Source organism: Pyxidicoccus sp. M15, from assembly GCF_056858435.1.
This window is the reverse complement of record NZ_CM166495.1, coordinates 10584514-10641017: the sequence shown is the minus strand read 5'-3', so window position 1 is coordinate 10641017 and position 56504 is coordinate 10584514. Positions and strand designations below refer to the sequence as shown.

Sequence of the window (56504 nt, the reverse complement as noted above, 5' to 3'; positions counted from 1 at the left end):
GGGCGACATGTACTGCGGCGTGCCGATGATGGTCGCTTCCTGCGTCTGCAGCGTCTCCGAGGACAAGACCTTGGAGATGCCGAAGTCGAGCAGCTTCACGCGCTGGCCCAACAACCCGCCGGAGTCGGTGGGCACCAGGAAGACGTTGGCCGGCTTCAGGTCGCGGTGGACGATGCCCGCGCCGTGCGCCGCCTGGAGCGCCGAGCCCATCTGCCGCGTGTAGGAGAACACCTCGGGCAGCGTCAGCGGCCCGCGCTCCAGCCGGGACTGGAGGCTCTCTCCGCGCAGGAACTCCAGCACCAGGAACGGGGTGCCGTCCTCCAGCGTGTCGTAGTCCAGCACCTCCACGATGTTGGGGTGGCCCAACCGGGAGGCGATTTCCGCCTCGCGCCGGAAGCGGGTGAAGATCTCCTGCGTCAGGTGGTCGCCGCCGCGCAGCACCTTGACCGCCACCTGCTTGCCGGGAAGCCGCAGGTGCTGGGCCAGGTACACCGAGCCCATGCCCCCCCGTCCCAGCACGGAGGCAATCTTGTAGGTGTTGCGCAAGACGGTGTCGGTACGGAGGTCACCGTCAGAGGGTCGCGTCATGGGTTCGGGGCTCGTGGGGTGTGACGGAGTGCGGATTTTCCGCCATTCCATCCTCCCACCCCACCGCGAGGCAACCCTCCTGACGTCGTATGGGACCCGGGGAGGGAAATTGACGGGGAGTGGAACCCTGGAGGACGGCTCCGGTGTCCCAGAGCGCGCCAGCCTGCTAAGGAAGCAGGCGTATGTCGACGGTCAAGCCCCAGGACACGCTCGAGGTTCGGGTCCGCCGCATCCATCGCCGGGACCTGAACCGGACCTGGGAGTTCCTCAAGCTCGTCTTCCGCGACGTCAATCGCGAGACGGTGGAGTACCAGCGTCCCCGCTCCAAGCGGCGCTTCATGGAGGTCTACACCTCCGAGTGGATCGAGCAGCTCCTCTACGAGGTGGACGGGGAGATTGTCGGCTACTCGGAGTGTGCCTTCGAGGCCACGGGGGACGACAACTGGGTCAACCCGCGCTGGTTCGAGAAGCGGGGCATGCGGCCGCTCTTCGTGGAGGAGCTGGCCGTGCACCCGGACTACCAGGGGCGCGGGGTGGGCAGCTTCATGATGGATCAGCTCCAGCACCTGGCCCGCACGCGGGGCTGCACGCACCTGGTGCTGGAGGTGGCGGAGAACAACGAGGCCGCGCTGGCGTGGTACCGGGCGCGCAGCTTCTACAAACTCGATGCCGCCATCTTCATGGCGCAGAAGGTGCCCGGTGAGCCGGACCTGCTGCCCCCGCGGCGCATCAAGCGGCAGCCGAAGGTGGCTCCGGAGGCCGGGGCGAGCCCCAACACCGGCCCCATGCCGGAGACGCCCGCCGCGAAGCCGGGTGGGCGAAAGGGGCGCGCGGCCGCGAAGAAGGGCGGCTGAGCGTCGGGGCCCTTCCGCGGAGGTGCGCGGTGCGGCCCTGTCCCAGGCGGCGCGGACAGGGGCGCGCTCAGGGCTTCGCGGGAGCGGGCGCCAGCGTGCGGGTGAAGAAGCGCACCGCGTCGGCGGCCAGCTCGCGGTGGAGCTTCAGGCGGTCCACGCCGGGCGGGTCCATGCACAGCTCCTGCTCCTCCGGCACCGACTCGGGCGTGCAGGGGGCCATGAAGACGTAGTGCCCCGCGCGCGGGACGAGCGTGTACTCGGGCCGCTTGGGCAGCGAGGTGCGCACGTGGCCGGCGTGGTCCGCCACCGGGAGCACCTCGTCCTTCTCGGCGGCGTAGAGGCGCACGGGCACCTTCACGTTCTTCAGCGCGGCCTTGTCGAAGAAGACGCCCACCGGCGCCATGGTGAAGATGGCGCGGACGCGCGGCTCCGCCGTGTCCTTCAAATCCGGGCGCGTGACACGCACCTTCGGCAGCATCCCGCAGAGCACGGCCTGCTTCTTCGCGCGGCAGTACTTCTCCAGCCGGCCGAAGTCCGGTACCGCGCCCGCCAAGAGCAGCGTGGTGTAGCCACCGGCGGAGAAGCCCAGTGCGCCCACGCGGCCCGCGTCCACCGAGGGGCCCAGCGTCGCGTCCGCCAGCACCCCGTCCAGGAGCGCCCGGACCTGGAGTCCACGCCCGAGCCACACCGCGTCTGTACCGGCCGCCGGGCCATTGGCGTCCTTGAAGGAGGCGCCGGGGTGGTCGAGCGACGCGACGATGAAGCCCTCGCGCGTGAGCGCCGTGGCGAGGTCATGGTGCCCCCAGCGGCTGCCGCCATGGCCGTGGGAGATGAGCACCAGCGGGTAGCGGCCGGGGACAGGCTCCAGCTCCCGGCCCGCGTCGACACGCCACACCCCCACGGGAAGCGGCTCGGTGGGCTGCGAGGACGGGTAGAAGACGAGGCCCGTCATGGGGCCACCGCCCACGGGGTCCTTCAACGCCAGCTCGCGGAAGCCCACGCCCGCGGCCTGCGCCGCGGCGGTGGTTCCCAGCAGGAGGGCGAGGAGCGCGAGGGCTCGGGGGAGGTGAGGGCGGCGCGGTCCGGAGGTGCTCATGCCAGTCATCACGCGCCAGCGACAGGTCCATTGCAAGTGCCAGGTGATGGCGACTCGCGGGCGCTGAGTGGATGACGAACGCCCGTGCGCCTTCCTTCGCGGAGGGGAGCACGGGCGGCGGGGACTGCTTCGGACGCTTCGCGCCGTCAGGCCGGCAGCGGCACAGAGGGGCCGCGCGGCTCGGGCTCCGCGAGGGTGGCCGTGCTCGCGGCGGCAGCGGGCACCTGGGGCGCCGGAGCCACGGGCACCTCGCCCACCGTCTCGCCGTGCTGGCTCAGGTCGAGCCCCAGCTCCTCCTGCTCGCGGGTGACGCGCAGCGGGACGAAGAGGTCCACCAGCTTGTAGAGCAGGTACGAGCCCACGAAGGAGAAGGCCGACACCAGCACCAGCGCCAGCATGTGCATGAGGAAGGTCCGCGTCTCCCCGTAGAGGAGGCCCACGTCCTTCGCCAGCACGCCCGTCAGCACCATGCCCACCACGCCGCCCAGGCCGTGGCAGGGGAACACGTCCAGCGTGTCGTCGATGGCGGTGCGGCTCTTGTAGTGCGCCGCCGCGTTGCTCACGAAGCTCGCCACCAGGCCCACGACGATGCTCTGGCCCACGGTGATGAAGCCCGCCGCCGGCGTCACCGCGACCAGGCCCACCACCGCGCCTACGCAGGCACCCATGCCGCTCGGCTTGCGGCCCCGCAGCCAGTCGAAGGCCATCCACCCCAGCATCGCCGCCGCCGAGGCCGTGTTCGTGGTGGCGAACGCCAGCGTGGCCGCCGACGACGCCGACAGCGCCGAGCCCGCGTTGAAGCCGAACCAGCCGAACCACAGCATGCCCGTGCCCAGCATCACGAAGGGGACGTTGGCCGGCGTGTGCGGCACGTTCTCCACGTGCACCGTCCGCCGCCCCAGCACCAGCGCGCCCGCCAGCGCCGCGAAGCCCGCCGACATGTGCACCACCGTGCCGCCCGCGAAGTCCAGCACCCCCCAGTTGCGCAGGAAGCCCTCCGGGTGCCACGTCCAGTGCGCCAGCGGCGCGTAGATGAACAGCGTGAAGAGCACCATGAACAGCACGTACGCCTTGAAGCGCACCCGCTCCGCGAACGCGCCGGTGATGAGCGCCGGGGTGATGATGGCGAACTTGAGCTGGAACAGCGCGAACAGCAGCAGGGGAATGGTGGGCGCCAGGTCCGGGTGCGTCTCGCCGCCCACGCCGCTGAACATGAAGAAGGTGCGAGGGTCGCCAATGAGCCCGTGGAAGCTGTCACCGAAGCTCAGGCTGAAGCCCACCACCACCCAGAGCAGGCTGATGACCGCCATGGCGATGAAGCTCTGCAGCAGCGTGGACACCACGTTCTTCAGCCGCACCATGCCGCCGTAGAAGAAGGACAGGCCCGGCGTCATCAGCAGCACCAGCGCCGTCGCCGTGAGGATCCACGCGGTGTCCGCCGCGTTGATGGGTCCCCCCTGCCGCACCTGCGCCGCCGGACTCACCAGCAGGCCCGCCACACCCACACCCACCAGAAGGGCCACCGCCAACCACTTCTTCATCGCGCCACCCCACGGAAGACTGACGCAATGCAGTATGGAGCGGCGCTTGGGTAATTTCAATCCCGCGTGAGCTTGTCGTCGTAGATTTTGACCTAAAAGCGTCGGGATTTGTTCTTTCCGGGTGGGTTCCTTCCGGTTCGCTCGCCTGCTCGGCTACTTCACCTGGACCTTGCCGTCCTTGATGTCGAGGTTCTCGCCGCCCTTGAGCACCACGTTGCCGGCGTCCGTCCGCACCGTGCAGGGGCCGGAGCCCTGGATGGTCACCGAGGCCGTCTGGCTGCGGCCGAACGTCACGCTGGTCTTCACGCCGCTGCACACCGCCGACCACGTGTGGTCGCGCGAGTCGCGGTTGTAGTAGCGCACGGTGACGGCCGCCGATGCGGCCGACGACGCGAGCAGGGCCATCACGAGAGTCACGGCGGAGAGCTTCTTCTTCATGGCGTCATCCCCCACAGGATGGAAAGCGTAGCGTCGCGCACCCATGCCGGGTGCGGCGACGGTTGTCCACGCAGTCATACGTCCCATCCCTGACATCCGCTTGCTCGCGTGCCCTGACTCCGCGTGGAGTCGTTCAGGCGCGTAGCAACCCCGGGGGATGACGCCGCTTCCGGCTCAGAGGTCCTGCTTCAGTGCCGCATTCGCGGCGCGGTAGTGCTTGAAGTAGAAGTCGTCCTGGTTCCAGAAGTCGTTGTCGATCATCTGGACGTGAATCTGCCCGGTGATGCCCGGCGCGATGCCGCTGTCCAGGTCCCAGATGGTGATGCCCTCCAGCTCCTCCTGGCCACCGGTGTAGTTCACCGGAATCTCCGTCTGGATGCGGCCCGTGCGGATGTCGACGCCAATCACGCCGCGGCCCACCACGTCCGAGACGAGGTAGAGGTTGCCCTTGGGGGAGAACTCGCCACCCTGCAGCCGCGAGAGCGTCACCGGGTTGCCGTTGATGTCGCGCAGGGTGATGGTGGCCACCCACTCGAACTCGACCTTCAGCGGCACCGTCGGGTTGGTGCTGCCGAGCCAGACAATCTTGTACTTGCGGATGACGCCGCTGTTGAAGTTGGACGCGTACAGGTGCCCGTCCACCGGGTTCACCGCGCACCACGGCGCATCTCCCGCGCCCGGCAGCGTGGCATGAGCCACGTAGTTGAGGCTCGTGTCGAACACGGCCACGGCCGGCGTGGAGCCTTCGATGGGCACGAACAGCCGGCCGCCGTAGTACGAGAGGTCGCCCAGGTGGTTGTAGGCGGAAATCTGCGAGGGGATGCCCCGGCTGATGGACGCGTAGCCCGACTGCGAGAGGTTGCGCCCCACCGGCATCTTGTAGAGCGTGCCCGTGTTGGTCATGTACCAGTTGCTCGCGTCATGGGTGACGCCCTGGATGTTGTCCGTGTACCCGGGCGCGGAGTTCGAGGGGAACTCGCCGGCCACGGCGAGGTCCGGGAAGGCCCTGCGCCACTTCGCCGCGAAGTCCACACGCGCGGAGGGCGCGACGACGTCGATGCGCGAGCGGAACCAGCCCGTCGTGTCCATGATCCACCGCTGGTAGTAGCGCGGCGCCAGGTTCCACGTGTTGTAGCGCTTCCAGCTGCAGCCGCCGTCGCAGTTCCACCCGTCCAGGAAGAACACCGCCGAGCCCACGAAGTCCGCCGCCAGGCCGGACGTCTCGTAGTACGTCGTCTTGCGCCAGCCGCTCTCCGCCCAGCCCACGTTCGTGGGGCAGAACACCTCGTCCATGCCGGTGCCGACGCAGAAGCTGTCGCGCCACCACTGCGCATCCGCCTCCCAGCTCTCCCAGGCGCCAAAGCTCATCAGCGGGCCCGGGCCGCCCACGGGCGCGTCCGCCTGCGCCACCTCGGCCGGGGGCTCCGTCATCGCCTCCACCGCGCCCGGAGCCTTCGCCGCCGCCCGCCGCTGGAGCGCGTCCGCCAGGGCCTGGGGCATGGGCGCGTCACCGCCGCGCAGCTCGCGGTAGAGGGCGTCCATCGGCAGCGCCAGGCGCTCGGGGCCCAGCGCGGTGGGCTCGTCCACCGTGCCGCTCTCGCGCAGGCCCACCTGGCCCGGGGAGAACTCGTAGAACTCCACGCGGTGCGTGGCGCTCAGCTCCACCTGCGCCAGCAGGCTGCCGTTCACCGCGTTCTCCACCGCGTCCTGCTGCTCGGGGCCTCCACACGCTCCACCCATCAGCCCCACCGCGAGCGCCCCCATCAGAATCCGCTGACTGCCCATGATGTCGTTCCCCATTCGAAAATCCCGTGACGGGAAGGAGAACGGAACCCTGGCGAAATCTTCCCTCGCGCTCAGGGCGTGGGCGTGGAGACGTCTGACGGCGCGAGGAGCTGCTTCGCGGGGAGGGTGCGCTCCAGCTCCTCGGGGTGGAGGCGGAACCAGCGGGCAATCAGCATCACCTCCTGCGCCTCGTGCGCGCGCAGGCCGAGCGTCTCCGGCTCCGGGCGCTCGAAGATTTCGCGGGCCCGGGCTTCCAGCGCGGCGCGCTCCTCGGAGGTCTCCGGCGTGGGCTGCTCGGCGCGCACGCTGCCCCGGCGCACGACGTAGGTGTAGTCGTTCCCGCCGTGGCCGGGCACCGTGTAGACGAAGGAGAGCTGCTTGAGCGTACGGCCCAGCTCGACAATCCAGCCGCGCATCAGCTCCAGCCGCTCCGCGCGGTCTCTCAGCTCGGCGGCGTACTCGAACTGGAGGCGGCGGGCGGCCAGGGCCATGCGCTCGCGCAGCAGGGTGAGCGGCGTGTCGGAGGCGCCCTCCAGGAAGGCCCGGGCCTGCACGACGCGCGCGTGGTACTCGGCGTGGGTGCAGCCTCCGGCGCACGGGGCGAGGCAGCGCGAGAGCTGCCCGCGCATGCACAGCGGCTCCATCTTCACCGGGAAGAGCTGGAACTGGTCCGCCAGCCGCATCGGCGTGTCGGAGGCGCAGTCGCGCAGTTCCAGGAGGTCGCTCACCGCGCGCACCACGTCGGAGATGGACGCGCGGCCGTGGAAGGGGCCGAAGTAGTCGCCGCTCTCGCCGTTGGCGCGGCCCACCACGCGCAGCCGGGGGACGGCTTCGCGCGTGAGGTGGATGAAGCAGTGGCCGCGGTCGCGCTTGTGCTCCACGTTGTAGAGCGGGCGTTGGGCCTTGATGAGCCGGAACTCCTGCAGGAGCGCGGCGAACTCGCTGGCCGTGTACTCCCACTCGATGCGGTGCGCGTGGGAGACGATTTCCGCCGCCTTCTCCCCGTCGTCCGCGCGGAAGTACGACAGGAGCCGCGTCCGCACCCGCACGGACTTGCCCACGTAGAGCAGCTCTCCCGAGGGCCCCAGCATCCGGTAGACCCCGGGGCGGTTCTCGGCGTGCTCGCGGACGTGGGCGAGGAGTGAATCGACGCGGGAATCCATGCGCGGAAAGGCGGGCCCGCTGCGATGCGGGCCGAACGCCCCACGGTACACCGCCCGCGGGGCGCGTTGGCGGAGGCGCTCCGAGTCGCGCCGGTGCACGGCCGGAGGGCGGGCGGCCCGGCTGTCTGGTCATGAGTGCTGCCCCGGGCGGCGGCCCCGGGCGGGGAGGGGACCGTCCTGTTCGGAAATGTCGGGGGTTTTTCGCCTCCGAATGTCCCGACATTTCCGAACAGGACGCTGTCGGACGCATCCGGACCGGTGCCAGGCCCGCGGCCGTCCCTTCGGTTTGTGAAGTTTTGTGAGGGTACTTGTCTCACTGACTTAACGCCGTTAAGTGTAGATGCGTCGTCAACCCCGCCGCCCGCGGTCTCGCGCTTCCGCGCCTGGGGATTCGTCCGTCCCGCGCCTGCCGGCGCATGGAAGCAAAGGAGTCACCTTCATGGTTCGCGCCCCGTCGCCGACCCTCTCCGCCGCGCTGCTCGGCGGCCTCGCCGTCCTCCTCTTCGGCCTGCTGTCCACGGGCTGCTCCGGGGCGGCCTCCGCGGCCCCCACGCCCGCTGTGTCGGGCGAGGCTCCCGTGCGGGTGCGGCTCGCGCCCGTCGTCGCGGAAGAGGTGGCCCGCCCCGTCCGCGCCAGCGGGACGCTGGCCGGCAAGCGGGAGGTGCGCCTCTCCACCAAGGTGGGCGGCGTGGTGCAGGCGGTGTCCGCCGACGAGGGGCAGAAGGTGAAGCGCGGCCAGGTGCTCGCGGCGCTGGACCTGTCGGAGATTGGCCCGCAGGTGGCCCAGGCCCGCGAGGCGCGCGAGAAGGCGGCGCGAGATATGGAGCGCGTGAAGGGGCTCCACGCGCAGCAGGTGGCCACGCTGGCGCAGCTCCAGGACGCCACCACCGGCTACGAGGTCGCCGACGCCGCGTGGCGCGCCGCGGCCTTCAACCAGCGACAGGCCACCGTGCTCGCGCCGTCCGAGGGCCGCATCCTCAAGCGCATGGTGGAGCCGGGGGAGGTGGTGTCTCCAGGCCAGCCGCTCTTCCTCTTCGCCAGCACCGAGGGCGGCTGGGTGGTGCGCGTGGGGCTGGCGGACCGCGACGTGGTGCGCGTGAAGGAAGGGGACCCGGCCGAGGTGACGCTCGACGCCTACCCGGGCCGCACCTTCCTCGCGCGCGTCAGCGAGGTGGCCAGCGCCGCCACGCCGGGCGTGGGCACCGCGGAGGTGGAGCTCGCATTGGACGTACGCCCGGCGGCCGGAGCCGAGGCGCCTCGCCTGCTGTCCGGCCTGTCCGCCAAGGCGGTGGTGACGCCCTCCGAGCGGCAGGCAGTGCAGCTCGTGCCGGTGGAGGCGCTGCTGGAGGGAGACGGCGAGGTGGCCAGTGTCTTCACACTCGACGGGGACGGCCGCACCGCGCGGAGACAGCGCGTCCGGGTGGCCTTCCTGTCCGCCACCGACGGCCGCGCGGCGCTCTCCGAGGGCCCGGGTGGGGGCACGCGCGTCATCACCGACGGCGTGGCCTTCCTTCGCGACGGGCAGGCGGTGGCGGTGGTGGAGACACCCTCCACGGGGCCCACCTCGCGTCGCTGAGCTCCTTCCTCCTTCCCCACCGCGAGACGCCCCATGAAGCTCTCCACCGCCGCCGTGAAGAACCCGCAGTTCACCCTCGTCGTGTTCGCCATGCTGGTGGCGCTCGGCGTCTCCAGCGCGCTGTCCATTCCGCGCGCGGAAGACCCGGTGTTCCCCATGCCGTCCTTCACCCTCGTCGCCGTCTACCCCGGTGCCAGCCCGAGAGACCTCGAGCAGCTCGTGGTGGACCCGCTGGAGGACGCCTTCGACGAGCTGGAGGACGTGAAGAAGGTGCGCAGCCAGATGGAGGACGGACTGGCGCTCATCCAGCTCGAGTTCGATGCCTCCGCCGACCCCGACGACAAGTACTCCGAGGTGCTGCGGCAGGTGAACGCCACACGGCCGAAGCTGCCCGCGGACCTGGTGCGGCTGGAGGTGGAGCGCTACAGCGCCGCCAACGTGAGCGTGGTGCAGTTGGCCCTGGTGGGCCCCAACGCCCCGGCGCGAGAGCTGGAGCGGCAGGCGGACGCGCTGGCCGAGCGCCTGTCCAACGTGACGGGCGTGAAGAAGGCCGAGGTGTTCGCGGTGCCGAAGCAGGAGGTGCGCGTGTCGCTGGACCTGGAGCGCCTGACGCGTTCAGGCGTGCCGCTGCCGCAGGTGCTCCAGGCGCTGGGCGGGGCCAACCTCAACGTGCCGGCCGGCAGCGTGGACGTGGGCACCCGGCGCTTCAACGTGCAGACGAGCAGCGAGCTCACCTCGCTGGAGCAGGTGCGCGCCACGGTGGTGGGCGGCGGCGCACAGGGCGTGGTGCGCCTGGGCGACGTGGCCGACGTGTCCTTCCGAGACCAGGACGCGGTGCACCTGGGCCGCTTCAACGGCGAGCGCGCGGCCTTCGTCAGCGTCACCCAGAAGGAGGGACAGAACGTCTTCGCGGTGCGCGACGCGACGCTGGCCGCCGCGCGGGAGTGGGCGAAGGCGCTGCCCTCGAACCTGCGCCTGGAGACGGGGTTCGACCAGTCGGTCCAGGTGGGCCGGCGGCTGGGCGGCTTCGCCACCGACTTCGCGCTGGCGCTGGCCCTCGTCCTGCTGACGCTGCTGCCGCTGGGCTTCCGCGCCAGCCTCATCGTCATGGTGTCCATCCCCCTGTCCCTGGCACTGGGCCTGGTGGCGCTGGACTTCGCCGGCTTCACGCTCAACCAGCTCTCCATCGTCGGCTTCGTGATTGCCCTGGGCCTGCTGGTGGACGACAGCATCGTCGTGGTGGAGAACATCGCCCGCTTCCTGCGCCAGGGCATGGGCCGCGTGCGCGCCGCGATTGAAGGCACGTCGCAGATTGGCCTCGCGGTGCTGGGCTGCACCGCCACGCTGGTGCTGGCCTTCGTGCCGCTGGTGTTCCTGCCGGGCACGTCCGGGCAGTTCATCCGCAGCCTGCCCATGGCGGTGGTGTTCACCATCCTCGCGTCGCTGCTGGTGTCGCTCACCGTGATTCCGCTGCTGGCCAGCCTCTTCCTCAAGGAGGACGCGCACCCGGAGGGCAACCGCGTGCTGCGCGCCTTCCACCACTTCATCGAGCGCAGCTACCGCCCGGTGCTGCACCGCGCGCTGGCCCGGCCGGTGCTGACGCTGGTGGTGGCGGTGGCGCTCTTCGTGGGCAGCCTCGCGCTGGTGCCGGTGGTGGGCTTCAGCCTCTTCCCCAAGGCGGGCACGCCCATGTTCCACGTGCTGGTGGAGGCGCCGGACGGCACCAGCCTCGCGGAGACGGACCGCGCGGTGCGCTTCGTGGAGGAGGCCCTGCGCCGCCGGCCGGAGGTGGTCAGCGTGTCCGCCAACACCGGGCGCGGCCACCCGTCCGTCTACTACAACGTGCAGCCGGGCGCGGAGCGGCCCAACATCGGCGAGGTCTTCGCGCAGCTCCATGAGTACGAGCCGGACACGACGCCCGCGCTGCTGGACGGCCTGCGCGCGGAGCTGGATGCGTACCCCGGGGTGCGCATCGAGGTGCGCGAGTTCGAGCAGGGGCCTCCCGTCGAAGCGCCGGTGGCCGTGCGGCTGGTGGGGCCGGAATTGGAGCCGCTGCGCTCGCTGGCGGTGGACGTGCAGAAGGTGCTGGAGACGACGCCGGGCACCCTCTACGTGAAGAACCCCGTGCAGACGCGGCGCACGGACCTGGAGGTGGAGGTGGACCGCGAGAAGGCGGGCCTCGTGGGCGTGTCGGCGGCGGAGGTGGCGCGCACGGTGCGCTTCGGGCTGGCGGGGTTGAACGCGGGGACGTTCCGCGACGCCGACGGCGAGGACCACCCCATCCTCGTCCGGCTTCCGCTGGAGTCGGGCGCCTGGCCGGAGCTGGGTGCGCTGGAGCGGCTGCACGTCGCGGGCGTCACCGGCAACCTCGTGCCGCTGGGGCAACTGGCCCGGGTGCGGCTGGAGGCCAGCCCCAGCCGGATTACCCACCGCGAGGGGGAGCGCACCGTCACCGTCACCGCGAGCGTGGCCACCGGCTACAACACCGACAACGTCACGCGCGCGGTGATGGCGCGGTTGGACGAGCAGCTGAAGCTGCCGTCGGGCTACCGCTGGGAGGTGGCCGGAGAGCTGGAGAGCCGCCAGGAGAGCTTCAGCGGCGTGTCCGCGGCGGCCATCATCGCGGCGTTCGGCGTGCTCGCGGTGCTGGTGCTGGAGTTCCGCACCTTCAAGAGCACCCTCATCGTCGCGTCGGTGATTCCGCTGGGGCTGGTGGGCGGCATCGTCGCGCTGTTCCTCACCGGCAACACGCTGTCCTTCACCGCGTCCATCGGCTTCATCGCGCTGGTGGGAATCGAGGTGAAGAACAGCATCCTGCTGGTGGACTTCACCCACCAGTTGCGCGCGCGGGGCGTGGGGCTGGATGCCGCCATCGAGCAGGCGGGCGAGACGCGCTTCCTCCCCATCCTGCTCACCACCCTGACGGCCCTGGGCGGCCTGCTGCCGCTGGCGCTGGAGAACAGCAGCCTCTACTCGCCCCTGGCGTGGGTCATCATCGGCGGGCTCATCTCCTCCACGCTCCTCACCCGGGTGGTGACGCCGGTGGTGTACAAGCTGCTGGCACCCGAGGTGGAGCCGGAAGACGTGTCCACGGCCGGCGAGGGGACGGGCCCGGCGCTCCCCGGCGCACCCGCCGCGGCCGGAGGTGTGGCATGACGTAGGGTGGGAGACGCGACGTCACGGAAGGGCACCATGGGCATCAAGGAGCGGCGAGAGCGGGAGAAGCAGGCGACGCGGCAGCGCATCCTGGATGCCGCGCGCGAGCTCTTCGTCCATGAGGGCTACGAGGCGGTGACGATGCGGCGCGTCGCCGAGAAGATTGAGTACAGCCCCACCGCCATCTACGTGCACTTCAAGGACAAGGCCGCGCTCATCCGTGAGCTGTGCGCGCACGACTTCCTGCGCTTCGCCGAGGTGCTCAACAAGGTGGCCCGCGTGCAGGACCCGCTGGAGCGGCTGCGCAAGCTGGGGCGGGCCTACATCGCCTTCGCCCAGGAGCACCCCACCACCTACCGGCTCCTCTTCATGCAGCGCCTCCCGCCGGACCTGAAGGACGCGAAGGAGAACAACATCCAGCAGGGCAACCCGGAGCAGGACGCGTACGCCTTCCTCCAGAAGCAGGTGCAGGAGGCGCGCGACGCCGGCTGCTTCCGGCCCGAGTACCAGGACGTGGACCTCATCAGCCAGACGATGTGGGGCGGCCTGCACGGCCTGGTGTCCCTCCACCTGGTGATGGAGAAGGACGAGTGGCTCACCCTCAAGCCGCTGGGCAAATCCGCCGACCTGATGGTGGACCTCATCCTGGGGGGCTTCGCGCGCCCCCCAGGGGGCGGCACTACGCGGGCTCGATGAAGTTGAGCCGGTAGCCGTCCGGGTCCGTGACGATGATTTCCCGCGTGTGCCAGGGCTGCACCACCGGGCCCTCCACGACGGCGCCCTGGGACTGGGCGCGCAGGAGCAGCTCGTCGAGTCCGCTGGCGCCCTGGGCGCGGAAGCCCACCAGCACGCCCAGGCCTCGCCGCCCCTCCAGCTTCAGCATGGGAGGAGGGGTGACGAGGTAGACGTCCACCGCCCCCGCCCACTGGAGGTGGACGAAGGGCGGCTCGGCGCCCATGCGCTCGAAGCCGAGCGCCTCGTAGAACGCCAGCGAGCGCGCGGCGTCCGAGACGAGCAGCTTGACGAACGACGGCGTCACTTCCCGAGGCCTTCGGCCTTCAGCGCGGCCTGCACCGCGGGACGGCCCGCCACGTGCGCCATGTAGGACTTGAGCGCGGAGTAGGGCTCCAGGTCCACCTTCACGTGGCCCGCCCAGTTCGTCACGGTGAAGAGGTACGCGTCCGCCACGGTGAAGAACTCGCCGAAGAGGTAGGGGCCCTTCTTCGACAGAAGCTCGTCGACCAGCTTGAAGCGCGTCGCGAGCCGGTCCTTGTAGATCTGCTTCCCCTCTTCGGGGAACGCGGGGTTGAAGAGCGGGCTGAAGCTCTTGTGGAGCTCGGTGGAGATGAAGTTGAGCATCTCCTGGAGGCGGTAGCGCTCGAGGGTGCCGTTGGCCGGGGCCAGCTTCTTCTCCGGCACCTTGTCCGCGAGGTACTGGACGATGGCGGGCCCTTCCGTGAGGAGGCTGCCGTCGTCGAGCTGGATGGCCGGGACATAGCCCTTGGGGTTGACGCCGAAGTAGTCCGCGCCGTGCTCGGTCTTCTTGGCGCGGATGTCGACCTTCTCCAGGTCGAAGGAGAGGCCCGCCTCACGCAGGACGATGTGCGGCGACAGGGAACAGGCACCCGGGGAGTAGAAGAGCTTCATGTGTGGAATCCTCGCGCCAGACGTTGGATGGCGCGGATTTCTGCACGCTTCCCGCCCGATGCGCCACCGAATCGCCGCGTGTCCGGGGCCGGCTCTCGCGGTATGAGGAACTCCACCCTGTCACCCCGTGCCTGCCTGCTCTCTCGTGCGGAGAGCTACGCCCGGCGACCACAGGGTCCCTCCAGCCCGGGTGACCTGGAGTCGGCCCGGGTGATAGTTCTTCGGGCCCCTGGCTTGTGTGCCCGGTTCGGAAGGACCCTATGCGCTTCAATCGGTTTGTGGTGCTGCCCCTCGCGTTGCTCGCGCTGGGCGCGCTGCCGGCGTGCTCGAACGACGACGACAACGACGACGACGACAACAACCCCGACTCGGGCGTGTCCGCGGACGCGGGCACCTATACCTTCCCCGACGCGGGCGCGGACCCGGGCGTCAGCCCCACGGCCACGTGTCCGGCGGGCGCGCTCATCTGCGAGACCTTCGACAAGGGCACCAACGGGTGGAGCGACAGCTCGGACCGCGCCACCGCCGAGGTGGTGGGTGGCCGGCTGCACGTCATCACCGCGGACGGCGTGGACGAGAGCAAGGCGCCGGTGGGCCAGGACTGGGATGCCATCGTGCGCTGGGAGAAGCGCATCCCCACCTTCGGCACGCAGCTCTTCGTGCGTGCGCACGTGTACCTGCATTCCCTGCCCGCCATCTTCGGCCAGATGGGGACGTTCTTCGTGCTGGCGAACCTGAATGAGGACTTCGGCGGCATCGAGCTCCAGGTGATTTCGGATACCGGCTTCGCGCTGGACGACTGGTCCTTCCGCGACGGCCAGGGCTGGAACCGCCAGCCCACGCCGGTCAGCCTGGGCATGGCCGCGGGCAAGTGGGTGTGTCTGGAGTGGGAGGTCCGCCGCGACACTCCGTCGAGCATCTACGGCAGCGTCAAGGTCTACAGGGACGGGGCCCTGGCCTACACGTTCCCCGAGATTGGCATGCGGAACTTCGACCGGTTCAACGTGGGCTACGGCTTCGTCCACCCGCAGGGCAAGTCCGCCTCCGAGGCGTGGATCGACAACGTCGCCGTCAGCAGCACGGCGCGCATCGGCTGCCAGTAGCACCGCGGTGTCCAGCGCCCTGTCAGGCTCCCCCGGCAATCTTCGTGTAATAAAGACACGAAGATTGCCAGGGAGCAGGTCATGTCGCTGAAGGGACTCGCGCAGCAGACGGTGGAGGTGGTGGAGCGGGGGGAGTACGTGGCGCCGTCCGGGCAGCGCGTCTCCCTCCGGGCGGCGGTGGAGCACGCCAGGGACGGGACGGCGCTGTACCGGCCGGGTGACTTCGGACGGCTCGAGCGGTCCGCGTCCTCCGTGGGCCCGGGCCGGCCCCGCATCGAGGTGACGTCGGAGAAGACGGGCGAGGCCTGTCGCAGGCTGGTGGAGGGGGAGGGCGTGGCGGGCGTCGTCGCGCTCAACTTCGCGTCGGCGAAGAACCCGGGCGGCGGCTTCCTGGGCGGAGCGAAGGCGCAGGAGGAGGACCTGGCGCGCTGCTCGGCGCTCTACGCGTGCCTCCTCACGCAGCGCGAGTACTACGACGCCAACCGCGCGGAGCACTCGCCGCTCTACACGGACCACATCATCTACTCGCCGGACGTGCCCTTCTTCCGGGACGAGGGACTGACGCTGCTGGAGCGGCCCTTCTGCGTGTCCCTCATCACCGCGCCCGCGCCCAATGCCGGAGCGGCCCGGAGCAACGCCCCCGGCCTGGTCCACCGCCTGCGCGAGGTGCTGCACGCGCGGGCCATCAAGGTGCTCCAGGTGGCGGCGCACCACCGCCACCGCACCCTGGTGCTGGGGGCGTGGGGCTGCGGCGCCTTCCGCAATGAGCCGTACGACGCGGCGGACGCGTTCTCCGGGGCCCTCGGGTCCTTCCCCGGCGTCTTCGAGCGGGTGGTGTTCGCGGTGTGGGAGCGGGGCGGGGACGGGCCCAACCTGCGCGCCTTCCGGGAGCGGTTCGGCTGAAGGGGTGCGGATTTAACTCGGTTTAATTCAGCCTCCGCCGCGTTCCGCGCGACAACCCCTGTGACTGTGTCAGAGGGGGAAGTTCACATGCCGGGACCGATTGGAAGCTTCAGGCAGTTCATCAGCACCGTGCTGCCGTCGAACAGCGGAGCCGTCAGCGCTCCGCAGCAACAGGGGCCCGCGGGTCCGCCGCAGCAGCAGACGGGGGGCACGCCTTCCGGGGGGAGCCTGTTCACCGACAGCTTCGGGGGGAGCACGACGGGGAGCACGCAGCGCAACCCGCTGAACGCGCCGGCCGCCGCTCCGTCCACCGCGCGAGAGCCACTGGCGACCCTCTCGCGCGAGGGGAGTGCCAAGGGCTCGGTGATGTTCGGGCCGGGCGGCATCTCCGGGTCGGCCACCCTGGAGGGCGGGGCGAAGATTGAAGCGGGCATCGTCTCGCTGACGGTGGCCGCATACACGCAGCTGGACGCGGGCTTCACGCGGACGCCCGGCACGACGACGTTCAGCGTGCAGGCGGAGGTCGGGGTGCAGGGGGAGCTGAAGGCGGATGGGAAGTGGGCCTCCGCCAGCGTCACCGGCCAGACGGGCGTGCGGGGCGGCTACGAGGTGACGCTGCCGACGGCGGCCGCCTCGGCCATCACCACGCCGGAGCAGGCCGCGGCGCAGCTCAACCCCACGCTGCCGCAGAACCTGCCCGTGGGCGCCACCGTGACGCTCACCGGTGAGGCCTTCGCGGAGGCCGGCCTGTCCACCACGTTCAAGAACATCGCCGGCCTCTTCGACTTCACGGCGGGCCTGAGCGTCGAGCGGGCCAGGGGCATGGCCCTGTCGGTGACGAAGCTGGACGACAAGACGGTCCGCGTCACCGTCGGACCGACGGAGGCGGTGTCGCGCAACACCGAGGCCAGCTTCGGACCGCTGGGCGTGTCCGACACGCTGTCGGTGAGCGGGATGTCCGCGCGGCAGGTGGACTTCGACATCTCCCGGCCCGAGGGGCTCGCCGCCTACAACCGCTTCCTCGCCACGGGGGAGCTGCCGAAGAACGACCCGGCAAGCGGCACCTCCAACGCGGCGACGGTGGAGATCTCCTCCGAGTCCTTCTCCCGGGAGGTGACGATGCTCTTCGACCTGGGCGAGGCCACCATCGAGAGCGGCGAGTACGTCACCACGACCTACGACGCCGGCGGCCCGACGGAGTTCCAGTACACGGGCACCAAGGGTCCCGTCACCTTCACCGTCAATGGCGAGTGGAAGGACCCCGAGGACCCGACCGGGTACACCTATGCGGTGACGCTGCCGCACCTGACGCCCAACACCATCGAGGGCACGCGAGAGGTCTACCCGGGCGCGACGGGGAGCGGCGAGACGGTGTCGGTGTCCTTCACCCACGCGGAGGCCCAGCAGGTCCAGCAGATCGTGAAGGACTACATGGCGGCCATCGCGCAGAACCAGGGTGCCAACGGCTTCCCGATGCCGACGGACGTGAAGCTCGTCGTGATGGAGAGCGTCGCCAACGCCGCGACGCCCGAGGAGGCCATGGCCATCCTGCTGACGCCGACGGCGAACAACGACACCGCCACGGTGGTCTACCGGCTGCACGAGCTGGCCAACTTCGACCGCGACCACGGCAGCGGTGGCCCGATGCCGGGGACGATGACCCTGCTGCCGGAGTGAGGGCCCGGAGGAGGAGGGCTGGCGCGGCTCTCAGCGGCCCAGGCGCGCCAGCTTCTCCTTCACGGTGTCCGCGGCGGGGCCGTTGGGCAGGAGCGCGAGGTAGCGCCCATACGCCTTCGCGGCGTCCGGCTTGCGGCCCAGCTTGTCGTACGCGTCACCCAGGTTGAGGAAGGCCACGGCGCGCTGCGGGTCCAGCACCAGCGTCTTCTCCAGCCACTTCACCGCGTCGGCGTACTCGCCCCGGCGGAAGTGGACGAAGCCCACGTTGTTGGTGGCCTGCGCGTCCGTGGGGTCCAGGCGCGCGGCGGCCTGGAACTCGGCGAGGGCCTCCTCGTAGCGCTTCTCGCGGTAGAGCGTCATGCCGCGGTCCCCGCGGCGGCGGGCCTCTTCCTGGGGCGTGGCGGCTGGCACCGGCGCGGCCGCCACGGCGGGCGCGGTGCCGGCGTCCTGCAGCTGCGACAGCTGGCTCTTCGCCGCCTCCAGCTCGCGCGCCAGGGCCTGGTTGCGCGCCGTCTTCGCGGCGATTTCGGAGCGCACCCGCTCCAGCTCCGCGTTGAGGCGGATGGCCTCGGTGTCGAGCTGCTCGGAGCTCTCGCTGAGGAACTCGCCCTCGTGGGACAGCTCGAGGACGAACTCGCCGCCCTCGCTGCCGGGCATGCTGCCGAAGGCGGGCGTCTGCCGCGACAGCGAGGACACGGTGGGGCCCACGTACGCGGCCAGCTCGGACGCGGTGACGTAGCCGTCGGTGTTGAGGTCCGCCTGTCCCTCCATGCCCTGGAGCAGCGTCCACGTGAAGATGGAGTGGCCGTTGGGGCCCTGGTCCGCCACCTGCTCGTCGGCGCCACCCGCGGTGAGCACCTGGCGCACGCTCCGGCGCGTCACCTCCTGGAGGTACTTGCGCACGTCGCCGCCCGCCGGGGCCCCGCCGCGCGTCAGCGCCAGGCCGCTGTAGCAGGCGTCCATGACGAAGAAGGCGTGCTTGGCGGGCATGGCCTCGCTGATGTCCTGGAAGTTGGTCATCGAGATGGCCGTGCTCTGGTAGTTGGACGTGTCCGCGTCCACCGGGACGATGTAGCCGAGGCTCTTCCCGTTGGGCAGGCGGCGGGTGATGCCGTGGCCCGCGAAGAAGACGAAGACGCGGTCCTCGCGCTCCACCTTCTTCGGGTCCGCCAGCGCGTCCCCCAGCACGGAGAGGATGCGCTCGCGCGTGGCCTCCGCGTCCAGCAGCACGGTGACGTTCTCCGGCTTGAAGCGGTACTTGCGCACGAGCAAATCCCGCACGCCCTCCGCGTCGTTCACCGCGTAGGAGAGCTTCGGCCACTTCTGGTACGCGTTGATGCCGATGACCACCGCCCAGCTCTCGCGGTACAGCGCGCCGGGCGCGGGGGCGGGCGTGGCCGTCGGGGGCACGCCGCCGTCCGCCGAGTCGCCGACCATCCGCGTGCCGTCCCAGAGGACGAAGCGGTAGCCGCGCGTCTGGAGCGTCTCGAGGATGAGCGGGAGCGCCTCAGTTGTCTGGCTGTGCACGTCGTGCAGGAGGATGACGCCGCGGCCGTTGGCCTCCACCTGCTGCACCACGCGGTTGGCGATGGAGGTGGGGATGGGGTCGCTCCAGTCGAGCGAGTCCACGTTCCACAGGTACGCCTTGAGCTGCCGGGCCGCGAGCGCCGCCGCCACCTTCTCGTTGCGCGCGCCATAGGGCGGACGGAAGAGGGCGATTTGACTGTTCGTCACCTCCTCGATGACCCGCTTCGACTCGTCGATTTCCCGCTCCAGCCGCGCGTCGCTGAGCTTGGGCAGGAAGGCGTGCGTCAGCGAGTGGTTGGCGAGCAGGTGCCCCGCCTGGAGGATGCGCTCGGAGTACGCGGACGCCTCGGTGCGGCTGAGCGTGCCCGCGTCGCCCGCGCCCTTGCCGCGCACGGCGACGTTCTGCCCCACCTCGAAGAAGATGGATTTGACGCCGTATTTCTCCAGCGTGGCGAGGATGGACGGGGTGAACTTCGGGTGCGGGCCGTCGTCGAAGGTGAGCACCAGCGTCTTCGGCGGCAGCGAGTTGCCGGTGATGATGGCCGGGTCCTCCTTGCGCGGGCCCTTGCCGCGCAGGCCCTCACCCAGTGAGCCCAGCGTCTCGTCGAAGGACTTGAGGATGGACTCGCGGGTGAAGCGGCCCTTGAGGAAGGTGACGTAGGCCTCCCAGGCCTCGCGGCGCACGGCCATGCCGCGCGTGTCGAAGCGGCCGAAGACGGCCTGCAGCTCCTTCTCGTAGAGGGCCTGGATGGCCTGGAGCGCGCGCTGGTCCTCCTCGACGCGGGCGAGCAGCGGCGCCTTCCACGCGGGCGCGGAGGGCAGCGCGGCGAGCGTGTCGCGCACCTCCGCCAGCGTGTCCTTGAAGGCGAGCTTGTCCGCGTCGTGCAGCTCCGCGTCCTTCTCCAGCCAGTCCAGGAAGGCGGTGACGGACGCGGGCCCGGCGCCGGAGGTGAGCGCCTCGTGGAGCCGCCCGCCGAGGGACTCCAGCGCGTGCCGATTCTCGTCGAAGAGCATGCGCCCGACGATGGCCGCGCGCTCGCGGGTGTCCTCGTCCAGGGTGGCCTCGTCCGCGGCGAGGACGATGTTCTGCCGGTAGCGGGTGAGGATGCCGGCCAGCTCCTCACGCGTGGCCGCGTCGTCCTTCACGGGGACGGCGGCGGGGGCGCCCGCGTCCGGGGCCAGGGGCGCGGTGGCGGTAGCGGGCCCGGGCTTCGAGGCGGCGGCCGGAGGCGCGGACGCGGTGCCCTTGCAGGCGACGAGGAGGAGGGCGGTGAGCCACGGCAGGGCGCGGTGCCAGGAGGGCTTCCGGCACACGACGCTGCGTGGGGAGACGGAAAATGGGAGTCGGGTGCTCATGGGTGGGGCGGAAGCCGCCCGGAGCATGCCCGGCGGGGCATGGGGACGCCAACCCACGCGGGCCCTGCCGCGCTCGTGAGTAGGGAGAGGTGCTACCCGCTGGTGTCCCGTGCCAGCTGCGAGTGGATGGCCGAGAGCAGCTTCTCGTCGGAGAGCGCCTCCTCCCAGTCACCGGGCAGCTCCACGCGCACCGACTTCGCGCCGCCGCTCGGTGTGCAGACGACGTGGTAGCGATTCCGGGCGCCGTCCACCTTCGCCGCCTCCGCCTTCTCCTCGCCTCCACCCAGGCCGGCAAAGGCCTGGATGCAGCTCCACGTGATTCCGTCGCCGTCCTTCACTTCGCGCGGCATGCGCCTCCCTGGTGGGCTCAACCTGTCCACCGGTGGGCGCGGCTCCAAGCCGCGCCCACGATGAGGACGGGAGGGCGGGCAGCCGGCCGAGCGCCCGTTGGGGGATGGCCTGCCCATGCGCATCGTCTCCGGGGCCGCCGAAACGGGGCGCGACTCGACAAGGGGGAGACATGGCGACCGGAGCACTGCGAGGACCCGACCTGCGACGGATGACGCAGGCGGGGCGGCAGGCCAGCAGGGGCGGCGTGGAAATGGCGGCCCGGGTGGGCTACGCCGCCCGCGCGGCCGTCTACGCGGTGATTGGTGTGCTGGCGCTGATGCTGGCCCTGGGGCAGGGCGGCCGCGCGACGGACACGCACGGCGCGGTGGAGGAGGTGGCGCGCCAGCCCTTCGGCTCGGTGCTGCTCGTCCTCCTCGGACTGGGCCTGCTGGCCTTCGCCGTCTGGCGCTTCGTGCAGTCCGCGCTGGACGTGGAGGGCAAGGGCCGCTCCGGCAAGGGGCTCGTCGCGCGCGCCGTGCTGGGCATCAGCGGAGTGATTCACGCCAGCCTCGCCCTGTTCGCCTTCAACCTGCTGCGCGGCCACGCCAGCCGTGGCGGAGGCACGAAGAGCATGACGGCGGAGCTGATGTCGCAGCCCTTCGGCCAGGTGCTGGTGGGCGCGGTGGGCGTGGCGGTGATTGGCTTCGCCGTGTACCAGTTCAAGCAGGCGGTGAGCGGGAAGATGCTGGAGAAGCTGAGCCTGACGGGCCTGGCCGCGCGCCAGCGCACGTGGGTGGAGCGCATCAGCAAGGCCGGCGCGCTGGCCCGCGCGGTGGTGTTCCTGCTGGTGGGCACCTTCTTCATCCAGGCCGCCGTGGCCGCGGACCCGGGCGAGGCGGGCGGCCTCGGCGAGGCGCTGGGCGCGCTGGCGTCGCAGCCGTTCGGCCCGTGGCTGCTGGGCCTGGTGGCGCTGGGGCTGGTGGCCTACGCCGTCTACCAGCTGCTGGAGGCGCGCTACCGCCGCATCGCCACGCCATGACGTGGGCGGTGGGAAGGGCTTGCCTCCCCTGGGACTGGCGCATATGCAACGCGTCCAGAACCTCCAGGGAGGTGTCATGTCGGGACACGAGCATCGCTACACGGTGGCGTTGAAGTGGACGGGCAACACGGGTGCGGGCACCGCGACCTACCGGGGCTACGAGCGCGCGCATGAGCTGAGCGCGGAAGGCAAGCCGGTGATTCCGGGCTCGTCCGACCCGGCCTTCCGCGGAGACCCGAAGCGGTGGAACCCGGAGGAGCTGCTCGTGGCCTCGCTGTCGGCCTGTCACAAGCTCTGGTACCTGCACCTGTGCGCCACCGCTGGCGTGGTGGTCACCGAGTACGTGGACGCGGCCGAGGGCCTCATGTCCGAGGACGCGGATGGCGGCGGCCGCTTCACCCGCGTCGTGCTGCGCCCGCGCGTCACCGTCACCGCGGGCTCCGACCGGGAGAAGGCCCACGCGCTCCACCACGAAGCGCATGCGAAGTGCTTCATCGCCAACTCGGTCAACTTCCCCGTCACGCACGAGCCCACCACGCTCGTCGAGACACCGCGCGCGTAGCGCGGCGCCGAGCGGTGGTGGGGGTTCAGAGTCGGGGTTCGAAGGCGGCAACGGCGGGCAGCATCGCCTCGGGAGCCAGCGGGGGCTGCGGGCGGACCAGCGCCGGGTAGGCCTCGATGGGGGCGGCACAGCCCACCACGAAGTCGGCGGCCTCGCGTAGCTTCGACAGCGCGAGGTCCGTGCAGTGGATGGTGATGATGGGAAGGAAGCCCGGCTCGCTCATCCACTTCACCGCGTCCGAGAGCTGGTGGGTGTCCAGGAAACCCATCACGGCGTTCCGGAGGGCCCGTCCCTCGCTGGCCGTCGCCTTGAGTACGTTCCGTCGGTCCCGCTGCGGCGCGGGGACGTAGGAGTCGGAGTCCTCGCGCGGCATGATGATGGTCTCAATCCACATCGGAACGCCTCCGGACGGCGGGCCCGATGACACCGTGGCGCCTCCAACCGCGAGCCCCGGGCATCGGATGATGGCAGGCATGATGCGCGATTCAGCCGCGGTTCGTTTCACTCCCGGCGCCAATTCCTTCTGAGAAGGCGTCACGTGTATGAAACTGGAGTGTGCGTGCCTCGCACCCCGTTGCCGAAACGGGCCTCCGGTGCGGTATGTCCGGGGGCCTGGCCCCGCATGTATACGGGAGCGGACAGACGCGCCTGACGAGCGACCTTTCGGGCCCGGCCGCGCTGTGACTGCCAGCGCGGGTCATTCCGGCCCTACAATGGTTCTCCAATGCACACGACGTCTCGTCAGGGGCTCGGGCCCCCCGCTGTCTTCGTGGGCCGCGCCGAGGAGGTGCAACGGCTCGGAGGCATGCTGCGGCGCGTGCGGACCGGCGTCGTCTACGGCCTGCCCGGCGTGGGCAAGTCCGCGCTGGCAGCGGCGGTGGCGGCGCGCTACCGGGGCCCCGTCGTGCACCGGCGGGTGCGTCCCGGAGACACGCTGGACACCGTGGTGGACGACGTGCGCCGCCTGCTGAGCGACGCGCCCGTGGCCCAGGCGTTGTCGGATGCGTCGCGCCTGGAGGACCTGGCCCTGGCGCTGGAGGCGCGCCGCGCGCTGTGCGTGCTGGACGACCTGCACGGGCTGAAGCCCGCGGAGCGCGCGGCGCTGCTGGAGGAGGTGGGCGGGCGCCTGCGGCAGGGGGCGCTGCTGGTCACCTCGCGCGAGTCCGTGCCCCGGCGCGCCGCCAGCCCGGACCGCTTCGAGCTGCGCCTGGACGGCCTGGCCGAGTCCGCCGCCCGCGCCCTGTGGGAGCAGCTCGACTCGCTGTACGGCACGCGCGAGGGCTTCGACGCCGCGTGGGCCCGCTCGCGGGGCGTGCCCTTCCTGCTGCGCCGTGCCCACGCCGGCGACGCGGGGGACGAGGAGCCGGTGCGCGCGGCGCTGGCGGCGCTGCCCGGAGACGAGCGGCGGCTGGCCGCGGTGCTGGCGCTCAGCGAGGTGCCGCTGCCGGCGAGCGCGCTCCAGGACGTGCTGCCCGACGGCGGGCCAGACGCGCCCGGCGAAGCGCTGCGGCGGCTGGGCGCGAGGCTGCTGGTGGAGACGGACGCGCAGGGGCGGCACGGCCTGCACGACCTGGTGCGCGAGGCGCTCACGTCGCTGCTCACCCCGGACGAGGCCCGCTCCGCGCACGAGGCGCTGCTGGCGCTGCTCGGACGCGAGCCGCTGCCCGCCGTGGTGCGCGTGCGCGCGGTGTGCCGCCACCTCCAGGCCCTGGGCCGGTATGAGGCGCGCGCGGCCTTCATCGTCGAGCAGGCGGAAAGCCTGGTGCGCCTGGGCGCCGCCGCCGAGCTGCTCTCGCTGCTGGACTCGCTGCCCCCGGCGCTGCGCACCGCCGACGCGCGGCTGGCCCGGGCGCGCGCGCTGGTGCGGCTGCTGGATTTGCGCCACGCCCTGGCCGGGTTGCTGGAGCTGCGCGCCTCCCTGGAGGAAGCGCCCCCGGAGGACGGGGACGCGCTGCGCGAGGACGTGGGCACGGTGCTCGTCCGCGTGGCGCTCTTCTCGCTGGAGGTGGACACCTGTGAGCGGACGCTCGGGTCCATGCCCATGCCGCGCCAGCCGGAGGTGTTCCTCCAGCAGCTCCTCGCCTGGGCGGCGCTGCGCTTCTTCCAGGGCCGGCTGGACGAGTCGCTGGAGATGCTGGACTCCGCCGCGGCCGCGTCGGAGGACCGGCGCGTGCTGGGCTGGTGCGCCTACGCGCGCGTGCTGATGCTCTGGATTGAAGGCCGCGACAGCGAGCTGGCGGAGCCGCTGGCGCAGTGCGTGTCGCTGCTGGAGGGCGCGCCGCTCGACTCGCGCGGGCCCATGGTGACGGCCCTGTCCGCGGGAATCCTGAGCCGGCTGGGCCGGATTACGGAGGCGGAGGCCGCGCTGGCGAGGGCGCGCGAGCGGCTGGGCCGGCTGGGCGCGCCCCGGCTGGCGCTGGAGCTGGACTGCATCGCCGCGTGGTGCCAGGCGGACCGGGGCGAGCGCCGGGCCGCGCTCGCCGCGCTGCGGGAGACGGAGGCCCGCGCCGAGCACGCGGGCTACCTCTTCATCCGCCACCTCTCGCGCCTCGGCGCCGGGCGCATGCTGCTGGAGCTGGGCCGGCGCGCGGAGGGGCTGGCGCTGCTGGACGTGGTGGAGTCCGACGCCCTCTCGCGGGGGGCGGGCGGGCTGGCCCGGGCCGCGGAGGTGGCGCGTGCCGCCGATGTCTTCCGGCAGGTGGCGCTCCCCGCCGCCGTGGAGCCGCGCGAGGTGCGCCCGGGCGTGGCCGCCCGCCAGCGCGCGCTCGCGGCCCTGCATGCCGCCATGCAGGGCGACAGCGTGCGTGTCACCGGGCTGCTCGCGTCGCTGGACCCGCTGGCGCGCGGCGAGGACTTCGCGCTGGAGCGCGCGCTGGGCCACCTGGCGCGGGCCCTGCTCCATCAGCGGGCGGAGCGGGCCATGGACGCGCAGGCCGCGCTGGAGGCCGCCGCGCGCGAGGCCTCGGCGGGCGAGGTGGACCCGGAGCTGATTCCGGAGCTGGCGCGAGCGCTGGCGCCGCGGAGCGCGCTCGCGCAGGGAGAGGCGCCGGCCGGCGTCTCGGACGCGGTGGTGGTGGACGCGCGCCAGCACGAGCTGCGCGCCTCCGGGCGCACCGTCTCGCTGGCGAAGCGGGTGCTGCCGCGCCGGCTGCTGTACGCGCTGGCCCGGCAGCCGGGGCGCACGCTGCCGAAGGAGGCGTGCGTGCGCGCCATGTGGGACGCGGACTATGACCCGCGCCTGCACGACAACTCCCTGCGCGTGCACGTGAGCTACGTGCGGGAGCTGCTCGAGGGCACCGGCGCGCGGGTGGTGTTCGAGGACCCCGGCTACCGGCTGGACGCGTCGGAGGGGTTCGCCTTCATCAGTGACGAGCCCTGACGCGGCCCGAGGCCTCGCGGGGCGCGGCCTACAGCGGCAGCTCCACCACGAAGGCCGCGCCGCCACCGGGCGCCTCCTCCACGCGGACGTGGCCGTGGTGGGCCTCGATAATCTGCCGGACGATGTAGAGCCCCAGCCCCAGGCCGCCCTTGTGCACGGCGTTGGGGTTCTGCGCGAAGCGCTCGAAGATGCGCTCGCGGTCCTTCTCCGCCACGCCCGGACCGTAGTCCCTCACCACCAGCCGGACGGTGCCGTCCTCGTGTGCCAGCGTCAGGCGCACGGGACTGCCCGCGCCGTAGCGCAGCGCATTGGCCAGCAGGTTGCTCACCACCTGCTCCATGCGCAGCCGGTCGAAGCGACCCCGCGCCGGCCCGTCCACCTGCGCGCTCAGCGTCACGCCCGCCTGCCGCGCCTCGTCCGCGAAGCGCGCCACGAGGTCCGACACCACCGCCGCCAGGTCGCCCTCCGCGAACTGGAAGTCCAGCTTGCCCGTCTGGATGCGGCTGACGTCCAGCAGGTTGTCCACCAGCGCGCCCAGCCTGCGGAGCTGGCGCTCGGTGGAGTCCAGCTTCGCCGCGACCTTCGGCGCGGCGAGCGGCTCGCCGGGCGTGGTCTCCGCCATGCGCCGCAGCATCTGCAATTGCAGGCGCAGGGACGTCAGCGGCGTGCGCAGCTCGTGGCTGGCCAGGGACAGGAAGTCGTCGCGCGTGCGCACCGCCTCCTGCAGCGCCGTCTCCGCCTCCTTCAGCGCGGTGACGTCGAGGATGGCGCCGCGCACCACCACCACGTGCCCCGCCGCGTCGCGCAGCGCCTTCGCGCGGCTGATGAGCCAGTGCCACGAGCCGTCCGGCCAGCAGGTGCGGAAGGTGGAGGCATAGGCGTCCACGCTGCTGGAGAAGAGGGCGGAGACCTGGGACTCCACCTCGGGCCTGTCCTCCGGGTGGATGGAGGCGAGGAAGCGCTCGTGGGTCCACTCCGCCAGGGGCTCCGGGTAGCCGTAGAGCCGGTCATGCCCCTCGGAGCGGAACACCTGCCCGGTGGCGAGGTTCGTCTCCCAGACGGCCATCTGCGCCGACTCCAGCGCGACCTGGAAGCGCTCGCCCATCTGCCGGAAGCGCTCCTCGGTGCGCGCCACCTCGCTCTCCGCCTGCTGGCGGCGGGTGATGTCGGCGGCCAGCACCCACGTCTCGTCGCCCACGGCGCGGACCGTCACCTCCAGCCACATGCGCGAGGGCAGCTCCGCGAGGAAGCGCCCGCCCTCGCGGGTGGTGAGGGCCGTCATCAGCCGCTCGTGCAGCACGGTGCCCGCCAGCTCGGGCCAGGCGCCCCACGGCTCCTGCCCCCGCAGCCGGTCGGCGGGCTGACCCATCAGCGCGGCGGCGCGGCCGTTCAGCTCGCGGATGCAGCCCTGGGCGTCCAGGGAGATGAACGCCTCCTCCATCATCTCCTGCAGCATGCACAGGCGTGCCTCGGGAGACAGGCCCGCCTCGTCGGCGGCGGCCGCGGGCAGGGGAGCGCGCTCGGTGGAGTGGCGCTCCTGGGACTTCACGGAGAGAGGCGGCACGGGACCCATGGATACCTTGAACGTCTCCCGCGTCTCCGGAGGCGTCAAGACGTCCGCGGCCTTCGCCTGTCCGGAGGCCGGGGGGGCGTCCGGCACCCCCCGTGTCGCCCTCCCCTGGGGGCCCCGGTGCCGCGAACGTCCCATGCGGGCTAGTCCCCGGAGGAGGGGGCCGTAGGGTCCACCAGGGGCCCCGGCATCACCCACAGCCCCTCCGGCTGGAGGTAGGCCTGGTCGAAGGCGTAGAGGATGCCCGTCCAGCGGTCCCAGAAGTCGGCCCAGCTGTACTCCGTGGGCGGCGAGGTGAGCGGGTTGCCGTCCCGGTCCGGCTGGCTGTACGCGTAGTCGGAGTAGTTCCACTTCACCGTGCCGAAGTCGGTGCTGAGCAGCGGGGTGAGCGCCTGGAGCAGCGCGGCCCGGGACACCTCGTCCGCGCGGGGCGGGGAGGGCGTGAAGACGGGCTGCGCCATGTCGTGCTGCTCGCGCCAGGCGATGTAGTTGTTGCCCATGGCGATGAGCGCGTCGCGCCGGGCCGGCGTGGGTGCGAGGCGGGCCTCCTCGTACACGGCGAAGGCGGCCACCAGCAGGCTCTTCCAGTGCATGCCCGGGAAGAGGACGTCGAATTCATACGGGCGCGGCGTGTCGTGCGCGTGGGCCAGCGCGAAGTCATAGGCCTGCCGCGACTCGGCCGGCACCGCGCCCGGCAGGGTGAACTCCGTGAGCACGCGCTCCGGCGTCACCGCGCCCGCGCCCTGGCGCCAGTCGAGGTAGAGCCGCCCGGCGCCGCCGACGTCGCCGAAGATGGCCAGGTTGCCCTCGTGCAGCGTGCGCTCCAGCGTCACCACCACGCGCTCCGCCTTGTCCAGCGGGAGGAGGGCGGGGGCGCTCGCGTAGAGGGCGGCGAAGCGCGACGCGGTGGTGACGAGCGTGCGCGGGTCCGCGAGCGCACCCCAGTTCATCGCCGTGGCGAGCGCCGCCAGCGAGGCGGCCGCGTCGACGGGCACGCCGTACAGCACCAGTTGCAGGCCGAGCCGCTCCACGGAGAGCTCCAGGGCGCCGGTGAGGCCCACCCGCTGGAGCGCACCCAGCACCGACAGCGAGGGCTGTCCGCGCGCGGCGTCGAGGATGCGCCGGGCGATGGCCGCGCCGAGCATGCCCTCTCCGCCGGTGCGCGAGGCGTGTGGCGCGAAGACGTACCAGTTGGGACGCACGCTGCTGGTGCCGCCGGGCTGGAGCGTCGGGTCCAGCACGCCCCCCATCTCGTACGCGAGCTGGATGTAGCCCTCGGTGATGACGCGGTTGTCCTCCAGCGGCGTCGCGGCGCGTGCCCGGGAAGGCAGGGTCAGCAGCAGGGTGGCGAGGAGCAACGCGGAGGACGCGCGGAGCGGAAGACGGAGCAAGGGCGTGTGCATGGGGAAACCGGGGGCTGCAGCGGGGTCTCCTGGAACTAGTCACTGTCCGGAATCTTCCAAGTCATTCGACGGTGCGCCGCCCCGCATCTGTCCGGAGGAGGACCCTCGCGGGCATGTCCGGCCGGACACTCCCGTTCGTCGCGTCCGAGACAGGTGCCATGGAGATGGACAGCGCCACGCGCCCGCCTGTTCGTCGAGCAACGCGCGCTCTGTCACTGCTGGATGGAAGCCCTGGTCCCCGGTGCAGGTCCGGTGCTCGAACAGGAGAACGCAGGGTATCCCGTAACGAGGGGTTCATCGCGCTCCTGCCCACTCCGGCCCGCCCCTTCGGATGGGGCAGGGTGCCTCGTCCGGTGTCCACGAAGACTCGCACGAGGAACTGCATGACCCCCATTGGAATGCATGCACGGAGAGCGGGAGTATGTCTGGCGGTGCTGGTGCTCATCACCGCCTGCGGCCCGACGGAGGCGCCCGTGGCGTCCGAGCCGCCTGCGCCCACCGGAAGCACGGCCCGGGAGCTCCAGAGTGACAATGGTCTCTCGGTGAATGGCCTGTCGTTCAACGGGCTGTCATTCAACGGGCTGTCGTTCAACGGGCTGTCGTTCAACGGCCTGTCGAGCAGCGCCTTCACGTCCTGGTTCCGCCAGGACCCGGCGCTCGCCAGCATGGTGATGCGCTACGTGGTCCACTGCGCCGTGCCGGCGGGCCAGGTGCGCAGCCATACGGAGGACGGCCAGACGTACACGTGGCCCGGGGGGCTGGGGCTGGCGCCCGCGTGGGCGGCGGGCGCGGCCGCCACGACGCGGGAGCAACAGGTGGTGTCCGCGTGCCTGGCCGCGCATGCCAACAAGTACAACCAGCGCGTGCCCATCTCCGTGCTGGGGCTGCGGGCGGATGGGAAGGCCCTTCCCGTCACGGACGAGGAGTTGAAGGAGTACAAGTGGCGGGAGTCCTGCTTCTTCGGAAACCTCTTCACCCACGAGGGCGTCCACGTGGGCCGCGACAAGAGCCGGCTCAAGCCGCGCGAGAGCTCGTCGCGGGCCTGCTCGGTGGTGGCCAGCCGGGGTGACAAGGAGGACGAGGCGGCGGATGCGCTCGACGAGGACGACACGTCCGCCGACGACTCCGCCGAGGACCTCGAGCTCAACCGTCGCCGGTGCACGCCGCTCGTCTACGTGGGCCGGTGCGCGCGGCACTGCGAGCTGGATGACTCGAAGTCCTTCTACACGTCCTGCACCTGGAACGGGGTGACGTACCCGGCCCTCACCACGCGGCTGGACAAGCGCAGCCTCTACAAGTGCGGTGACGGCACCTGCCAGCCCACCGAGTCCTGCGGGGAGAAGAACGACTACCTCACCTGCAAGGACGACTGCGGCACCTGCGGCTGAGCCCTGGTGGGGGCAGCGTCGCCGACGCTGCCCTCCACCGCCCCCGACTCAGGGGCAGGAACCACAGTCCAGGCCACAGGCGTCATACCGGTTGGAGGCGCCGCACCGCTCCGTGGCCTGGCACACGGCGTCTCCGCACGTATGGACGTCCTCGACTCGCAGCCGCGTGGTGATGGGCCGGTGATAGGTGGTGCCGTTGTACGTGCAGGACTCGAAGTAGAGCCCGCTGGAGTGCAGCGTGCAGTACGTGGTGCAGGCGCCCGCGTACACCATGGGCGCACAGGGCGCGGCGGCCTCGCCGCCACCGTTGAGCAGCGCACCGCATGCGCGCGAGGTGCTCTCGGCGGGGCCCAGCGGCTCACGCTCGGCGCCCACGAAGAGGCCCTGTCCGGCGAAGAGGTTGCCGAAGAAGCACGCCTCCCGCCGCGCGTGCGACGTCAGCTCCGCCGCCGAGTAGGGGATGGCCGTACCCGTCGCGTCCCGGCCCAGGATGGAGATGGACACCTCCTCACCGAGCCGGTTGGCATGCGCGGCCAGGCACGCGGACACCGCCTGCTGCTCGTACAGCGTGGCCGTCTGGCCCATGAACCAGCCGGGCGCCAGTCCCAGCGCGCCGGACCACGTATACGACTGTCCCGTGGAGGGCTCCGTGTACGTGCGCGTCTGCCCCGCGGGCGCGGCGCAGCGGACCACGTAGCGCATCACCTGGTGGGCCACGGCCGGGTTCGACTGGAACCACGTGGTGAACGCGCTCGTGGACAGGCCGTTGAACGACAGGCCGTTGAAGGACAGCCCATTGAACGACAGGCCGTTGAAGGACAGCCCGTTGAACGACAGGCCGTTGGAATCCTCCTGCGCCTGCTCCCGTTGCCCGAGCGGCGGTGGCGCCTGCTCCTCCACGGGGCCGCAGCTCGCGGCGAGCAGCAGCAGGGGGATGAGTGCGCGACACTTCCGCTTCCACCGTCTTGCTTGCATCGGCTCCTCGGTCGCCAGGAATCACCGGACGGCTCACGCGGAGCCGCTCCGTGAAGGCCACTCCGGGAGCACGTGCGCGGTGTCGGTGGCCTTCTGTGCGTGAAAGTTGCACCTGTATTGGGCACGCGGAAGCTGGGGGGCCCTGTGGGTCTACGTGCTCGTCGACATTCAAGGCGTGGGCCCGGCGACGGGCGTGTGCGTTTCCAGCGCGCAGGAGCTGTCCCGCGAGCACGGGTGCCGCGCGACTCGCGGTGCGAAACCGTGGACAGCGGTTCCTGGCATCGCGGGGCAGTTGGCGCGTGACGTGGTGGACGCTGCCTCGTGCATCCGTCCGTTGCAGGATGCTGGCTTCGTCAGCGCCACGTGCATGCGGTCGTCACGGATGGGCGGCGTGGGGGCCGCGTGGTGAGATCCACTTCCAGGTGACGGGCAGGGCCGTCCCGGGGGTCCCCGACAGGCGCAGCGGGAGAGGGCGATGGGAGATGTCTTGCGAAGGCTGACGCTTCCACCGACGGGCACGCTGCGAGCCCTGCCCGCTCACGAGCTGTCGTCGCCGGCCGCGCCGCCGGAGGGCACGGTGGCGCTGGTCTTCACCGACGTGCAGGGCTCCACGCGGCTGTGGGAGCGGTGCGACGCGAGCATGCGCGCCGCGCTGGAGGTGCATGACGAAGTGCTGCGCTCGCTGCTCGCGGGCACCACCGGCTACGAGGTGAAGACGCAGGGCGACTCCTTCATGGTGGCGTTCCCCTCGGTGCAGGAGGCGCTGCGCTGGTGCCTGGAGGCGCAGGAGGCGCTGCTGCGCGCGCCCTGGCCGGCGGAGCTCCTCGCGCTGCCGGAAGCGGCGGAGGAGCAGGGCCCGCGCGGGACGCTGCACCGCGGGCTGCGCGTACGCATGGGCGTCCACGTGGGCGAGCCCGAGTGCCGCCTGAACGAGCAGACGGGCCGCATGGACTACCTGGGCCGCATGGTGAACGTGGCGGCGCGGGTGACGTCGGCGGGCCATGGCGGGCAGGTGCTGGTGAGCGGCGGCGCGTGGGCGCAGGTGGCGCCGGCGGTGGAGTCGCTGGGCCGGCCCGCGGTGCGCCCGCTGGGGGCGTTCCGCCTGAAGGGCATCGACGACGCGGTGGCGCTGGTGGAGGTGCTGCCGGCGTCGCTGTCGGACCGGCGCTTCGGCGCGCCCCGCGCGCCGCGTGACAGGCAGGGCAACGTGCCCGTGGCGCGCGAGGGGCTGGTGGGCCGGGGCGCGGAGCTGGCGACGTTGAGGCGCTGGCTCGAGGAGGGCGCGCGGCTCGTCACGGTGCTGGGCCCGGGAGGCATGGGCAAGACGCGGCTGGCCACGCACTTCGGCGCGCTGGAGCTGGAGTCGGGGGCGTGGGAGGGCGGCGTCTGGCTGTGCGAGCTGGCGGAGGTGCAGTCGGCGGACGCGCTCTGCCACGCCGTGGGGCAGGCGCTGGGCGTGGCGCTGCGGCGGGACGGTGACCCCACCGGGCCGGTGGAGCGGCTGGGACGCGTGCTGGACGACTGCGGGGACGTGCTGGTCATCCTCGACAACCTGGAGCAGGCGGTGCGGCACGTGCCGGCCACGCTGGGGCGCTGGATGGCGATGGCCCCCCGCGCGCGCTTCGTCACCACCTCGCGCGAGTCGCTGCGTCTTCCCGGTGAGCGGCTGCTGGACCTGACACCCCTGGACGTCCCCGACGTGGGGGCGTCGCGCCTGGAGGAGATTTCGCGCTCGGACGCGGTGCGCCTGTTCGTGCAGCGGGCGCGCGAGGCGCGGGGCGACTTCGAGCTGACGGTGGAGGATGCGCCCCGCGTCGCGGACATCGTGCGCCAGCTGGACGGAATCGCGCTGGCGCTGGAGCTGGCGGCGGCGCGCATGGGGCTGTTGAGCGTGAGCCAGCTGCGCGAGCGGCTGTCGCGCCGCTTCGAGCTCTTGCGCGGGGGGCGGCGGGACGCCAGCGCGCGGCAGGCCACGCTGCGCGGCGCCATCGACTGGTCCTGGAACCTGCTGGAGCCCGCGGAGCAGACGGCCCTGGCGCGCTGCTCGGTGTTCAGCGGCGGCTTCACCCTGGAGGCGGCGGAGGCGGTGCTGGGGCTCCCGGAGGACGCGCCGGCGTGGGAGGTGCTCGAGTCGCTGCGCGCCAAGTCGCTGCTGCGGGTGCTGGAGCCGGAGGACCCGGGAGGAGAGCCGCGGCTGGGGCAGTACGAGAGCATCCGCCAGTACGCGGCGGCGAAGCTGCCCGAGGTGGGCGGGGCCGAGGCGCTCGCGGAGCGGCACGCGGACTGGTACCTCGCGCTGGCGCGGGGGCTGCGCGCCCGGGTGCGGGGCCCGGGTGGCGCGGAGGCGCTGCGGCAGCTCGCGCAGGAGCGCGAGAACCTGTTGGCCGCCTGTGACAACGCGCTGCGCGTGCAGCCGGCCACGGCGGGCTCGGTGGAGCGCGCGCTGGAGGCGCTGGTGGCGCTGGAGCCGGAGGTCGTCACGCGCGGGCCGGTGAGCCTGCTGCTGTCGCGGCTGGACCAGGCGCTCGCGAAGGCGTGCGCCGTGGCGGCCTCGCCGCTGCTGGTGGCCGAGGCGCTGGCGGCGCGCGGCCGGGTGCTGCTGGAGTCGGGCAGCCTGGAGCTGGCGCGCACCGACCTGGAGGCGGCCCGCACCGCCCTGCGGGCGCTGGGCGCGGTGGCGGGGGAGAAGCGCGTGCTGGTGGACCTGTCCATCGTCGCGCGCCACGAGGGCGACGTGCCGCGCGCGTGGGCGCTGGTGCGCGAAGCGCTGCGCCTGCAGTCGGGTGAGGACCGCTGGCTGGAGGCGTACGCGGTGGGCAACCTGGGGCTGGTGGAGCAGGCGCGCTGTGGCGCGGAGGCGGCCATTCCCCACCTGCGCGACGCGCAGGCGCTGTTCCGCGCCGTGGGGGACGTGACGTTCGAGGTGGGCTTCCTCACCAACTGCGCGGTGGCCATCGGCGAGGTGGGCCGCACGCGCGAGGCGCTGGCGCTGCTGGAGGAGGCGGTGACTCGCGCGGCCAGCGTGGGAGACCGGGCGGGCGTCGCGGTGGCACGCCTCAACCTGGGCTGCTACCTGCTCGAGGATGGCCGGGCGCTCGACGCGCGCGAGCACCTGCTGGCGGCGGGACGCATGGGCCGGCAGCTGGGCCAGCGGCTCCTGGAGGGCACGGCGCTGGGCGAGCTGGGGCGCGCGGAGGCGGCGCTGGGCTCGTTCGAGGAGGCGTGGGCTCGGCTGTCGGAGGCGGTGTCCGGCCTGGGCCGGGTGTCGCGAGGGCAGGCGCTGCGCTTCGCCATCCACCGGGCCGCGGTGGAGGCCTTCCTGGGGGACGCGGCGGCCGCGGAGGCGAGCTTCGTGGTGCTGGAGGGCGCGCCCGAGCTCCAGGAGGACCCGGTGCTCCGGGAGCTGGCCGCGCTGCTGCGGGGCGCGGTGGACGTGGCCGATGCGAGGGCCACGCCCGGAGACTCCGAGCGGTTGCGGCAGGCCATCGAGGCGGTGCGCCGCCGCATCGAGCGGGCACGCTGCTCTCCCGTGGAGGCGGCCTCGTCCGACCTTCGCGGCGCGCTGCGCTTCCTGGAGGACGCGCTGGGCGCGTGCCGCACGGCGCGGGAGCCGAGCCCACCCGCCACCGCCTGAGCGCTGCCAGCGGGTCCCGCTCACGGAAGGCCGGACAGCCGGTGGGCGTGCGAACCGGCAGCGCCCGTCCTGGGGCTCACGGGTATCCGACGCACCGGGCGTGTTAAGCACGGCGCATGGCGAGATTCAGGGTGCGTTGGGGCCGCCTGCTGGGGCTGCTGTGCGCGGTGGGACTGCTCGGAGGCGGGGCGAAGCTGCTCACGGCGGAGCTGCCTCCCGCGCCGCCGCACACGCGCGCGGTGCCGGACTTGAAAGCGCTGCCTCCGGTGGAGGTCTGCTGGCTGGAGCTGTCGCGGAGCGACGTGTGGGGCCAGCTCGGCACCGCGGGCCTCACGCGCACCGGCACGTGGAGGAACACGGCCTCCGCGCTGCTGGTGCGGCATCCCCGGGGCGACGTGCTCATCGACGCGGGCTACAGCCCGAACGTGCACGAGGAGGTGAAGCAGCGGCCGCCGCTCGCGCGCTTCTTCAACGAGTCGGCGCTCAAGGGGACGCGGGACAGGTCCACGCTGGCCGCGGCGTTCCAGAAGGTGGGCGCCTCGCCGGAGGGCCTGAAGTGGTTCATCCCCTCGCACGCGCACCTGGACCACCTGGGCGGCATGGTGGAGCTGCGCGACGTGCCGGTGCTGCTGCCCGCGGAGGAGCTGTCGCTCATCCAGGCCTGGCGCACGCGCAAGGAAGTCTTTCCCGAGCACGCCCAGGCGGTGGAGGGGCGCATGACGGCCATGGCCTTCGAGCCGAAGCCCTATGAAAATTTCGACGAGCGCTTCGACGTCTTCGGCGACGGCGCGGTGGTGGTGGCGCGGATTCCCGGCCACACGCCCGGCAGCATCGCCACCTTCGTGAACCTCTCGCCCGAGCGGCGGCTGGTCCACGTGGGCGACACCGTCAACCTCGTGGAGTCGGTGGAGCGGCGCCTGCCCAAGAGCACGGTGCTTCAGCTCTTCACGGACACGGACGCCCAGTCCGCCAGCGAGCAGGTTGCCCGGCTCTCCCAGCTCCACGAGCTGGCGCCCGAGCTGCAATTCCTCCCCGCGCATGACCGCGACGCCTGGGAGAAGTTCTTCGGCAGTCCCTGGAGCTGCGTGAAGGCGCGGTAGCCGGAAGCGGGAGGAGGCGTCGATGCTGGACCGGAAGGCCGCGCGGGGACTCGAGGCGGCGGTGCGCGCCGTGGTGGCCGACGCTCCCGCGCCCACGGAGGCCGCGCTCCTCGGGGAGGACGTCCTGCCCGTGGCGCACGGCTGGCTCCTGCTGTGCCTGCTGCGGCAGGTGAGCCGGCAGCGCTGGCTGTTGCAGATGGTGAGGGAGCGCATCACCGGACGCGGGCTCGACGAGGACGATGGGGACGTGCCGGGGTACGCGGGCTGGCGGTTCAGCTTCCATGGCATCGGCTGCTGCTTCGAGGGCCCTGGCGAGGTCATCGACATGGACTTCCACGACGAGGAGGGCGCATCCATCGACGCGTACTTCTTCGCCCGGCGAGTCCTGTCGCTCACCGAGCCCGCGCTGCCGGAGTCCCGCCTGCGCTCGCTCCTGCCCGGCGCGGCGCTGCTGGTGGACGCCATTGATGACCTGCACGCGGCGGGGCTCTTCGGACGGCCCGAGCAGGACGGTGCCCTCCGGCTCCCGCCCGGCCTGGAGGCGCTCGCGGAGGCCGCCGCGGCGCTGGACCTGTCGAGCGACGTGGCCACGACGCGGTGCCTCGTGCACCTGCGCGACTTCGAGGCGCTGGCGTCGCGTCCGGGCGGCGAGGTGTTTCGGGAGAAGGCCGAGGCCCAGCGGAAGTCCCGGCGCGACTGGCTCCTCGCGCACGCTGGGACACCCGGGACGGCGGAGGAGGCCCTCGCGGCCCTGCAGGGGCTGGCCACGGACGAGGAGCAGGTCCGTGCCTGCACGCGCATCATCGAAGGCCCCGTGTCCTCCGCGACGGGCGATGCGGTGAACCGCCTGGACGCGATGCCCGGCGCCGCTGGGAGCGAGGCCGTGCTTCGCCTCGCATTGCAGCGGCTGTCCCCCAGCGAGCACCACCCCTACCCCATGTACGCCGCCGCGAAGTACCTGCTCGGGCGGAACCTGGAGCGCGAGCGCGTGCTCGCGGCGATGCTCGCCTTCGCGCGGGTGGACCCGGTGAAGGGCTACCGGGGCAACCCGTACATCGGAGACTTCGCCCTGCTCGCGCTGGAGCATGCGCACGAGCACGCGCGGGAGTTGGTCCGGCTCGCGCTGCGCTCCTCCGTGCCCGCCGCGCGGCAGTTCGTCACGGCCGTGCTCTTCGTGCTGGACCGGCCCTGGTGTCACCACGAGCTGGCGGCGGCCCTCCACGAGTCGGACCGGGAGCCGGGCTCACTGCTGATTGCGGTGGCGCTCTCCCGGAGTCAGTCGGACCTGGCGCGCGCCGTGGCCGCGCGCTGGCAGCGGGAGCATCCGCTGCCCCCGTCGGAAGGGCCGGGCTTCACCTGGGCGGAGGTGGAAGAGGCGAACGCCTCCGGCTGGTTCGACGCGGAGGTGGAGAAGGCGCGCAAGTGGGTGGAGAGGGCAGGGGCCCGCGTCCCCGAGACGCTCCCCTGAAGTCGGCCCGGGCTACTTCCCCGTGCGCATGGCGGTCAGCAGGTCCGTGTGGAGGTAGCGCGCCTTCGACTGTCCCGGCTTGAAGACGAACACATACTCCTGCCCGTCCTCTGTGCGGAAGCCGTCCTGTCGCGTGCGCTGGAGCGGCTTCGCGGCGTCCGTCGTCAGCACGAGCTGCTTGCCATCCCACGACACCCCGAAGCGCACGAGGTCCGCGTGCGCATACGTGCCCGTATAGCGCTCCGCCTCCGCGGCGGTCAGCGGCGGGTCATCCGGCAGCGGCGCGGGCGGGTCCGGCAGGCCGAAGACGGTGCGCGAGATGACGTCGAGTGACTTGCGCAGCGTGACGCCGTTCTTGTTGGTGATGAGCAGCACCGCGCCCTGGCGCTCCGGGAGGAAGCGGAAGTGTGAGCCGTACCCGCGGCGCACGCCGCCATGCTCGAACACCTCCGTCCCACCGAGCCGCAGCCGCACCAGCCCGAAGCCATAGCGCGCCTCCTCCGGCCCGGCGCCGGGCAGCGGCACGTGCGCGGTGAAGAAGTCCCGGACGGCCGCCTCGGGCAGTACGCGGCGCTCCCCGTCCAGTCCGCCGCGCGCCAGCACGGAGGCGAAGCGCGTCAGCTCGCGGGCGGAGGAGAACGCGGAGCCCGCCGGGTACATGGCGGTGTTCTCCGCCATGGGACGGACGACCTTCAGCTCGCTCCCGTTCTCCTCGTGGCCCTGGGCGAAGTCGGAGGTGATGGCCTCCAGCGGGCGCAGCGTGCTGCGCGCCATGCCGAGCGGCTGGAACAGCGCCTCGCGCATCGTGTCCGCGTAGGGCTTGCCGTGGACGCGCTCCAGCACCAGCCCGGCCAGCCAGTACCCGGGGCCGCTGTACGAGAAGACGTCGCCGGGAGGCGCGAAGAGGTAGTCGCCCTTCCAGCCGCGCACCATCCGACCCAGCCCCTCGTCATCCTTCGACTGCACGGAGGGGGACGCCTCGCGCATGCCCGCCGTGTGCGACAGGAGCTGGCGCAGCGTCACCTTTCCCAGCGCCGGGTGCACGTCCTTCACGTACGTGCGCACCGGGACGTCCAGGCCGAGCCGCCCCCGTGACGCCGCGTCGAGCGCCGCCAGCGAGGTGAGCATCTTGGTGGTGGAGCCCAGGCGGAACAGCGTGTCCGGGGTGACGGGCGTGCGCTCCTCGTTGCTGCGCACGCCGAAGGCCCGCAGATAGACAGTCTCTCCGCCCCGCACCACGGCGACGGCCGCGCCCGGCGCGCCGGACTCGCGCAGCTCGTCCTCGACGGCGCGGGTGATGGCCGCTTCCTGCTCCGGCGTCAGGGGCCCGCGCTCAGGCTCCTTCGCGGCGGCCCCGGCGCGCAGGGTGGCCAGCAGCAGGAGGAGTGCACCTGTCCGGAAGACCTGTCGTCCCACCATGTCCGGCTCCTCGCGAGGGTCGCGGGCACATCGACACCGGACGCCCGGCAGGCATTCCCGGCCCGCGCCGGACGGGAGGGGTCCCTTGGCACCTGGAGGGGCGTGACTATCTTCCCGCGCACTTTCCGGCTCCGGGACCTTGAAGTCCCGGGGCCTTGCACGAGGAGGAATACATGCAGGTGAAGACGCTGCTGGCCGTGACGCTGGGTGCGCTGGTGCTGGGTGTGGGCTGCCACCGCAACACCCGCGAGAGCGCCAAGGACGACATGGAGCAGGCCGCGGACAAGACGGAGGACGCCGCGGAGAAGGCGGCCGACAAGACGGAGGACGCCGCCGAGAATGCCGCAGACAAGACCGAGGACGCCGCCGAGTCCGCCGGCGACAAGATCGAGGACGCCACCGACAACTAGTCTCGTCGGAGCAACAGCGGCCCGCTCCGGAAGGTGTCCGGGGCGGGCCGTGCGCGTCCTACCGAGGCTGTCTCAGAAGCCGGTGTCGGAGGTGTAGTCGTAGTAGGCCGACGTGGTGCCCCACCGGAACCAGGCGCCAGACGAGCGGCCCTGTCCGCCGATGACGTTCCACTTGGCCGGCTCGCTGTAATACGTGTACTCGAAGTCCTGCCCCGCGGTGTCCGGCCGTGCGTCCCCGCTCAGGGGGACGGAGTCGAGCTCCGCCGCTTCGGCCGAGGCGCCTCCGTACCCGGCCATCATCATTCCGGCGGCCAGCAGCGCGCTTCCGATGACGTTCCTTGCCTGCATGCGTCCCTCTCGAACCGAGCTTCGGCGTGTCACTGCTTTTCGAGGGTAACGCAGCAAAACGACATGGCCAGGCGCGGGAGGAAGAAAGACGGGCACGCCGTGCCGCGCGTGCCCGTCAGAGATGCCGTGCGTCAGATGACGGTGCCGGTGGCCATGAAGACCACCTCCACCGCACGCACCTCACCCAGCGCGGCGAAGCGCGTCGAGTCCACCAGCAGCGTCCACTCGCCCAGCAGGCTCCGGTCATAGAAGGAGTTGCTGGCGGGGGTGGAGCCGCCCGGCGCCACGCTGCACTCGTCGGAGAAGGGCGCGGCCTGGAAGGCGGTGGAGCACGACGCGTCGGTCAGGTTGCACACGGGCGGGCGGGACACGCAGGCGGTGAAGGGCACGTAGTGCAGCACCTGCCGCGTGCCGCCGGAGGTGTACCGGTCCTTCTCCACCAGCTCGAACTCGGCGAAGTAGCCGCCGAGCTTGAAGGCATCCATCGTGTCGCGCACCAGCACGGCCGGCACCGACACCGTCGTGCCGCTGGCGTTCACCACGTTGATGCGCACGTTGCGCACGCGGTGGCCGTTGCGCAGGGACAGCTCGGGCGTGGCCGCCAGGTCGCTCGCCGTAATCTGGAAGCGCGCCCCCACGTACGTCGTCGGCCCGTTGAGGAGGTCCCCCAGCGCCTTCATCCTCGCCACCTCGTCCGCGGTCAGCGGGTGGAAGGTGCTGCCCGGCAGGCGCCGGTAGTGCGTCGCGTTGCTCAGCACGTAGTGGGACTGCAGGTTGTCCAGGTCCACCAGCCGCGTCTGCATCTGCGTATAGGTGAGGAGGTTGAAGTCGTAGTTCGCCCGGAAGCCCGCCGGAATCGCGCTGTCACCGGTGGACGGGTCGAAGGGCAGGTACTGGTACTCCGCCACGCGGATGAGCTCCCAGTAGCGCGCGGTGAGCTGGTCCAGCGTGCGCACCGCGGTGGTGTACACCTGCTGCCCGATGAGGAGCTGGTCGAACTGGCGCAGCTCCGTGCCCGCGCCGAAGGCGAGGATGGAGTTGAGCGCGTCGCGCGCGGCCACCGCGTTGCGCTGGCGCAGGAGCACCGTGTCCCGCTCCATCTGCGCCAGCTCGTACTCCGCCCGGGCCTTGGTGAGCTGGGCCTGCAGGTCCAGCAGGTCCAGGGTGATTTCCACCTGGGACTGGCTGAGGATTTCCTTCTTCACCTCGTCCGCCAGCACGCTGCGCGCCGGCTTCTTCTGGTTGCCGCTGACGACATCCCACAGCTCCGTGCCGCCGCTCTTGAGCTTGTCCTTGAAGGGCTTGCTCTTGGCCGCGTCGGTGGCGGACGTCTTCAGCGCCTCCCACACCCCGGACAGGAACGAGTTGCTGTCGTTGCTGGGCGGGCCCGAGCCGGGCACCGACGTGGCGCTCGTCTCCGACTGGAAGCTCTTCTTCATCTCGCCCCACAGCGCGTCCGCCGCCTTGCCGCCGATGGCGGTGAGGAACTCGCCGCCGTAGGCCGCGGCCACGGTGCCCACCATGTCCAGGAGGAAGTCACCGAAGTCCTTGCCCGCGGCGTTGTAGTGCTCCTGGATGCGGGTGTCCGTCGTCTGGATGGCCTCCGTCAGCGAGGCGATGGCGGCCTTGCGGTTGTTCATGGACTGCTCCAGCGCGTTGAGCTGCGCGGTGGCCACGACGATGCGCTGGTCCGCCACGTCGCGCTCCTGGCCCAGCGTCACCACCTCGTTGTTCAGCTCCGTCTGGTGCGCGGCCATCCACGCGGAGAGCTGCACGGTGGTGGAGAGCGTCAGCCAGTGGCCCACCGAGCTGTCCAGCACGCCGTAGAGCGTGTTGAACTCCGAGCGCAGCTGCTCGTAGCGCACGTGCGGGTTGAGCGGGGTGGCCTTCGTCAGGCCGTGGAAGTTGCGCTGGCCCTGGAGGAAGCTGAGCTTCGTCACGTCGTGCGCCATCAGCGGGCAGAGCGCGCCGTACAGGTACACGTCCGCGAAGGGCCGGCCGGTGGGCGCCACGTCGCACACCATGCCCGCCTGCGCGAGGATGCCGCCCATCTCCGCGATGTTCTGCGAGTAGACGAAGGCGGCCTCCTTCAGCTCACCCCGCTTGAAGTGGGCGTTGCCCTGCGCCTGGGCCACGCGCCAGGACTGGGGCGCCAGCAGCGCGCGCAGCATGTCCACGTCCCGCCGCGTTGCACGCAGAGCACGCACTGTGCCGACGGTGCCCGCGGCCCCGGCGGTGCCCGCGGTGGCCTTGGTGCCCACGAAGCACGTGCGCTGCTCCTCGCGCGGCACGCAGAGGTAGTCGTCGTAGAACTCGCAGGAGCCGGGCGGCGCCTCCTGCACCGTCACCGTCACCGTCTTGGAGGCCCGGTTGCCGGCGAGGCCCTTCTTGCCGCCGATGGGCGCCGCGTTCAGGAACTCGGCGCGCGTGTCCGTGTAGCGCCCGTTGTAGGGCTCGGACATGGAGATGTCGTGCCACGTCGCCAGCTTCTGCCGGCACAGCAGGTCGCCGTAGAACGGGTTGCTGGAGCAGTTGCTGTCACCGCAGTCGATGCGGTAGTCCCCGTCGTTGTCCACGCCGTCCGTGCACTGCGCGACGGTGTTCTCGGTGTTGCCGCAGACGGTGCCGGCGAGCGGGCTGTTGCTGCACTGGTAGTCGTAGCAGTCCCGGAAGCCGTCCGCGTCATTGTCCACGCCGTCGCTGCACGTGGCCGCGGTGGCCTCCTGGAGAAAGGGATAGGTCTCCGGCTCGCACACCTTCGCGTAGGGGTTGCCCGAGCACCCGGAGTCGCTGCAGTCCACCTTGCCGTCCCCGTCGTTGTCGATGCCGTCCGAGCAGTTCACCGGGGTGCGCTCGCTGCCGCAGGCGGTGGTGACCTTGGGGCTGATGCGGCACTCGCGGTCCGCGCAGTCCGTGTCGCCGTCCATGTCATTGTCGGTGCCGTCCGAGCACGCCGCGTCGCTGAGCTCCTCGAAGCCGCTGGTGAGCGCCAGCAGGGGGCCTCGCGCGCAGGCGGGCAGGGACATGCAGCCCGGGTCCGCGCAGTCACCCAGCGCGTCCCCGTCGTTGTCGAGCTGGTCCGAGCACTCCTCGTCGCCTGCTTCTCCGGAGAAATTCACACAGCTGTAGTCCTGGCTGTCCTTGTAGCCGTCGCCGTCGTTGTCCTTGCCGTCCGTGCAGAGGTCCTCGGTGAACTCGCTGTTGGAGGGACGGCCCTGCTGGCAGAAGCCGCGCATGCCGCACTGCGGGTCGGCGCAGTCCGTCTGCCCGTCGCCGTCGTTGTCGCGCCCGTCGCTGCACGCCTCGGCGGAGGACTCCTTCGCCAGCGGGGACCAGGTGGCCTCCGGGCACACCGTCACGTGGGGATTCTTGGAGCAGCCGTAGTCCTGGCAGTCCTTGAAGCCGTTGTGGTCGTTGTCGATGCCGTCGGAGCACTGCGCGTTGTCGGCCTCGGTGAGCACGTCGCACAGGGCGATGGCCGGGTTCCACCGGCAGCGCAGGCTCTGGCAGTGCAGCGCGTCGTCCATGAAGCACTGCTCGGGCGTCACCGGCGCGGACTTGTTGGGCTCGTTGACGAGGCCGGGCCCGGTGAGCGAGGTGTAGCGGATGAGGACCTCGCCGCCCCGTCCGCCCTTGCCGCCGTTGCTGCCGTTCTGCGCCTGGCGGGGGATGGACGTGGCCGTGCAGCTCACGCTGGGGTTGGGACCATAGTTGCCGGAGATGGTGGTGGTGATGCCCTCGGCATGGGCGTCCATGCCAGGCCAGCCGTCATCGCCCTTTTCGCCGGTGACGTTGACGCGCACACCGTTGAGGACGTTGGTGTAGAGGACGAAGCTGCCCGCGTTGCGCCCGTCGCGCCCGGGCGGATGGGGCGGTGGGGTGGACCCGGTGGGCTCCGGCGGCCGTACCGCGGCAGCGCGGTAGCCCGGGGAGGTGCTCAGCGGGAAGCCGTTGGCGACGTAGTCACCGGCGGCGATGACGAGCGTGGTGCCACCGGTGTCCACCGGGCCCGCCAGCTCCACGCGCGGGGCCACCAGGACGATGGCCGCATAGGGCTGGAGCGCGAGGTCCTCCGTCGTGGGGACGAAGAGGTCGGCGCACGCGTGGGTGGTGCTGCACGCGTTGCCGGCCAGCGTCTGCGCGGTGACGACGGGGGACTGCGCGGCGAAGACACCGTCCGCCTGGGGCAGCAGGGCCTGGTTCCCCCGGAGGAAGACAGGGTAGTTGCGCGCGTACGACGTCAGCAGCCGCACCTTGTGGGTGGGCTGGTGCCGGGTGGAGAGCACACCGCGCAGGTCGTCGAAGCGAGGGGAGGGGAGCACCCGCAGCAGCTCGGCCACCGTGGTGTCCATGGCCGCGGGCGGCGGGGGCAGGCCCCGCAGCTCGCTGAAGTCCATGGGAGAGGAGAAGGCCAGCGGCTGGGCCGCCGCGGCGGTCTCCAGCCCGGCCGGAGTCTCCTCTTCGGGGAGACCCGACTCACCACAGGCGCTCAGGGCCAGCGCGCACACCAGTGCCCAGGCCCTGTGCGGGCGAAGGTTTCGGAAGGACGTCATTTTCGATTGCTCCTTTGCTAGCGAGCAGAACGGAGAGCGCGGGTTTTCTTCCCCTCCTGGCTCGAAAATGACTCCGGCCCTGGGGCGCGGCTACCTCCCGACGCGCAGCGTGTACGTGTAGTCGATGGGGGCGCCGAAGGGGGCCAGGGCCCGGACATTCACCACGTGCTCGCCCGGCGACAGCTGGAGCATCAGCCACCAGCCATCCGTCACACCGCGCTGCTCGCCGCCGGTGAGGCACGGGTCGGGAATCTTCCCCACGAGGCTCGGGTCCCCGTCGAAGGTGAAGAGGCCGCTGGTGTGACGGTGGCGGCGGACGTCGATGCGCCGCCCGTCGATGGTGACGACGAGGTCCTGCGTGCCGTTGTTGAAGTCGATGGCGCCCTGGCGCAGGAAGTCCTCCAGCGTCTGGCCCGGCGCGGGCTCGAAGGACGGGTCGGGGCAGGGGTAGTCGTTGATGATGACCCACAGCGGCACGAGCACGGGCCGGTTCTTCGGGACGCGGCAGGTGCGCTGGAACGTGGTGTCCAGGTCATACACGGGCACGAAGAAGACCGGGCTGTCCTGGTCCACGTCGCAGTCCTGCTCCAGCAGCAGCATGGGGCTGCGGTCCGCGGGGACGCGGAAGTGCCAGCGGTACCACTCTTTCGCCCACTCCGTCACCGTGCGGCCGTGCACGCGGGCATGGGGCGGAAGGACCACGGCGCCCCGTGCGCCCAGCGCGTCCTCCGCCTGGGCCGTGTCCGGCTCCACCGCGGCGGTGGTGGGCTCTGTCTTCTCCTGCACGGGTTCCTCCCCCGCGCAGCCCGCGAGCCAGCTGGTGAGCACTGCCACTGCGAAGATGTCGCCCCTCATGTGTGGACCCTCCTGAAGTGAGGGTTCCAAGTTAGAGAGGTGGGGCGGACCCGTATTGTACGCGCTTGCGCTGTCCACGCCCCGCGAGCGCCGCGGCCCGGTAGGCTCCCGGCGTCACGCCCAGCGTGCGGCCGAAGTGTTTGATGAGGTGGCTCTGGTCCGTGAAGCCGCACGCGAGCGCCACCTCGGCCATGGGCAGAGGGCCGGCCAGCAGCTCCTGCGCCCGGCGCAGGCGCAGGGCACGCTGGTACACCTGCGGCGTCTGCCCGAGCTGGCGGTGGAAGGCGCGCACCAGGTGCCAGGGGCTGAGCCCGGCGACGCGTGCCAGTTCCTCGAGGGTGACGTTGCGAGTGGGGTCCGCCTCCAGCAGCTCCCGCGCCCGCCGCACGCCCGGAGGACACGCCGGAGCGCGCCGCGCCCCGCGCGTCAGCCCCGCGTGGCGGCGCAGCAGGACCACCAGCAGCCCGAGCAGGTGCTCCTCGCGCTCCAGCGCCGCCACCGCGCCGTCCTTCAAGGCGTCGAAGGTGCGGGTGAAGGACGCCAGCAGCTCCGGGTCCTGGAACACGGGGGCGGCGAAGCCGGGCAGGCTCCCCGCCGGGGCTCCGGCCTCCTCGGCCGCGCGGGTGAGCAGCGCGGCGGGGACGTAGAGGATGCGGTACGCCCAGCCGATGCTCGAGTCCGCCGCGCGGCCCTCGTGCATCTCCCCGGGGGCAATGGCCATCAGGCTGCCCGCCGAGGCCACGACGTGCTGCCCTTGCAGGTGCAGCGCGTGGGCGCCCGCGTCATAGGCGACGAGGGAGAAGACGTCGTGGGAGTGCTTCGGGAAGGTCCACTGGGTGTACGCCGCCTGGTGCAGCTCCAGTCCGGGCACCTCGGGAGCCACCCAATATCCGTCGCCTGTCTCCCGAGCCGTCCGCTGCGTGCCTCGCCGCATCGCTGCTCCTCTCGTTCCGGGACGGGCGCATGGGGTGCTGCGTCCCAGCCGGGCAGGAGAACGCCCGGTGCGGGAGAACGTATCGGTGGAGGGCCTACAACCCCGTGCATGGGAGGCGCGGACGGCGTATGGAACGGTGCGTGAGCCCTGCTGACTCCCGCGGAATCCTCTTCGACCTCGACGGCACGCTGGTGGACTCGCTGCCGGACATCATCGACAGCTTCCTCCATGGCTTCGCGCACCTGGGGCTGCCGGCGCCCGCGTACGCGGAGGTGCGAGCCCTCATCGGTCAGCCGCTGGACGTGATGTACGCGCGGTTCGAGCCCGAGCACGTGCCCGCCCTGTGCGCCGCCTACCGCGAGCACTACCCGCGCAACTTCCTCAACCGCTCCCGCACCTTCCCCGGCGTGGAGCAGGTGCTGCGCACCCTGCGCGAGCGGGGCTACCTGCTGTCCGTGGCCACCACCAAGCGCAGCGACATGGCGCGGCGCTTCGTGGACGCGCTGGGGCTGGGCGGGCTGCTGCACCACGTGCAGGGCACGGACGGCTTCCCGCACAAGCCGGCGCCGGACGTGCTCCACCGGGCCCTCGCGGCCCTGGGCACCGGCGGGCTGTGGATGGTGGGGACACCACGCTGGACTTGCACGCGGGACAGGCGGCGGGCCTGCGCACCTACGCCGTGACGTGGGGCACCCACTCGCCGGACGAGCTGGCCAGCGCCACTCCGGACGAGCTGCAGCCCGACCTGGAGCGACTGCTGGCGCACCTGCCGCCGCTCGCCTGAAGCGCGGCGTCGCGGACAGAACGGAAGCCGGAGCCCCGAGCCCGGAGGCAGTCCCGCCCATGCGGAGGCGTGGGATGGTCGCCGCGCTCACCTGCTTCGAGACGTGCCTCCCACCCACCCGGAGCCCACCATGAAGAACGTCCTCGCGTCCCTCCTCACCTGCGTGCTGCTCGCGTTCGTCACCGGCTGCAAGGGGGGAGCTGGGAGCGCGAAGCAGGACGCGGGCGTGCCGGCGGCGGAGGGCAACGCGCTCACCATCAAGGGCAGCGACACCATGGTCATCCTCGGCCAGCAGTGGGCCGAGGCCTTCATGAAGGCGCGCCCGGAGCTGCGCATCCAGGTGACGGGGGGCGGCTCCGGAACGGGCATCGCGGCGCTGCTCAACGGCACCACCGAGATTGCGATGTCCAGCCGCTCCATCAAGCCGGCCGAGGCCCAGCAGGTGCAGGCGCGCCACAAGGTGGCGGCGAAGGGCACGCCGGTGGCGAGGGACGGCGTCACCTTCTACGTGCACGAGTCCAACCCGGTGCGGGCGCTCAGCATCGACCAGCTCCAGGCCATCTACCTGGGAGACTTGAAGAACTGGAAGGAGGTGGGCGGCCCGGACGCGCGCATCGCCGTCTACTCGCGTGAGAACTCGTCGGGCACGTATGTCTTCGTGAAGGACGAGGTGCTCGACGGCAACGACTTCACCTCCGCGGCGCTGACGCTGCCGGGCACCGCCGCCGTGGTGAATGCGATTTCCAAGGAGAAGTACGGCATCGGCTTCGGAGGCGCGGCCTACGGCAAGGGCATCCGGGAGCTGTCGGTGAAGGTCGGCAACGACGAGGTGGCGCCGACGGAGGCGAACATCCAGAGCGGCAGGTATCCGCTCAGTCGCGACCTCTTCTTCTACACGCGTGGCGAGCCCGCGGGCACGGCGAAGGCCCTCATCGACTTCGCGCTCTCGCCCGAGGGGCAGGCCATCGTCACGAAGGTGGGCTACTTCCCGCTGAAGCAGTAGCGAAGGCCCGCTCAGTCCTCCGCCTGGACGTCCTGGGGCTTCACGCCCCACTCCTCCAGCACCTGGGCCTCATCCTGGGCGCTGCGCGTCTTCTTGAAGCGGGCGCCCGGCACGCCCTTCACGCGGCGCTCGCACGCGGCCCAGGTGGCGTGGCGCTTCACGGCGCGGCCCACCTCGCTCAGGTACGAGTACGCCTTGGCGGAACTCGAGCGCTCACCGGGCTTCTTCTCGGGGACGGACATGTCGTCGGGGAGGTCCGTCACCGCGATGCCGTACCCCTGCAGCGGGCCGGAGTAGAGCAGGGGGCTCTTGCGCTTGGAGTAGGCGACGGCAATCTCGTCCACGCGCTCGTTGCCGGGCACGCCCGCGTGGCCGCGGACGTACTTCCACTCCACGACGGCGTCCTGACCGGAGAAGGTCTGCTTGCGCTCGGCGAGCAGGGCCATGAGCCGCTTCCAGTAGGCGGCATTGGCCACGTCACCGCCGTCGGCGGTCTTCCACCCGCGCTTGCTCCAGCCGAAGGCCCACTTGGTGATGCCCTGGATGACGTAGGTGGAGTCCGTGAGGATGTGCAGCGGCCCGGGCGTGCGCTCCAGGTGGCGCAGCGCCTTGCCCACGCCGGTCAGCTCCATCCGGTTGTTGGTGGTCTCCGCCTCGTGGCCTCCCAGCTCCGTCACCTGGCCGTCGGGCGTGACGATGATGACGCCCCAGCCGCCGGGGCCGGGGTTGCCGGAACATGCACCGTCGGTGAACACCAGCGTGGCGCGACTCTCCATGTCGCCACCCTATGCGGCCGTGGCCCGGGGCCGCCAGGGAGACGAACACCGGAGGTCGCCTCCGGAGCAATGGGAAGGCGGCTCCCGCGCGCCCGGTGCGGGGAGCCGCCGTGGACTCGCGCGCTAGGAGCGGGCGACCCGGGTGGGCGTGGTGCCCGGTGTCCCGGTCGTCGTCGCGCCGAGCTGCTCGGGGCGGCTGACCTTGAGCTGGTTGTGGACGTCCTTCACGCCGAGGACCTCCTCGACGATGTCCTCGATGACGCGCTTGTCGCGGCGCTCATCGACGAAGCCGGTCAGCGTGACTTCGCCGGCCTTCACCTGCACCTCCACGTCCTCGGCGTTCACCCACCCGTGCATGAGCCGGTCGTAGATGTCCTCGCGGACGCGGTCATCCGAGCGCGTGTACGCCTTGGGGCCCTTGCCCAGCTTGCGCACGCCCTCGCGGAACTTGTCGCCGAGCCGCTCGAAGGGGCCACGCTCGTCGACGTCACGGCGGAAGTTGAGCCCGTCGGTCCTGTCTCGCGCCACGTAGGTGCCGAAGCCGCGGTCCTGGCCCCGGTCGTAGCCGACGTCGCGCTCGGACCAGCCGCCGCCGAAGGTGCCCGGCACGCTGTACTGCCCGTACCCCGGGCGGGCATTCCAGTCGTTCCCGCCGTAGCCCTGCGAGCGGCCGTAGCCACCCTGATTCCCCTGGAAGTTGACGCCAGGGTTGTAGTTGTAACCCGTGTTGTAGTCCCGGTCGTATTCCCGGGTGTTGTAGTCCCGGTTGTAGTCACGAGTGTTGTAGTCGCGGTTGTAGCGAGAGGTGTCCTCGCGGGTGCCCCGGCCGTAGTCCTCGGAGCCGCGGCCGAAGCCGCTACCCATGTATCCCTGCCCGCCCTGCCACGGGCCACGCTCCTGCCTTGGCCCCGGGTCGCTGCTCCGGTAGCCATCGTCGAAGTCCCGCTCCCGGGCTCCCCAGCGGTCCCGGTCGTCTCCGAGGAAGCGACGGTTCTCGTAGTCCCTGTACGCCATGGCGTGCATCTCCTTCGAGCGTGCGGATGCGTGTCACGTGACGGTGACGTGTGCGGTCCGGTGTTTTGTCGGTGTCACGTGGGGCCCGCGGCGCACGGAGGCTCGCGGTCCTCGGCAAGACTGGGACGTCAACGCCGTGCGGCAACAGGTGAACGAGGACGCGTCGGCAGTCCGCTCGCTGGGCAGTCACTGGCCCGCGAGGCGCGCGGGTCTGGAGAATAAAGCGCGGCTCACTTCAACCGTGCGAGGTCCGCCTCGGTGTCCACGTCCTCGTTTCCGCCGGGGAGGGGAACCTCCGCCACGCGCGAGGGCTCGCGGGCAATCACCCCGCGCGCGCCCTGCTCGGGGCGGAGCGCCTCCAGTTCCGGGAACACGGCGCGGGAGAACAGCGCGGGCACGCCCCGGACGCCGTCGTAGGTGGACGCCACCACGGACGCGCCCGTGTTCCGCCACCTCTCCACGAGGGCCTTCAGGTGCGCGGTGTCCACGCGGAGCTGGTCGCAGAGCAGGACGAGCACGGCGTCCACGGACGGGGCCTCGCGCATCCGGGTGAGCGCGCGCACTCCCGCGACGAGTGAGCCGCCGGGCCCCGCGGCCCAGTCGGCATGCGCGACGACGTGCACCGGCAGCCCGAGCAGCTCGGCGGCCACGGCCTCATGGTGCGCGCCGAGCACCACCACCACGGGGCCACACTCCGCCGCGATGGCCGCATCCGCGGCCCGGCGCACCAGCGTCTTCCCTTGATGGACGACGAGCTGCTTCGGACGCCCCAGTCGCGACGAGCCTCCGGCCGCGAGCAACACCGCGCCCACCGTCACGCGAGCTTCCGCGCTGGAGGCGCCGCCGCCGAATGGATGGGCGCCTGACGCTCGCGCAGCTTGCCGCCGTCGCGGTCCGCCACCACCGCCTGGAGCTCCGCGACGATGGACAGGGCAATCTCCTCCGCGCCCTCCGCGCCCAGGTCCAGCCCCACCGGCGCGTGCAGCTTCTCCAGCTGCGCGGACGTGGGCGCGGGGGACAGCTCCGCGAGCAACCGCTCCGTGCGCGAGCGGGGCCCCAGCACGCCCAGGTAGCGCAGCTCCCGGGGCAGCAGGCGCGGCAGCAGCTCTCGGTCCTGGGGCAGGCTGTGCGTCATCAGCACCGCGAGCGTGCGCGGCGACAAGGTCAACGCGTCGACCGCGTCACGGGCCTTCGCCGACACCACCGCGTGCGCCAGGGGAAACCTGCGCCGCAACGTCTCCGAGGGCCGGTCCGCGACGACGGTGACCTGCCAGCCCAGGCTCGCGGCCTGCGTCACCACGGGCGCCACGTCGAAGCCGCTGCCAAAGAGCACCAGCGGATGCGGCGGGTCCACCACCTCCACCAGCACGTCCGCGCCTCCGCACGGGCCGCTCCACGTCCTTCCCGCCTCCAGCGCCTCGCGCGCCGCCTCGCGCACGGCCTCGCGCAGCGCTCCGGAAAGGTCTCCCGCCTCCGTGCCGTCCGCGCGCACCAGCAGTCGCGAGCCCACGGCGTTGGCGGGGCCCCGGTACACCGTGGCCACCACCGCGCGCCGTCCCGAGAGCCGGGCCTCGGCGGCGAAGGCGAGCGCCTCCCCGGGGCCGGGCTCGAAGCGCTCCAGCAGCACGTCCACCACGCCGTTGCACCCGAGCGCGAAGGACAGGCTGCCCTCTTCCTCGGCGTTGTCGCCGGTGGAGTCGTAGCGCAGCAGGCGGGGGCCGGTGCTCGTCCAGAAGAAGGCCTTGCGGACGATGTCGGCCTCCAGGCATCCGCCGCTCACGCCACCGGCCAGCCACCCGTCCTCGCCCATCAGCATGCGAGCACCGGGCTTGCGGTACGACGAGCCGGACACGGCGACGACGGTGGCCAGCACCAGGGGACCCTGGGCGCGCTGCCGGGCCCGGAGGATGGCGTCGAGGTCTTTCATGTCGGGAAGGAGTCGGTGCGCATGGAGCGTATCGGTGCCCCGAGATTATCACCGCGCTCCCTGGGGACGCCGCCCGCACGACGAGTTGTCGTCATGCGGACGATGCGTCCCGGCAGGCGCGCACGTCAGCTGGCGGCACCGCGCCGATGGAGGTGTCAGGTGTCCGGCTGTCCGGGGCCCCCCCGGTACTCGGAGGCCTGTGCAGCGAGCGACGGGGGCAGCACGAATATCGCGACACGCGGCAGGTGCATGCCGACAAGGCTGGCGCGCGCCCCACGGAGTGCGGTCCATGAAGTCGGCCGGGAAGATTGCAGGCCGAGCGCCTGGGGCTGGATGAATCTCCGGGACTGGGGTGTAGTTCCCATCCGCATGCCCGTCTTGCGCTACGTCTTCACGCTGAACGCCGTGCGTGAGCTCGGCCGCCTGGCTCCGGACATCGCTCGTGCGAGAGCGGAGGCTTCCTGGGACGAGTGTCTCCAGGGCATCCGCGAGGCGTGCACGCTGTCGCTCGGCATGGAGTTCGATACGCTGGTGTGCTTCGACGCGCGCTCCGTGGTCCGCCTGTTCGCGCACGCGGAGCAGGCGCGCATCTTCGCCCGGCTGGTGGACGAGCGGGCGCGCGCCTTCGCGGAGCGGGGCCTCTTCCAGGCGGCGCTGGACGACACCGTCTACGCGGGGCAGTTGCTGGCCTGCTCGCGCCAGCGCTTCGGCGTGTCGCGGGACGCCCATGCCGCCGAGACGCTGGAGCGCGAGCTGCCCGAGCCGGGCTGAGCCCTGGCCCCTCAGGAGGCGACGCGGGCCCGGGGGCGGCGGACGCGCTCCACGCCGCACGCCACCGCATGGCGCGCGAGCGCCGCGTCGAGCGCCGCGTCGTCCAGCTTCACGCCCTTCTCGCGCCAGAGGTTGTCCACGTGCAGCGTGTCCTCGCGCACGCGTGCCTCCAGCCGGCCCACCAGCGCGCCCCGGTGCAGCAGCGGGCACACGTACCAACCCCACTGCCGCTGCGCCGCGGGCTTGTAGACCTCCCACACGTAGTCGAAGCCGAACGCCAGGCTCACCAGCCCGCGGTCCCACAGCACCGGGTCCAGCGGCCCGAGGATGCGCATCCGCTCGTCCGGCTCCGGGAAGTCGCGTGCGCGAAAGCCCCTGGGCGCCAGGTACCGCCGCGGCGAGCCCGGCACCGTCACCTCCTCCAGCACGCCCTCCTTCACCAGCGTGTCCGGCAGGGGCGAGGTGCGCACGTCGGTCAGCGTGGACCAGTGCGGCCCGCTGACGCGGCTGAGCAGGCCCGCGGCCTCCACGCGCTCCACGAGGGCCCAGCGCTCGAAGGTGTCATCCACCGGGGCGTCCGCGAGGCGGGGCAGGGCGCGGCGGGGCACGTCGTACACCTTGCCGCCCGGAGCGCGCCCGCACACCACCACCTGGCAGCGCGTCCACAGCACCTCCAGGGCCATGGCGGTGGCGCGGCCGGTGCCCTTCCATCCGCTCCAGTCCAGCGGCACCACGGGCCCGTGGTCCGTCAGCGTCTTCGCGGAGGCAGGGCCCAACTCCTCCACTTCCTTCAGCACCGCGTCGAGCACCGTCTCCGGCACGCGCTTGAGCCGCTCCTCCAGCCGCCACCAGGGCGCCTGGACGGCGCGCTCGCGGTAGTAGGGGAAGGCGCTGGCGGGCAAGATGCAGCGCTCCTTGGCGAAGTGCTCGAAGGCGTGGCCCGGCATCAGGTGGCGGTACACGTCGCCGCGGACGAGGCCGTCCACGCGCGCCAGCGCCACGAGGTCCGCGTTGGTGCCGATGACGTCGAGCGGGTCCAACTGGATGCAGCGCAGCGCCTTCAGCAGGGCACGTACGCCGCGCGCGCCCGGGGGCAGCGCAGGCCGGGCCAGCCCGAGCTGACCGACGAGGTAGCGCCGCGCTTCGTCCGGGTGCAGCGTCGCGGTGGGAGGCAGGGAGGAACGGGGCACGGCGCGGGACGTTAACAGCCCGCCGTGCCGGTGCCTCGCCCTACCGCCGCGGGAGGAGGGAGGGACGCAGGGCGCGGGACGTTGGCGTCCCCACGCCGTGGTAGCTCCGCTCTTCCGAACGCCGCGGGTTACTCCCGCTGGGACACGGGCTCCTCGCCGCGCCTGCGGGCCTCCTCGTCCTCGTCGGGGCTGCGGGACTCGGGCTCCGGCTCCAGCCGGGCCTGGCGCTCGCTGGCCTCCCAGGACTCGTCGGCGTCGCGGGCATGCACGCGGGCGGCGGCCTCGTCGTCCTGCGAGCCCGTCCACGTGGTGTGCCCTCCGGCATAACCCTCCAGCGGGCGGGGGCCCCGGCGGGACTCCACGTCCAGGTCCTTCCGCTCCTCCTCGCGCAGCCGCTCCCGCTCCTGTTCCCGCTCCCGCTGGTGCTGCTTGTCGATGGGGTTTTCCGCCATGGTGCTGTCACCTCCTGCCCCAAGGTGCTGCCCGCCCTGGAGGACGGCAGCGGGGGAGCGGGCGCTCGCGCCTGGACGCATGCCCGGCGGACACCCGGGCGCCGACGCGGGGCTCACCGCATGCGCAGCACGACCTTGCCCGTCGCCTTCCGGGCCTCCAGCTCGCGCAGCGCCTGCGCTCCCTGCTCCAGGGGGAAGACGCTGCCCACCACCGGCTCCAGCACGCCCTGGTCCGCCATCGCCTCCAGGTCCTTGGCGATGGTGGGCGTCAGCGACGGCTCATGCAGGAGGAAGCCGCCCCAGGCCACGCCCACCACGTCGATGTTGCGCAGGAGCAGCCGGTTCACCTGCACCTCGGGGATGCGGCCACCCGCGAAGCCCACCACCAGCAGCCGGCCCTCGGGCGCCAGGCACTTGAGGCTCTTGTCGAAGATGTCGCCGCCCACGGGGTCCAGCACCACGTTGGCGCCCATGCCGCCCGTCTTCTCGCGCACCTGGGCCACCCAGTCCCCGGTGGACAGCAGCACCTCGTGCGCCCCGGCCTTCCTCGCGACCTCGGCCTTGCGCTCGTCGCTCACGACGGCGAGCACGCGCGCGCCCGCGCCACGGGCCACCTGCACCGCCGCCGTCCCCACGCCGCCCGCCGCGCCGTGCACCAGCACCACGTCGCCCGACTTCACCCGGCCGCGCCGGTGCAGCGCGAAGTGGGCCGTGTGGTAGTTCATCACCACGCCCGCCGCCGCCTCGAAGCTCCAGCGCGCGGGGATGGGGAACACCATCTCCGGCTGTATCGCCGCCACTTCCGCGAAGCCGCCCAGCCCGAAGCTGAACGCCATCACCCGCTGCCCCGGCTTCACCGCCGAGCGCGCCGGCGCGCTGCGCACCACGCCCGCCACCTCCACGCCCGGCACGAAGGGCAGCGCGGGCTTCATCTGGTACTGCCCGCGCGTGAGCAGCAGGTCCGGGAAGCTCACGCCCGCCGCCGCCACGTCGATGAGCACCAGGTCATCCGACTCGGGCTCTGGGATTTCCACGAGCTGGAGTCCGTCCGGTCCGTCCAGCCGCTGCAGTTGCAGTGCGCGCATTGTCTGTCTACCTCCAGGGTGGGCCCTAGCGTAGCGGCCCCACCGGGACGTGGCGCGGGAGGATTCGCGGAAAATAAAGGCCCCGCGTCAGGGCCCGTGCGCGGCGCGCGTCCTTCTCCTCGCAGGCAAGGTCGACGGCGGCACCGCCCGACACCGAGCCACCTCTTTGAAGCGCCTGGCCGGTGAGGCCCTACACGCACTCACTGTTGGTTCGAATCCAACTTCCGCCACCAAATGGCGGAATAGCCAAATGGTAAAGGCACTCGATTCATACTCGAGCTTCACCCGATGGCTTCACCCCTCGGGCGCTTCAATACCTCTCACGTTTCGACGTCCGGCCGGAGTGGCCCTACACGCCCTGGGTGCTTGTTGTCGCCGGTTCGAATCCGGCTCTCCCGACTGCTGCCGGGAGATAGCTCAGTGGTAGAGCGCGAGCCTGAAAACACACGGCTACCCCACTCGGACGTCACCTTCCTCCCCGACAGCTCCCGTCCCGGCCGCGCGATGCGGGTGCCTCACGGCACCCCGTCGACGTGGCCTGGGCGCGTTTTCCGGGGCTGACTTCGCGCGCGGACCCTGCCAGTGTTTTTCTGGCCACAGCTTTTTTCGAGGAAAAGCGCCAATCTCGATGTGACCCGTCACGTTCTGCCGCAGTCTTCGCGGACTCGGCCGGGTCCTTCTAAGCCCATGGAACTTTTAAGTTTCCATGACAAAGCTTGATTTCTGAGAATTGGTGATAGCGTGAAATAATCGCGCAACCTTGAAATCCCCGTCACCTCCGTGCGACCATGCTTCCTAATCTTTCCGCTTAGGAGGATTACATGGTGCAGAGCAAGAGAGTGCGCGGAGCACTCGGAATCGCGGCGTTTTCCTTTGTTGTCGGCTGCAACGAGTCCACCCCTGCTCCCGAGGCCAACAAGCCCGCGGAGGCTGCCAGCACGGCGGCGCTGGAGAATGGGCAGAGCGTAGTGTCGAAGGACGGGGCCGGTGTGGCCACGTTCATCAAGGGCAACCTGGGCGCGGTGCCGGAGATCCCGGCGGCGGGCGCGGCGTCCCTGCAGCGCGAGGCGCTGGCCCCGGTGGTCGAGGCCCTGGCCCCGATGTTCCACCTGGCCCCGGCCAACCTGGTCTTCACCAAGGGCTACACGGATCCGCAGGGCGACAGCCACTTCCGGTACGCCGTGCGTCACAACGACATCCCCGTGTTCGGCGGTGAGTTCCGCCTGCACGTGCGTGCCGGTCAGGTCATCGCGGCGAACACCAACGTTCGCAGCGACCTGAAGGCGGACGTCAAGGCCACCATCCCCGGCGAGGCCGCGGTGGCCTCGGCCGCCTCGGACCGCGAGGCCCTCGAGGGCTTCGTCACCCACCCCGAGACGGAGCTGGTGTACTGGCGTGACGGCGACGAGCTGCGCCTGATGTACAAGCTCGAGCAGACGGGCATGAAGGCGGACGGCACCCCCGTGCGCGACATCCTGCTGGTCGACGCGAAGAGCGGCGACGTGCAGGTTCGCATCCCGACCATCAAGCACGCGCTCAACCGCCGCCTGCACAACCTCAACCACGGCACCTCGCTGCCCGGTCCGGTGGCGCGCACCGAGGGCCAGGCTCCCGTGGCCGACGCGGTGGTCAACACCAACTACGACCACCTGGGCACCGTCTACAACTGCTACAGCACGCTGTTCGGCCGCGACTCGCTCGACAACGCGGGCGGGGTGCTCATCA

Annotated in this window: 46 protein-coding genes and 1 tRNA gene (2 of these 47 only partly in view); 21 read left to right on the top strand and 26 right to left on the bottom strand. The window is 71.7% G+C overall.

Annotation, left to right across the window (positions count from 1 at the left end; genetic code table 11):
* Nucleotides 1–588: the 5' portion of a serine/threonine-protein kinase gene (locus tag ACX9TP_RS39380; RefSeq protein ID WP_482975818.1), read on the bottom strand. 1419 nt of this gene lie to the left of the window's left edge; only the first 588 of its 2007 coding nucleotides appear in the window; the start codon lies at nucleotides 586–588; the stop codon falls past the left edge of the window.
* 182 nt (nucleotides 589–770) lie between these two features.
* On the opposite strand from ACX9TP_RS39380, the gene ACX9TP_RS39375 reads away from it, so the two are divergent.
* Nucleotides 771–1442: a GNAT family N-acetyltransferase gene (locus ACX9TP_RS39375; protein ID WP_482975817.1), complete on the top strand. Its 672-nt coding sequence runs from the start codon at nucleotides 771–773 to the stop codon at nucleotides 1440–1442.
* 67 nt (nucleotides 1443–1509) lie between these two features.
* On the opposite strand, the gene ACX9TP_RS39370 is transcribed toward ACX9TP_RS39375, so the two are convergent.
* From ACX9TP_RS39370 to ACX9TP_RS39350, 5 genes are all read right to left on the bottom strand, one after another.
* On the bottom strand, nucleotides 1510–2538 hold the full coding sequence (locus tag ACX9TP_RS39370) for an alpha/beta hydrolase family protein (RefSeq protein ID WP_482975816.1): 1029 nt from the start codon (nucleotides 2536–2538) through the stop codon (nucleotides 1510–1512).
* Nucleotides 2539–2684: 146 nt separating this feature from the next.
* Nucleotides 2685–4079, bottom strand: coding sequence for an ammonium transporter (locus ACX9TP_RS39365; RefSeq protein ID WP_482975815.1), 1395 nt, complete (start codon nucleotides 4077–4079; stop codon nucleotides 2685–2687).
* A gap of 153 nt (nucleotides 4080–4232) precedes the next feature.
* Nucleotides 4233–4517 carry a hypothetical protein gene (locus tag ACX9TP_RS39360; RefSeq protein WP_482975814.1) on the bottom strand — a complete coding sequence of 95 codons (285 nt, stop codon included), beginning with the start codon at nucleotides 4515–4517 and terminating at the stop codon, nucleotides 4233–4235.
* Nucleotides 4518–4691: 174 nt separating this feature from the next.
* Nucleotides 4692–6317 (bottom strand): hypothetical protein, encoded by a 1626-nt coding sequence (locus tag ACX9TP_RS39355; protein ID WP_482975813.1) that lies wholly within the window; start codon nucleotides 6315–6317, stop codon nucleotides 4692–4694.
* Between the two features lie 56 nt (nucleotides 6318–6373).
* A complete protein-coding gene (locus ACX9TP_RS39350) occupies nucleotides 6374–7465 on the bottom strand; it encodes a UvrB/UvrC motif-containing protein (protein WP_482975812.1) in 1092 nt (363 codons plus the stop codon).
* A 439-nt stretch (nucleotides 7466–7904) separates the two neighbouring features.
* Here ACX9TP_RS39350 and ACX9TP_RS39345 point away from each other — a divergent pair, with 439 nt between their 5' ends.
* From ACX9TP_RS39345 to ACX9TP_RS39335, 3 genes are read left to right on the top strand one after another with little or no spacing between them, the layout of a single operon-like run.
* Entirely contained in the window at nucleotides 7905–9041 is a 1137-nt protein-coding gene (locus tag ACX9TP_RS39345; protein ID WP_482975811.1) for an efflux RND transporter periplasmic adaptor subunit, read from the top strand.
* A 33-nt stretch (nucleotides 9042–9074) separates the two neighbouring features.
* A complete protein-coding gene (locus ACX9TP_RS39340; protein ID WP_482975810.1) occupies nucleotides 9075–12197 on the top strand; it encodes an efflux RND transporter permease subunit in 3123 nt (1040 codons plus the stop codon).
* Nucleotides 12198–12233: 36 nt separating this feature from the next.
* The gene (locus ACX9TP_RS39335) at nucleotides 12234–12893 is read left to right on the top strand and encodes a TetR/AcrR family transcriptional regulator (protein WP_482975809.1); all 660 of its coding nucleotides are present in this window, start codon (nucleotides 12234–12236) and stop codon (nucleotides 12891–12893) included.
* Here the strand turns inward: ACX9TP_RS39335 and ACX9TP_RS39330 are convergent.
* Together ACX9TP_RS39330 and gstA are read right to left on the bottom strand one after the other, a co-directional pair.
* On the bottom strand, nucleotides 12877–13236 hold the full coding sequence (locus tag ACX9TP_RS39330) for a VOC family protein (protein ID WP_482975808.1): 360 nt from the start codon (nucleotides 13234–13236) through the stop codon (nucleotides 12877–12879). The genes ACX9TP_RS39335 and ACX9TP_RS39330 overlap by 17 nt on opposite strands.
* Entirely contained in the window at nucleotides 13233–13844 is a 612-nt protein-coding gene (gene gstA / locus ACX9TP_RS39325; protein ID WP_482975807.1) for a glutathione transferase GstA, read from the bottom strand. The genes ACX9TP_RS39330 and gstA overlap by 4 nt, the downstream gene beginning before the upstream one ends.
* Nucleotides 13845–14104: 260 nt before the next feature.
* On the opposite strand from gstA, the gene ACX9TP_RS39320 reads away from it, so the two are divergent.
* The 3 genes from ACX9TP_RS39320 (at nucleotide 14105) to ACX9TP_RS39310 (ending at nucleotide 17527) form a co-directional block, all read left to right on the top strand.
* Nucleotides 14105–14947, top strand: coding sequence for a hypothetical protein (locus ACX9TP_RS39320; protein WP_482975806.1), 843 nt, complete (start codon nucleotides 14105–14107; stop codon nucleotides 14945–14947).
* Between the two features lie 81 nt (nucleotides 14948–15028).
* A complete protein-coding gene (locus ACX9TP_RS39315; protein WP_482975805.1) occupies nucleotides 15029–15850 on the top strand; it encodes a TIGR02452 family protein in 822 nt (273 codons plus the stop codon).
* 87 nt (nucleotides 15851–15937) lie between these two features.
* The gene (locus tag ACX9TP_RS39310; protein WP_482975804.1) at nucleotides 15938–17527 is read left to right on the top strand and encodes a hypothetical protein; all 1590 of its coding nucleotides are present in this window, start codon (nucleotides 15938–15940) and stop codon (nucleotides 17525–17527) included.
* Between the two features lie 30 nt (nucleotides 17528–17557).
* On the opposite strand, the gene ACX9TP_RS39305 is transcribed toward ACX9TP_RS39310, so the two are convergent.
* Nucleotides 17558–20410: a polysaccharide deacetylase family protein gene (locus ACX9TP_RS39305; protein ID WP_482975803.1), complete on the bottom strand. Its 2853-nt coding sequence runs from the start codon at nucleotides 20408–20410 to the stop codon at nucleotides 17558–17560.
* A gap of 92 nt (nucleotides 20411–20502) precedes the next feature.
* A complete protein-coding gene (locus ACX9TP_RS39300) occupies nucleotides 20503–20760 on the bottom strand; it encodes a hypothetical protein (protein WP_482975802.1) in 258 nt (85 codons plus the stop codon).
* 170 nt (nucleotides 20761–20930) lie between these two features.
* Between ACX9TP_RS39300 and ACX9TP_RS39295 the strand changes: the two genes are divergently transcribed.
* Nucleotides 20931–21779, top strand: coding sequence for a DUF1206 domain-containing protein (locus tag ACX9TP_RS39295; RefSeq protein WP_482975801.1), 849 nt, complete (start codon nucleotides 20931–20933; stop codon nucleotides 21777–21779).
* A gap of 76 nt (nucleotides 21780–21855) precedes the next feature.
* Nucleotides 21856–22341, top strand: coding sequence for an OsmC family protein (locus tag ACX9TP_RS39290; protein ID WP_482975800.1), 486 nt, complete (start codon nucleotides 21856–21858; stop codon nucleotides 22339–22341).
* 25 nt (nucleotides 22342–22366) lie between these two features.
* Here the strand turns inward: ACX9TP_RS39290 and ACX9TP_RS39285 are convergent, their stop codons facing one another.
* Nucleotides 22367–22735 carry a hypothetical protein gene (locus ACX9TP_RS39285; protein ID WP_482975799.1) on the bottom strand — a complete coding sequence of 123 codons (369 nt, stop codon included), beginning with the start codon at nucleotides 22733–22735 and terminating at the stop codon, nucleotides 22367–22369.
* Between the two features lie 330 nt (nucleotides 22736–23065).
* Between ACX9TP_RS39285 and ACX9TP_RS39280 the strand changes: the two genes are divergently transcribed.
* Complete coding sequence (locus ACX9TP_RS39280; protein ID WP_482975798.1) at nucleotides 23066–25720, top strand: AAA family ATPase; 2655 nt, start codon at nucleotides 23066–23068, stop codon at nucleotides 25718–25720.
* A 28-nt stretch (nucleotides 25721–25748) separates the two neighbouring features.
* Here the strand turns inward: ACX9TP_RS39280 and ACX9TP_RS39275 are convergent, their stop codons facing one another.
* Together ACX9TP_RS39275 and ACX9TP_RS39270 are read right to left on the bottom strand one after the other, a co-directional pair.
* The gene (locus ACX9TP_RS39275; protein ID WP_482975797.1) at nucleotides 25749–27380 is read right to left on the bottom strand and encodes a sensor histidine kinase; all 1632 of its coding nucleotides are present in this window, start codon (nucleotides 27378–27380) and stop codon (nucleotides 25749–25751) included.
* 53 nt (nucleotides 27381–27433) lie between these two features.
* Nucleotides 27434–28693, bottom strand: a complete 1260-nt coding sequence (locus ACX9TP_RS39270) for a hypothetical protein (protein ID WP_482975796.1) — start codon at nucleotides 28691–28693, stop codon at nucleotides 27434–27436.
* A gap of 383 nt (nucleotides 28694–29076) precedes the next feature.
* On the opposite strand from ACX9TP_RS39270, the gene ACX9TP_RS39265 reads away from it, so the two are divergent.
* Nucleotides 29077–30081, top strand: coding sequence for a hypothetical protein (locus ACX9TP_RS39265; RefSeq protein ID WP_482975795.1), 1005 nt, complete (start codon nucleotides 29077–29079; stop codon nucleotides 30079–30081).
* A 48-nt stretch (nucleotides 30082–30129) separates the two neighbouring features.
* Here ACX9TP_RS39265 and ACX9TP_RS39260 read toward each other — a convergent pair whose 3' ends face one another.
* Nucleotides 30130–31056 carry a hypothetical protein gene (locus ACX9TP_RS39260; protein WP_482975794.1) on the bottom strand — a complete coding sequence of 309 codons (927 nt, stop codon included), beginning with the start codon at nucleotides 31054–31056 and terminating at the stop codon, nucleotides 30130–30132.
* Between the two features lie 475 nt (nucleotides 31057–31531).
* On the opposite strand from ACX9TP_RS39260, the gene ACX9TP_RS39255 reads away from it, so the two are divergent.
* From ACX9TP_RS39255 to ACX9TP_RS39245, 3 genes are all read left to right on the top strand, one after another.
* The gene (locus ACX9TP_RS39255; protein ID WP_482975793.1) at nucleotides 31532–34690 is read left to right on the top strand and encodes an ATP-binding protein; all 3159 of its coding nucleotides are present in this window, start codon (nucleotides 31532–31534) and stop codon (nucleotides 34688–34690) included.
* A 116-nt stretch (nucleotides 34691–34806) separates the two neighbouring features.
* On the top strand, nucleotides 34807–35790 hold the full coding sequence (locus ACX9TP_RS39250) for an MBL fold metallo-hydrolase (protein WP_482975792.1): 984 nt from the start codon (nucleotides 34807–34809) through the stop codon (nucleotides 35788–35790).
* A 22-nt stretch (nucleotides 35791–35812) separates the two neighbouring features.
* Nucleotides 35813–37258: a DUF6896 domain-containing protein gene (locus ACX9TP_RS39245; protein ID WP_482975791.1), complete on the top strand. Its 1446-nt coding sequence runs from the start codon at nucleotides 35813–35815 to the stop codon at nucleotides 37256–37258.
* 12 nt (nucleotides 37259–37270) lie between these two features.
* Here ACX9TP_RS39245 and ACX9TP_RS39240 read toward each other — a convergent pair whose 3' ends face one another.
* Nucleotides 37271–38677, bottom strand: coding sequence for a serine hydrolase domain-containing protein (locus ACX9TP_RS39240; protein WP_482975790.1), 1407 nt, complete (start codon nucleotides 38675–38677; stop codon nucleotides 37271–37273).
* 173 nt (nucleotides 38678–38850) lie between these two features.
* On the opposite strand from ACX9TP_RS39240, the gene ACX9TP_RS39235 reads away from it, so the two are divergent.
* Entirely contained in the window at nucleotides 38851–39087 is a 237-nt protein-coding gene (locus ACX9TP_RS39235) for a YtxH domain-containing protein (RefSeq protein ID WP_482975789.1), read from the top strand.
* Nucleotides 39088–39159: 72 nt separating this feature from the next.
* On the opposite strand, the gene ACX9TP_RS39230 is transcribed toward ACX9TP_RS39235, so the two are convergent.
* From ACX9TP_RS39230 to ACX9TP_RS39215, 4 genes are all read right to left on the bottom strand, one after another.
* Complete coding sequence (locus tag ACX9TP_RS39230; protein WP_482975788.1) at nucleotides 39160–39435, bottom strand: hypothetical protein; 276 nt, start codon at nucleotides 39433–39435, stop codon at nucleotides 39160–39162.
* Between the two features lie 131 nt (nucleotides 39436–39566).
* Entirely contained in the window at nucleotides 39567–43988 is a 4422-nt protein-coding gene (locus ACX9TP_RS39225; RefSeq protein WP_482975787.1) for a hypothetical protein, read from the bottom strand.
* Between the two features lie 90 nt (nucleotides 43989–44078).
* On the bottom strand, nucleotides 44079–44843 hold the full coding sequence (locus tag ACX9TP_RS39220) for a hypothetical protein (protein ID WP_482975786.1): 765 nt from the start codon (nucleotides 44841–44843) through the stop codon (nucleotides 44079–44081).
* Between the two features lie 31 nt (nucleotides 44844–44874).
* Nucleotides 44875–45726: a helix-turn-helix domain-containing protein gene (locus ACX9TP_RS39215; protein ID WP_482975785.1), complete on the bottom strand. Its 852-nt coding sequence runs from the start codon at nucleotides 45724–45726 to the stop codon at nucleotides 44875–44877.
* A gap of 191 nt (nucleotides 45727–45917) precedes the next feature.
* Between ACX9TP_RS39215 and ACX9TP_RS39210 the strand changes: the two genes are divergently transcribed.
* The 3 genes from ACX9TP_RS39210 (at nucleotide 45918) to ACX9TP_RS39200 (ending at nucleotide 47564) form a co-directional block, all read left to right on the top strand.
* On the top strand, nucleotides 45918–46460 hold the full coding sequence (locus ACX9TP_RS39210) for an HAD family hydrolase (RefSeq protein WP_482975784.1): 543 nt from the start codon (nucleotides 45918–45920) through the stop codon (nucleotides 46458–46460).
* Entirely contained in the window at nucleotides 46418–46561 is a 144-nt protein-coding gene (locus tag ACX9TP_RS39205; protein ID WP_482975783.1) for an HAD family hydrolase, read from the top strand. Before ACX9TP_RS39210 ends, ACX9TP_RS39205 begins: the two co-directional genes overlap by 43 nt.
* Nucleotides 46562–46691: 130 nt before the next feature.
* Nucleotides 46692–47564: a phosphate ABC transporter substrate-binding protein gene (locus ACX9TP_RS39200; protein WP_482975782.1), complete on the top strand. Its 873-nt coding sequence runs from the start codon at nucleotides 46692–46694 to the stop codon at nucleotides 47562–47564.
* 11 nt (nucleotides 47565–47575) lie between these two features.
* On the opposite strand, the gene ACX9TP_RS39195 is transcribed toward ACX9TP_RS39200, so the two are convergent.
* From ACX9TP_RS39195 to ACX9TP_RS39180, 4 genes are all read right to left on the bottom strand, one after another.
* Nucleotides 47576–48340 (bottom strand): RNase H family protein, encoded by a 765-nt coding sequence (locus ACX9TP_RS39195; RefSeq protein ID WP_482975781.1) that lies wholly within the window; start codon nucleotides 48338–48340, stop codon nucleotides 47576–47578.
* A 123-nt stretch (nucleotides 48341–48463) separates the two neighbouring features.
* Nucleotides 48464–49354, bottom strand: a complete 891-nt coding sequence (locus ACX9TP_RS39190; RefSeq protein ID WP_482975780.1) for a BON domain-containing protein — start codon at nucleotides 49352–49354, stop codon at nucleotides 48464–48466.
* A 230-nt stretch (nucleotides 49355–49584) separates the two neighbouring features.
* Nucleotides 49585–50172 (bottom strand): nucleotidyltransferase family protein, encoded by a 588-nt coding sequence (locus tag ACX9TP_RS39185; protein WP_482975779.1) that lies wholly within the window; start codon nucleotides 50170–50172, stop codon nucleotides 49585–49587.
* Entirely contained in the window at nucleotides 50169–51281 is a 1113-nt protein-coding gene (locus tag ACX9TP_RS39180; protein WP_482975778.1) for an XdhC family protein, read from the bottom strand. The genes ACX9TP_RS39185 and ACX9TP_RS39180 overlap by 4 nt, the downstream gene beginning before the upstream one ends.
* Before the next feature lie 369 nt (nucleotides 51282–51650).
* On the opposite strand from ACX9TP_RS39180, the gene ACX9TP_RS39175 reads away from it, so the two are divergent.
* Nucleotides 51651–52052 (top strand): hypothetical protein, encoded by a 402-nt coding sequence (locus ACX9TP_RS39175; protein WP_482975777.1) that lies wholly within the window; start codon nucleotides 51651–51653, stop codon nucleotides 52050–52052.
* A gap of 11 nt (nucleotides 52053–52063) precedes the next feature.
* Here the strand turns inward: ACX9TP_RS39175 and ACX9TP_RS39170 are convergent, their stop codons facing one another.
* From ACX9TP_RS39170 to ACX9TP_RS39160, 3 genes are all read right to left on the bottom strand, one after another.
* Nucleotides 52064–53242, bottom strand: coding sequence for a DNA glycosylase AlkZ-like family protein (locus tag ACX9TP_RS39170; protein WP_482975776.1), 1179 nt, complete (start codon nucleotides 53240–53242; stop codon nucleotides 52064–52066).
* 128 nt (nucleotides 53243–53370) lie between these two features.
* Nucleotides 53371–53694 (bottom strand): hypothetical protein, encoded by a 324-nt coding sequence (locus tag ACX9TP_RS39165; protein WP_482975775.1) that lies wholly within the window; start codon nucleotides 53692–53694, stop codon nucleotides 53371–53373.
* A gap of 113 nt (nucleotides 53695–53807) precedes the next feature.
* Nucleotides 53808–54779 carry an NADPH:quinone oxidoreductase family protein gene (locus tag ACX9TP_RS39160; protein ID WP_482975774.1) on the bottom strand — a complete coding sequence of 324 codons (972 nt, stop codon included), beginning with the start codon at nucleotides 54777–54779 and terminating at the stop codon, nucleotides 53808–53810.
* Nucleotides 54780–55017: 238 nt separating this feature from the next.
* Here ACX9TP_RS39160 and ACX9TP_RS39155 point away from each other — a divergent pair.
* Both ACX9TP_RS39155 and ACX9TP_RS39150 read left to right on the top strand, forming a co-directional pair.
* A tRNA-Met gene (locus ACX9TP_RS39155) sits at nucleotides 55018–55178 on the top strand.
* A gap of 422 nt (nucleotides 55179–55600) precedes the next feature.
* On the top strand, nucleotides 55601–56504 hold the start of the coding sequence (locus tag ACX9TP_RS39150; RefSeq protein ID WP_482975773.1) for a M4 family metallopeptidase. Its footprint extends 1328 nt past the window's final position; only the first 904 of its 2232 coding nucleotides appear in the window; its start codon is at nucleotides 55601–55603; its stop codon lies off the right edge, out of view.

Bases quoted from the DNA above. Each gene is read 5' to 3' on its own strand.
- ACX9TP_RS39375 (WP_482975817.1), top strand. From the start codon at position 771: ATGTCGACGGTCAAGCCCCAGGACACGCTCGAGGTTCGGGTCCGCCGC.
- ACX9TP_RS39370 (WP_482975816.1), bottom strand. From the start codon at position 2,538: ATGAGCACCTCCGGACCGCGCCGCCCTCACCTCCCCCGAGCCCTCGCG.
- ACX9TP_RS39365 (WP_482975815.1), bottom strand. From the start codon at position 4,079: ATGAAGAAGTGGTTGGCGGTGGCCCTTCTGGTGGGTGTGGGTGTGGCG.
- ACX9TP_RS39360 (WP_482975814.1), bottom strand. From the start codon at position 4,517: ATGAAGAAGAAGCTCTCCGCCGTGACTCTCGTGATGGCCCTGCTCGCG.
- ACX9TP_RS39355 (WP_482975813.1), bottom strand. From the start codon at position 6,317: ATGGGGAACGACATCATGGGCAGTCAGCGGATTCTGATGGGGGCGCTC.
- ACX9TP_RS39350 (WP_482975812.1), bottom strand. From the start codon at position 7,465: ATGGATTCCCGCGTCGATTCACTCCTCGCCCACGTCCGCGAGCACGCC.
- ACX9TP_RS39345 (WP_482975811.1), top strand. From the start codon at position 7,905: ATGGTTCGCGCCCCGTCGCCGACCCTCTCCGCCGCGCTGCTCGGCGGC.
- ACX9TP_RS39340 (WP_482975810.1), top strand. From the start codon at position 9,075: ATGAAGCTCTCCACCGCCGCCGTGAAGAACCCGCAGTTCACCCTCGTC.
- ACX9TP_RS39335 (WP_482975809.1), top strand. From the start codon at position 12,234: ATGGGCATCAAGGAGCGGCGAGAGCGGGAGAAGCAGGCGACGCGGCAG.
- gstA (WP_482975807.1), bottom strand. From the start codon at position 13,844: ATGAAGCTCTTCTACTCCCCGGGTGCCTGTTCCCTGTCGCCGCACATC.
- ACX9TP_RS39320 (WP_482975806.1), top strand. From the start codon at position 14,105: ATGCGCTTCAATCGGTTTGTGGTGCTGCCCCTCGCGTTGCTCGCGCTG.
- ACX9TP_RS39315 (WP_482975805.1), top strand. From the start codon at position 15,029: ATGTCGCTGAAGGGACTCGCGCAGCAGACGGTGGAGGTGGTGGAGCGG.
- ACX9TP_RS39310 (WP_482975804.1), top strand. From the start codon at position 15,938: ATGCCGGGACCGATTGGAAGCTTCAGGCAGTTCATCAGCACCGTGCTG.
- ACX9TP_RS39305 (WP_482975803.1), bottom strand. From the start codon at position 20,410: ATGAGCACCCGACTCCCATTTTCCGTCTCCCCACGCAGCGTCGTGTGC.
- ACX9TP_RS39300 (WP_482975802.1), bottom strand. From the start codon at position 20,760: ATGCCGCGCGAAGTGAAGGACGGCGACGGAATCACGTGGAGCTGCATC.
- ACX9TP_RS39295 (WP_482975801.1), top strand. From the start codon at position 20,931: ATGGCGACCGGAGCACTGCGAGGACCCGACCTGCGACGGATGACGCAG.
- ACX9TP_RS39290 (WP_482975800.1), top strand. From the start codon at position 21,856: ATGTCGGGACACGAGCATCGCTACACGGTGGCGTTGAAGTGGACGGGC.
- ACX9TP_RS39285 (WP_482975799.1), bottom strand. From the start codon at position 22,735: ATGTGGATTGAGACCATCATCATGCCGCGCGAGGACTCCGACTCCTAC.
- ACX9TP_RS39280 (WP_482975798.1), top strand. From the start codon at position 23,066: ATGCACACGACGTCTCGTCAGGGGCTCGGGCCCCCCGCTGTCTTCGTG.
- ACX9TP_RS39270 (WP_482975796.1), bottom strand. From the start codon at position 28,693: ATGCACACGCCCTTGCTCCGTCTTCCGCTCCGCGCGTCCTCCGCGTTG.
- ACX9TP_RS39265 (WP_482975795.1), top strand. From the start codon at position 29,077: ATGACCCCCATTGGAATGCATGCACGGAGAGCGGGAGTATGTCTGGCG.
- ACX9TP_RS39260 (WP_482975794.1), bottom strand. From the start codon at position 31,056: ATGCAAGCAAGACGGTGGAAGCGGAAGTGTCGCGCACTCATCCCCCTG.
- ACX9TP_RS39255 (WP_482975793.1), top strand. From the start codon at position 31,532: ATGGGAGATGTCTTGCGAAGGCTGACGCTTCCACCGACGGGCACGCTG.
- ACX9TP_RS39250 (WP_482975792.1), top strand. From the start codon at position 34,807: ATGGCGAGATTCAGGGTGCGTTGGGGCCGCCTGCTGGGGCTGCTGTGC.
- ACX9TP_RS39245 (WP_482975791.1), top strand. From the start codon at position 35,813: ATGCTGGACCGGAAGGCCGCGCGGGGACTCGAGGCGGCGGTGCGCGCC.
- ACX9TP_RS39240 (WP_482975790.1), bottom strand. From the start codon at position 38,677: ATGGTGGGACGACAGGTCTTCCGGACAGGTGCACTCCTCCTGCTGCTG.
- ACX9TP_RS39235 (WP_482975789.1), top strand. From the start codon at position 38,851: ATGCAGGTGAAGACGCTGCTGGCCGTGACGCTGGGTGCGCTGGTGCTG.
- ACX9TP_RS39230 (WP_482975788.1), bottom strand. From the start codon at position 39,435: ATGCAGGCAAGGAACGTCATCGGAAGCGCGCTGCTGGCCGCCGGAATG.
- ACX9TP_RS39225 (WP_482975787.1), bottom strand. From the start codon at position 43,988: ATGACGTCCTTCCGAAACCTTCGCCCGCACAGGGCCTGGGCACTGGTG.
- ACX9TP_RS39220 (WP_482975786.1), bottom strand. From the start codon at position 44,843: ATGAGGGGCGACATCTTCGCAGTGGCAGTGCTCACCAGCTGGCTCGCG.
- ACX9TP_RS39200 (WP_482975782.1), top strand. From the start codon at position 46,692: ATGAAGAACGTCCTCGCGTCCCTCCTCACCTGCGTGCTGCTCGCGTTC.
- ACX9TP_RS39195 (WP_482975781.1), bottom strand. From the start codon at position 48,340: ATGGAGAGTCGCGCCACGCTGGTGTTCACCGACGGTGCATGTTCCGGC.
- ACX9TP_RS39190 (WP_482975780.1), bottom strand. From the start codon at position 49,354: ATGGCGTACAGGGACTACGAGAACCGTCGCTTCCTCGGAGACGACCGG.
- ACX9TP_RS39180 (WP_482975778.1), bottom strand. From the start codon at position 51,281: ATGAAAGACCTCGACGCCATCCTCCGGGCCCGGCAGCGCGCCCAGGGT.
- ACX9TP_RS39175 (WP_482975777.1), top strand. From the start codon at position 51,651: ATGCCCGTCTTGCGCTACGTCTTCACGCTGAACGCCGTGCGTGAGCTC.
- ACX9TP_RS39165 (WP_482975775.1), bottom strand. From the start codon at position 53,694: ATGGCGGAAAACCCCATCGACAAGCAGCACCAGCGGGAGCGGGAACAG.
- ACX9TP_RS39160 (WP_482975774.1), bottom strand. From the start codon at position 54,779: ATGCGCGCACTGCAACTGCAGCGGCTGGACGGACCGGACGGACTCCAG.